Genomic DNA, 57671 nt, shown 5'->3' on the forward strand with positions numbered 1-57671 from the left:
CCCTTTGAGATGAGCGGCGGCATGCTGCAGCGGATGATGGTCGCTCTCGCCCTGCTCAGCCGCGCGCCCTTTATCATCGCCGACGAGCCGACGACCGATCTCGATGCCATCGCCCAGGCGCGCATTCTCGATCTGCTGGCGGATATCGTCGCCAGGCGCGGTCTGGGGCTGCTGCTGGTGACGCATGATATGGGCGTCGTGGCGCGGCTGGCGCATCACGTGACGGTCATGGAGAACGGTCGCCTCGTTGAACACTGCGATGTGAATACGCTATTTAGCGCCCCGCGGCACCCGCTCAGCCAGCGCCTGCTGGCCGCGCATCTGGCGCTGTACGGCCTGGAGAAAACACCATGAATTTACTCAGCGTCACCGGAGTGAGTCACGATTATCCTCACCACGGCAGGGTCCTGCATGCGATCCATCTCGCCATCGCCCCCGGCGAAACGGTGGCCCTGCTCGGACGCAGCGGCTGTGGGAAAAGCACCCTGGCGCGGATGCTGGTGGGTCTGGAAACGCCGCAGCACGGTGATATTGCCTGGCGCGGCACGCCGCTGACTGCCCTCAAGGGCGAGGCCATCGGCGCCTTCCGCCGTGATATTCAGCTGGTATTTCAGGATGCCTTCAGCGCGGTGAATCCGCGCAAAACGGTGCGCGAGATCGTCAGCGAGCCGCTACGCCATCTGTTACGCTTGTCGCGTGAGGCGCGTTCGCGGCGGGTGGAAGAGATGCTGCTGGCCGTCGACCTCGCGCCGTCGCTGCTCGATAAGCGCCCGGCGCAGCTCAGCGGCGGGCAGCTGCAGCGCGTCTGCCTGGCACGCGCCCTGGCGGTGCGGCCGCAGCTGTTGATCCTGGATGAAGCGGTTTCGAATCTTGATCTGCTGCTGCAGGCGGAGATTATCGCCCTGCTGAAGCGCCTGCAGGCGCAGTTTGACACCGCCTGCCTGTTTATCACCCACGACCTGCGGCTGGTGGAGCGCTTTTGCCAGCGAGTGCTGGTGATGGAGCACGGGCGCATCGTCGAAACCGCGACGGTCAGCTTACCGCTGCGCCTGCACTCCCCTGCAGGTCAGGCGCTGCAGCGCGCGGTGCTGCCACCTTTTCCTGCCACTCTGCTAAACGAGGCCATGCCATGCAGCGCGTAACCCTGACCCTTGATGATGACCTGCTGGCCGCCCTCGATGCGCTCAGCGCCCGCCGTGGCTACCACAATCGCTCGGAGGCGGTACGCGATATTCTGCGCGACGCCCTCAACCAGGATCCTCCGTCGCCGGAATCACGGCGCGGGTATGCCGTCCTGTCGTACGTGTATGAACATGAGAAACGCGAACTGGCGAGCCGGCTGGTGGCCACCCAGCATCATCATCACGATCTCTCCGTCGCCACGCTGCATGTGCATATCAGTCATGACGACTGCCTGGAGATTGCGGTGCTGAAAGGTGACATGGCCGAGGTACAGCATTTTGCCGACGAGGTGATTGCCCAGCGCGGCGTGCGGCATGGGCATTTGCAGTGTTTAGCGGATGATTAATTATTTGAAAATTCTTGGGTGGTTTATCAACAGTTGATAAACCACATAAACTATACGCTTTGTGAATTATCCCTCTTCGCCAATAATGGCGCCTCATTTAACGATCTCGTTATGGCGAGGCTCCTGCATAAATACAAGTTACCGCCCTGTTGGTATCGAGAGAGACCACTCAGGGAAATACAGGCTTCCATCGAATCAAGGTGTTGCCAAGGTAACTTCTGGCGGTCATGACCGTTCAGATACGTTATACAGTGCTAAAACCAGGACGTAGGGATCTGCCTGCGCTAACCCTGTCTTGTTCGCCCCTATGAGTGATTTTTTATAGGGATTTTAATCATGTCTTCCATTCAACTCTGCGCCGCCCATCAGGCGACCTCTGGCTTCGACGGCGATGCGATCGCCCAGTACATGCGTACCGATTTTATTACGCTGCAGGAACATCTCAGCGTCCATGAGGCGCGCGAACACTTTATCTCCCAGCTGGACAGTGATGATATTCCCGGCCAGGTGTTTGTCGTCGCCGGCAGGAAACTGCGCGGCAGCCTGTCGGTCAAAAAGCTCCTGCAGGAAGGGGATGTCGGGCAGTCTATCCGCTACCTGATGGACAGCTGCCTGTTTCGCGTCAAACCTGACGACGAGCGCCCGCAGGTGATTGCCGAACTCACCGAGCGCGGCCTCGATCTGGTACCGGTTGTCGATAAAGGCGAGCTGGTCGGCTGCCTGATGGAAAAGGAGATCGCCCATCTGCTGGAGGATGACGTCACCGAAGACGCCCAGCTGCAGGGGGCGACGCTACCGCTGGAAAAACCGTACCTCGAGATCAGCCCCTGGACGCTGTGGAAGAAACGTTCGGTCTGGCTATTGCTGCTGTTCGTGGCCGAAGCCTATACCAGCAGCGTGCTTCAGCATTTCGAAGAGGCGCTGGAATCGGCCATCGCCCTCGCCTTCTTTATTCCGCTGCTCATCGGCACCGGCGGCAATAGCGGAACGCAGATCACCTCGACGCTGGTGCGCTCGATGGCGCTGGGGGAAGTGCGGCTGCGCGATATGGGGCGGGTGATCCGCAAAGAGGTGTCGACCTCGTTTCTGATTGCCCTGACCCTGGGTCTGGCGGGCTGCCTGCGCGCCTGGATGATGGGGATTGGCATGGAAATCACGCTGATCGTCAGCCTGACGCTGGTATGTATTACCCTGTGGAGCGCGATTGTCTCGTCGATCATTCCGATGGTGCTTAAGCGGATCGGCATCGACCCGGCGGTGGTTTCCGCGCCGTTTATCGCTACGCTGATTGATGGCACCGGGCTGATTATCTATTTCAAAATCGCCCAGTATTTTCTTGGGTTGAACTGATCAAGTAAGCCCGGGTGCCACAGTACCCGGGCCCTTGGATTACCCTTCCACCAGCGCCTGCGCGCAGGCCCAGGCGCTTGACCACGCCCACTGGAAGTTATAGCCGCCGAGCCAGCCGGTGACGTCCATCACTTCGCCGATAAAGTAGAGACCCGACGCCTTACGCGCCTCCATGGTACGTGACGAAAGTTCGTTGGTATCCACGCCGCCGAGGGTCACCTCCGCCGTCCGGTAGCCTTCGGTGCCGTTCGGCTGCACGCGCCAGGCGGTCAGTGTCTCCACCAGCGTCTGCTGATCGCGAACGTTCAGTTGCTTCAGTGTCACATCAGGTATCTGTCCCAGCTGCTGCAGACACTCCACCAGCCGCTTCGGCAGCTGCATCGCCAGGGTATTTTTCAGGCTCTGGTTGGGATGCGCGCTGCGCTGCTCGTTAAGGAAGTCCTCAAGATTGCAGTCCGGCAACAAGTTAACAGTGACGAACTCGCCGGGCTGCCAGTAGCTGGATATCTGCAGCACCGCCGGCCCGGAAAGGCCACGATGGGTAAACAGCAGATTTTCGCGGAACAGGGTGCCGTTCTCGGCGGTAATGGTAGAAGGCACCGAAACGCCGGAGAGCACCTGAAGCTGCTCGAGCAGCGGCTTATGCAGGGTAAACGGCACCAGCCCGGCGCGGGTCGGCAGCACCTTCAGGCCGAACTGCTCGGCCACCTTGTAGCCAAACGGCGAGGCGCCGAGCCCCGGCATCGACAGACCGCCGGAGGCAATCACCAGCTTTTTGGTCATCAGCGTTTCGCCGTTCACCTGTAGCCGGTAGCCTTGTTCATCTCGCTCGACGCTGAGGATTTCGCTGCGCAGGCGGATCTGCACGTCGCCCTTTTCGCATTCCGCGAGCAGCAGATTGGCGATCTGCTCCGCCGAATCATCACAAAACAGCTGGCCGAGCGTCTTCTCATGCCAGGCGATGCCATATTTGCCGACCAGCTCGATAAAGTCCCACTGGGTGTAGCGCGCCAGGGCAGATTTGCAAAAATGCGGGTTTTGGCTCAAATAGGCCGCCGGCTCAACATACATGTTGGTAAAGTTGCAGCGGCCGCCGCCGGACATCAGAATTTTTCGTCCCGGCTTTTTGCCGTTATCGAGCAGCAGGACGCGGCAGCCGAGCTGGCCCGCCTGCGCTGCGCAAAACATTCCCGCCGCTCCGGCGCCAACGACAATGGCATCAAACCTTTCCACACCGCGTTCCTCGTTCCCCAATTGTCGGGTTTTGTAAATATTTCACTCTGGTCACACCAGCGGGAAAAATCCCGCATTAGATACATCATTGAAAGATATAGGATTACTCCCAACAGGGTAAAACCTAAACAGGAAGAAAATCAAAAAAAGTCTATATTTCACTTTGCCCGCGCCGCTAAAGTCACTGATAATGCGCCGCGTTCATGTCCTCAAAATGGCGTAACGTCCTATGCTACATTTATTTGCCGGTCTGGATTTACATACCGGACTATTATTATTGCTTGCTTTAGCTTTTGTACTGTTTTACGAAGCGATTAACGGTTTCCATGATACCGCAAACGCGGTGGCTACGGTTATCTACACTCGCGCAATGCGGTCGCAGCTTGCTGTGGCGATGGCGGCGCTCTTCAACTTCTTCGGCGTTCTGCTGGGCGGTCTCAGCGTAGCCTATGCCATTGTGCATATGCTGCCCACCGATCTGCTGCTTAACATGGGTTCCGCACATGGCCTCGCCATGGTGTTCTCTATGCTGCTGGCGGCGATCATCTGGAACCTCGGCACCTGGTATTTCGGCCTCCCGGCCTCCAGTTCTCACACCCTGATTGGCGCCATCATCGGTATTGGTTTAACCAATGCGCTGATGACCGGTACTTCAGTGGTTGATGCGCTGAATATCCCGAAAGTCATCGGCATTTTTGCTTCGCTTATCATCTCGCCGATCGTCGGTCTGGTGATTGCGGGCGGCCTGATTTTCATTCTCCGTCGCTACTGGAGCGGTACCAAAAAACGCGCGCGTATCCACCTGACCCCCGCAGAACGTGAAAAGAAAGACGGTAAGAAAAAACCGCCGTTCTGGACCCGTATCGCCCTGATCCTGTCCGCTATCGGCGTGTCGTTCTCCCACGGCGCCAACGATGGGCAGAAAGGCATTGGTCTGGTGATGCTGGTGCTGATTGGCGTCGCCCCGGCGGGCTTCGTGGTGAATATGAACGCCTCCGGTTACGAAATCACTCGTACCCGCGACGCGGTCAACAACGTGGAAACCTTCTTTCAGCAGCGCCCTGACCTGCTGAAGAAAGCCACCGGTGTTGACCAACTGGTTCCGTCTCCGGATACCAATACCGCGGCCAACGGTGAGTTTCATTGCCATCCAGCAAATACTATCAACGCGCTTGACCGCGTGAAGACTATGCTGACCGGCGTTGAAACCTACGATTCACTGTCACCGGATCAGCGCGGTCAGCTGCGTCGCATTATGCTCTGCATCTCCGACACCACTGATAAAGTGGCGAAGCTGCCGGACGTCAGCGCTGACGACCAGCGTCTGCTGAAGAAACTGAAAACCGATATGCTGAGCACCATCGAGTACGCGCCAATCTGGATTATTATGGCGGTCGCGCTGGCGTTAGGTATCGGCACCATGATCGGCTGGCGCCGCGTGGCGACCACCATCGGCGAGAAGATTGGTAAGAAGGGCATGACCTACGCTCAGGGGATGTCGGCACAGATGACCGCAGCGGTTTCTATCGGTCTGGCGAGCTACACCGGAATGCCGGTTTCCACCACCCACGTGCTCTCCTCCTCGGTGGCGGGGACAATGCTGGTGGATGGCGGTGGTCTGCAGAAAAAGACCGTGACCAGCATCCTGATGGCCTGGGTGTTGACCCTTCCGGCAGCGATTATCCTTTCAGGCGTCCTTTACTGGCTCTCCCTGAAACTGATTTAAACGTCATTCGATCAAAACGGGTCAGCTTGCTGGCCCGTTTTTTTATCCCGAAGATGTCGTTAGTGCCAGATCATCAGCGCAATCAGGCTCACCACCACCAGACCGCACAGCGCGCTGGTCAGGATAAACTGACGACGGACACGTTCGCAGCGACGAATAAATTCATCATCGTGATGGTCACGGTAACGCTGGGCGTAGATATACCAGACCAGCCGCATCTGTTTGCTGGGCTGCCCATGCGAGGTAAAAAAGCCGCCGCCATCAACATACTGATAGAGCAAGGGATCGCAACCACGTAGCACCACCAATAATGCACGCAACGATGAGAAGTAGCGTGCCATATTCACCACACAAACGACACACAGGGCCCAAAACAGCGCAATAGTGCTGATCATACCTCCTCCCCGGCGACCCGCCCACGGAGAAATCCTCCGCGGCTACCGCTCCCCAAATAACCCACGACGATACCGTAAAGAGTGCGATTCCGATCACATTTATTTTTCCGACCGGCTCATTAAATAGTGTAGGAGATCCATTAATTTTTTTACCACAAGGTTATTCGTTATCAATACGTAAGACGGATAAATTTGTTTAACTTTTAGGTGAACCCAGTGCATTGACGGAGTGCGGGGGGCGCTATAAGGTAGGAAATATCTTCTACAATGAAGTCCTTAAAGGCTACCCTCCCGCGAATGTAGCACGCAGGACGCGGGCGAAACGGCAGCGCCAGCTGTCAGGTCCAATGGTCATCGACAAACTTATGGAAGGAGTAACACTATGGCTTACAAACATATTCTTATTGCAGTAGACCTGTCCCCGGAGAGTAAAGTACTGGTTGAAAAAGCCGTTTCTATGGCCCGCCCGTATAACGCAAAAGTGTCCCTGATCCACGTGGATGTGAATTACTCCGACCTCTACACCGGGCTGATTGACGTTAACCTCGGCGACATGCAAAAACGCATCTCCGAAGAGACCCATCACGCGCTGACCGAGCTCTCCACCAACGCGGGCTACCCGATCACCGAGACCCTGAGCGGCAGCGGCGACCTCGGCCAGGTGCTGGTCGATGCGATTAAAAAATATGATATGGATCTGGTGGTCTGCGGCCACCATCAGGACTTCTGGAGCAAGCTGATGTCTTCTGCCCGCCAGCTGATCAACACCGTCCATGTCGACATGCTGATCGTCCCGCTGCGCGACGAAGAAGACGAATAACCGTCCCGTTTTATCCGCGTAAGACGCCCGCCGATGCGGGCGTCTTTATTTTCGCTTTCCCCTCACCGCATGGCAGAGATTAAAGCCATAAAATCGCCATTCAATTAGTGTGATCAACCAGTTATTCGCCAAAACATCTATATAATAATCTATTCACTAAGCCAATAACCGCAGCATGGCGAGTTATCAGACATTTTCGGCGCGTTCTGGCATACGCGTTCATACTTTTTGGGAAAGTAAAACAAGGCGAAGGAATATGAATACAACTGCACCTACGGGCTTGCTGCAGCAACCTCGTCCGTTCTTCATGATCTTCTTTGTGGAGCTCTGGGAACGTTTTGGCTATTACGGCGTTCAGGGGATCCTGGCGGTCTTCTTTGTCAAACAGCTGGGCTTCTCTCAGGAACAGGCCTTTATCACCTTCGGTGCCTTCGCGGCGCTGGTTTACGGGCTGATCTCCATCGGCGGCTACGTGGGCGACCATTTGCTGGGGACTAAACGCACGCTGGTGCTCGGCGCCATTGTGCTGGCTATCGGCTACTTTATGACCGGGATGTCGCTGCTGAAACCGCAGCTGATCTTTATCGCTCTCGGCACCATCGCCGTCGGCAACGGTTTGTTTAAAGCCAACCCGGCGAGCCTGTTGTCAAAATGCTATCCGCCTAAAGACGCCCGTCTCGACGGGGCGTTTACCCTGTTTTATATGTCGATAAACATCGGTTCACTGCTGTCGCTCTCGCTGGCGCCGGTGATCGCCGAAAAGTTTGGCTATGCCGTGACCTATAACCTGTGCGGCGCGGGGCTGATTATCGCGCTGCTGGTCTACTTCGCCTGCCGTGGGATGGTGAAAGATATTGGCTCCGAGCCGGATCATCGCCCCCTCAGCCTGCGCAATCTGGCGCTGGTGCTGGCCGGGACGGTGGTAATGATTTTTCTCTGCGCCTGGCTGATGCATAACGTGATGGTCGCCAACCTGGTGCTGATTGTCCTGTCGATCGTGGTCATTGCGTTCTTTTTCCGCGAAGCGTTTCGCCTCGATAAAACCGGACGCAACAAAATGTTCGTCGCCTTTATCCTGATGATCGAGGCGGTGTTGTTCTACATTCTGTATGCCCAGATGCCGACCTCGCTAAACTTCTTCGCCATCAACAACGTCCATCATGAGATCCTGGGCTTTACCATCAATCCGGTCAGCTTCCAGGCGCTCAATCCCTTCTGGGTGGTGGTTGCCAGTCCGGTGCTGGCGGCGATCTACACCCATCTCGGTCACAAAGGGAAAGACCTGACCATGCCGGTGAAGTTTACCCTCGGGATGTTGCTCTGCGCGCTGGGCTTCCTGACCGCCGCAGCCGCCGGGATGTGGTTTGCCGACGCCCAGGGATTAACCTCGCCGTGGTTTATTGTGCTGGTCTATCTGTTCCAGAGCCTGGGCGAACTGCTGATCAGCGCCCTGGGGCTGGCGATGGTTGCCGCGCTGGTGCCGCAGCATCTGATGGGCTTTATTCTGGGGATGTGGTTTCTGACCCAGGCCGCCGCGTTCCTGCTGGGCGGCTATGTGGCGACCTTCACCGCAGTGCCGGAAAACATTACCGATCCGCTGCAGACCTTGCCGGTCTATACCAATGTGTTCAGTAAAATTGGCCTGGTGACGCTGGGCGTCACGGTGGTGATGGCGCTGATGGTGCCGTGGCTGAACCGGATGATTAATACCCCGGCCAGCGCCGAGTAACCGTTTAAGATGGCCGATCCGCGCTGGCGCCGTTTGTTCAGATATTGCGGTTCCCGGCTTGCGCTACGCTGAGCCGGGCGACAATTCGGTAGCCCGGATAAGGCGCGTTGCGCCGCTATCCGGGAGATACCACCACGGCGTAATATTACTCCGGCGTACCGGCGTAAATATCAAACCGATGCCCTTTGGTCACCACCGCGTTCGGCGTGGCGACCTCCGCCAGCGGCGGCGCGTAATCCGGGCGCTTCACCACCACCCGTTTGGTCGCCAGCTGGCGCGCCGGGGCCAGCAGGCCATCGGCGTCTAAATCGGGCCCCACCAGCGACTGAAAGACGCGCATCTCTTTCTTCACCAGCGCGCTTTTCTGCTTATGCGGGAACATCGGATCGAGGTACACCACCTGCGGACGCGGGGTGATATCGGTCAGCGCCGTCAGGCTGGAGGCGTGGATCAGCTGCAGCCGCTCCTCCAGCCAGCCGCCAATTTCCGCATCGGCATAGCCGCGCGCCAGGCCATCGTCGAGCAGCGCGGCGACCACCGGATTACGCTCCAGCATTCGCACGCGACAACCGACCGACGCCAGCACGAAGGCATCGCGTCCCAGCCCGGCGGTGGCGTCGACGACATCCGGCAGGTAATCACCTTTAATACCCACCGCTTTGGCGACCGCTTCACCGCGGCCGCCGCCAAACTTGCGCCGGTGGGCCATCGCCCCGCCGACAAAGTCGACGAAGATGCCGCCAAGTTTGGGCTCATCGCGCTTACGCAGCTCCAGATGCTCCGTCGTCAGCACCAGCGCCATCGGGTTATCTTCATCCTGCTCCAGCCCCCAGCGGGCGGCTAAAACAGATAAGGCGCCGTCTCCGGCGCCTGTTTCATCAATTAAGCAGATCTTCACCGCAGACTTAACCCTTGATCCCGTAGTGCTCCAGCATCGCGTCCAGCTGCGGCTCACGGCCGCGGAAGCGTTTGAACAGCACCATCGGCTCTTCGGAACCACCGCGGCTCAGGATATTGTCGAGGAACGACTGACCGGTTTCGCGGTTGAAAATCCCCTCTTCTTCGAAGCGTGAGAAGGCGTCCGCCGCCAGCACGTCGGCCCACAGGTAGCTGTAGTAACCTGCCGCATAGCCGCCGGCGAAGATGTGGCTGAACGCATGCGGGAAACGGCCCCAGGTCGGGCCCGGCACCACAGCGACCTGCTTTTTAATCTCGGCCAGGGTCTCAAGAATTTTCGCCCCCTGCTCCGGCTTGTATTCCGCATGCAGGCGGAAATCGAACAGGCCGAACTCCAGCTGGCGCAGAATAAACATCGCCGCCTGGTAGTTTTTCGCCGCCAGCATTTTCTCCAGCAGCTCCTGCGGCAGCGGTTCACCGGTTTCATAATGACCGGAGATAAACGCCAGCGCTTCCGGCTCCCAGCACCAGTTTTCCATAAACTGGCTCGGCAGTTCGACTGCATCCCACGGCACCCCGCTGATGCCGGAAACGCCGGCGGTATCAATGCGGGTCAGCATGTGGTGCAGACCGTGGCCGAACTCGTGGAACAAGGTAATCACTTCGTCGTGGGTGAACAGCGCCGGTTTGCCGTTGACCGGGCGGTTGAAGTTACAGGTCAGGTAGGCGACCGGCTTCTGCAGGGAACCATCCAGTTTACGCATTTGGCCGACGCAGTCGTCCATCCACGCCCCGCCGCGTTTATGTTCGCGGGCATACAGGTCAAGATAGAAGCTGCCGCGCAGCTCGTTGTGTTCGTCATACAGCTCGAAGAAGCGCACTTCCGGATGCCACACATCGACATCGGTACGCTCTTTGGCGGTAATGCCGTAAATGCGCTTAACCACTTCGAACAGGCCGTTAACGGCTTTGTTTTCCGGGAAATAGGGGCGGAGCTGCTCATCGCTGATGCTGTAGAGGTGCTGCTTCTGTTTTTCGCTGTAGTAGGCGATGTCCCACGGCTGCAGTTCATCAACGCCAAACTCGGCTTTGGCGAAGGCGCGCAGCTGGGCCAGCTCTTTTTCGCCCTGCGGACGGGCGCGTTTTGCCAGGTCGGTGAGGAAGTCGAGCACCTGCTGTGGATCCTCCGCCATTTTGGTGGCGAGGGATTTAAAGGCATAGCTGTCAAAGCCCAGCAGCTGCGCCAGCTCATGGCGCAGAGCGAGGATCTCCGCCATCACCGGGCTGTTATCCCATTTACCGGCGTTCGGCACCTGATCGGAGGCACGCGTGGAGTAGGCGCGGTACATCTCTTCGCGCAGCGCCTGGTTGTCGCAGTAGGTCATCACCGGCAGGTAGCTCGGGATATCCAGGGTCAGCAGATACCCTTCCTGCTCTTTCGCCTGGGCCTGAGCCTGAGCGGCGGCCAGCGCGCTTTCCGGCATACCGGCCAGATCGGCGACGTCGGTCACCAGCTTGTTCCAGCCCATGGTGGCGTCGAGGACGTTGTTGCTGTACTGGTTACCCAGCTCAGAGAGGCGCGCGGCGATTTCACCGTAGCGTTTCTGCGCCTCCGGCGGCAGGCCAATACCGGATAATTCAAAATCGCGCAGCGCGTTGTCGACCGCTTTTTTCTGCGCGGTATTCAGCGTGGCGTAGTTATCGCCATCGCGCAGGTCACGGTAGGCTTTATACAGGCCTTCATGCTGGCCGACCCAGGTGCTGTACTCGGAGAGCAGCGGCAGGGTCTGTTCGTAAGCTTCGCGCAGTTCCGGGCTGTTTTTTACCGAATTCAGATGGCTGACTGGCGAGAAGATGCGTCCCAGCACATCGTCCACTTCCGCCAGCGGCTGGCAAAGATTTTCCCAGCTATACGGCGCGCCGTGCGCCACCGCGCTTTCCACCGCGGCCCGGCAATCATCCAGCGCTTTGGTGACCGCAGGGACCACGTGTTCCGGTTTGATCGCAGAAAAAGGCGGCAGGGAAAAAGGCGTCAGTAATGGATTGGTCATATGCGCTGTCCTGTTGAAAAGGGTGAATGAAGCGCGCGTCCGGCGCTTATGCATGAGATCTAGAATGGGGGATAGTTGGGGGAATTTCAATGACGGGCGGTGCGTCATCCTGGGTATTGCTGCGATAAGTCCGCCCGTTGCGGGAAAAGGCCGACACGCGGTGCAGCGTGCCGGAAACCGCATTAATGCCTTTTTTGCGCCATCTCCCAGGCCGCCGACAGATTCAACCGCTGCCAGAACTGTTGTTCGGGGGTGGTGCCGGAAAGGGGGTAACCCGCCGGCAGCGCGGTGTTGACCATCAACGCCCGACGCTGGGCCGCTGACAGCTGCGGCAGGGCAGCCTCCAGTAACACTTCCGCCCCCTCAGGCACCTGCAGACGCGGCTGCGGCCCCTTCTGCTGCGGCAGGTCGTAGGTCATGGTGAAACGAGAGAAATCACGCATCGCCGGATCGCGCCAGGGATCGTCTTTCACGCTGCTCTTCGCGCACTCAGCAAGCGATGTGCCGCAGGCTTTCGCCAGCGCGGCGCGCAGCTGATCGCGGGCTTCGTTAAATAATACCCGGTAGTGCGGATCGTTAAGATAGTGGGCCACGTTGCGCTCGGCCACCATCCGCGAGCCGATCACGTCCAGCGGATAGTGGACGCCCAGCACGATGCGCGAGTAGCCATAGCGGGCGCCGCGGGTTACCAGCGCGTCGTAGCGCTCCGGGATCATCGCCGCCAGCAGCAGCGCATCAGTATAGCCGGTGTTGGTGTGGCCGCTGGGGAACGAGCCGCCGTCGGCGGTATAGGGCTGGTTATCCTTCACCACCACGTCGTCCGGCACCAGGTGAATGGTGTTGCCCTGAACCAGAAACGGCCGCGGATTGTTGAAGTGCTTTTTCGCCTCGCCGGTGCTGACTTCCGAGGCTTTGATCAATGCTGCCGCTTTCCCCAGCGCGCCCTGGTCATAGGCGGTCAGAAACGCTATGCCCAGCCGCGGCCCCAGCGCATCGCTGAGGAAGTAGAGGTAGCTAATCCCTTCCGCATCGGCCAGCGCCTGACGGCGTGTCGTCTGCACGGCATCGCGATTGATGCTAGTCACCGTCGCCAGATTCTGCTTCACGACGGTCTCCGGCAGGGTGCTGAACGCCGACAACAGCGCAATACCCGCCTGCTGGTTGGCCCGGGTCTGGAAGTCATAGCCGCTGGCCTTCAGCCAGGCGGTATCGGCCTGAGTTTTGTTTTGTTTCGTGTGCGCCAGCCGATCGCGGGTCAGCGTGGCGGCATCCCCCTGCAGAGCGTGACGTAGCTGCGTCAGCGCCTGTTGCTCAAGATCGTCATACGCCTGGCTGGAGGCAGCCGGCGTCACGCTATTGGCGAGGGCCGCCGCCCTGTCCAGCGGGATGTCTTTGGCCAGAACCGGTTGCGCCAGCAGCAGCGCGATGGCCAGCAGTGAGAGTTGCCTTTTCATTATTTTTCCTTTTATTCAGATAATTACCTTGCCTGCACCCGACGCTAGCGCGGCCGTTTGACGTTTTTATGACAGCGTTATGTTTTGCAACGCTTTTGGCAGAAATGAAACAGCGCGGCGGCGCAGCGGTAATCTCGGCCGATCTGCGGTAAACTATCGGTTAACTTGTTTACTTCCCGGAATCTCTGTATCCATGCTCAGTTATCGCCACAGCTTTCACGCAGGCAACCACGCCGACGTCCTCAAACACACTGTTCAGAGCCTGATCATCGAAGCGCTGAAAGAGAAAGAAAAACCGTTTCTCTACCTGGACACCCACGCTGGCGCGGGCCGCTATCAGCTGAGCGGCGAGCACGCCGAGCGTACGGGCGAGTATCTCGAAGGCATCGCCCGCATCTGGCAGCAGGACGACCTGCCGGCAGAGCTGGAGCCGTATATTTCCGTGGTCGAACACTTCAACCGTAATGGCCAGCTGCGCTACTATCCGGGCTCTCCGCTGATCGCCCGCCAGCTGCTGCGCGAGCAGGACAGCCTGCAGATGACCGAGCTGCACCCGAGCGACTTCCCGCTGCTGCGCGCCGAGTTCCAGAAAGACCGCCGCGCGCGCGTCGATAAAGCCGATGGCTACCAGCAGCTGAAAGCCAAACTGCCGCCGGTATCACGCCGTGGTCTGATTCTGATCGACCCGCCGTACGAAATTAAAACCGACTATCAGGCGGTGGTGACCGGGATCCACGAAGGCTACAAACGCTTCGCCACCGGCACCTACGCCCTGTGGTATCCGGTCGTGCTGCGCGCACAGATCAAACGCATGATCAAAGAGTTAGAAGCCACCGGCATTCGCAAAATTCTGCAAATCGAGCTGGCGGTGCGTCCGGACAGCGACCAGCGCGGCATGACCGCCTCCGGGATGATCGTCATCAACCCGCCGTGGAAGCTGGAGCAGCAGATGAACAATGTGCTGCCGTGGCTGCACAGCAAGTTGGTTCCGGCCGGCACCGGCCACGCTACCGTCAGTTGGATCGTACCGGAGTAATCGCAACCATCGGTGGAACCTTTTAAGCCTCGCGCTACAATCGCGGCAATCAACGATTAAGGACATATGGGCATGAGCAAACATTATGATTACCTCGCCATCGGCGGCGGTAGCGGCGGTATCGCCTCGATTAACCGCGCGGCCATGTACGGCCAGAAGTGCGCGCTGATTGAAGCCAAAGAACTGGGCGGCACCTGCGTCAACGTCGGCTGCGTGCCGAAAAAAGTAATGTGGCATGCGGCGCAGATCCGCGAAGCGATTCATCTTTACGGCCCGGACTACGGTTTCGATACCACCATCAACCATTTCGACTGGGAGAAGCTGGTCGCCAGCCGTAGCGCCTACATCGACCGCATCCATACCTCCTACGACAACGTACTGGGTAAGAACAACGTCGACGTGATCAAAGGCTTCGCGCGCTTTGTCGATGCCCATACCGTGGAAGTGAACGGCGAGACGATCACCGCTGACCATATCCTGATCGCCACCGGCGGCCGGCCGAGCCACCCGAATATTCCGGGTGTGGAATACGGTATTGATTCCGACGGTTTCTTTGAACTGCCGGCGCTGCCGAAGCGCGTGGCGGTGGTCGGCGCGGGCTATATCGCCGTTGAGCTGGCGGGGGTGATTAACGGCCTCGGCGCCGAAACGCACCTGTTCGTGCGTAAACACGCGCCGCTGCGCAGCTTCGATCCGCTGATCGTGGAGACCCTGGTGGAAGTGATGAACGCCGAAGGCCCGCAGCTCCACACCAACGCGATCCCGAAAGCGGTAGTCAAGAATGCCGACGGCAGCCTGACGCTGGAGCTGGAAGATGGCCGCAGCCAGACCGTAGATTGCCTGATTTGGGCGATTGGCCGCGAACCGGCGACCGATAACTTCAACCTGGCGGCTACTGGCGTCAAAACCAACGAAAAAGGCTACATCGTCGTTGATAAGTTCCAGAACACCAACGTGCCGGGCATCTACGCGGTGGGCGATAACACTGGCGCCGTCGAGCTGACCCCGGTGGCCGTGGCCGCAGGCCGTCGCCTCTCCGAACGCCTGTTTAACAACAAGCCGGAAGAGCATCTGGACTACAGCAACATCCCGACCGTGGTCTTCAGCCACCCGCCTATCGGTACCGTCGGCTTAACCGAGCCGCAGGCGCGCGAGCAGTACGGCGACGACGCCGTGAAGGTCTACAAATCCTCTTTCACCGCGATGTACACCGCCGTCACCTCGCACCGCCAGCCGTGCCGCATGAAGCTGGTGTGCGTCGGCCCGGAAGAGAAGATTGTCGGGATCCACGGCATCGGCTTTGGGATGGATGAGATGCTGCAGGGCTTTGCGGTGGCGCTGAAGATGGGCGCCACCAAAAAAGACTTCGACAACACGGTTGCCATTCACCCGACGGCGGCAGAAGAGTTCGTCACCATGCGCTAAGACGCGATCGCCGGATGATAAAAAGAAGCCCCCAGGGGCTTCTTTTTTTATGTTCAGGCCACGCCGTTATTGCCGTGGCGCATAAACGCCGGGCGCTGGTTGAGCGCCATATACCAGCGTTCCACGGCCGGCATCTCCGGATGGGCAAAAGGGGTCATCTTCCAGCGATGCACCGACAGCCCCAGCACGATATCGGCGAGGGTGAAGCGCTCGCCGGCTATCCACGCCCCGGTTCGCTGCAGTTGCGCTTCGACAATGCGCACGCAGTGGGTCCAGGTGGCAATACTCTCTTTAATCGCCGCCGGATCCTGAAAGCGCGGATCTTTACGCACCAGCCCCATAAAGGCATGGCGCCAGGCAGTGTTAAACTCGGTCGCCTGCCAGTCCATCCAGTGCTCCACCTCGGCGGCGGGCTGTGGCTCGGCGGGCAGCAGATCCCAGCGCTCCGCTTTCCGCGCCAGATAGCGGCAGATACTGTTCGACTCCCAGAGCACGAAGTCACCGTCCAGCAGCACCGGCACCAGGCTGTTAGGATTCAGGCGCTGAAACTCAGGCGTATCCAGAGGCTTAAATCCGCTGCCGTAATCCTCCTGCTGGTACGCCAGCCCGGCTTCCTCGCAGGTCCACAACACTTTCCGTACATTGATTGAAGAGCGTTTGCCCAGAATTGTTAGCATTGTCAGCGATTCCTCAGCCATAAAAGAGAGATCTTTCACTCTACTCTATTGTCAGCCTTGCCAGCCAGCAACAAGGCAGAGTAGTGGATAATGTGTATAGTTGATTCCAGCCTGTTTGCCGAAAAGGAACCCGACATGTTGACCCCTTTTACCGTTTTGATGCCCGCAAATATTCGTTTTGGCCGTGGTCAGGCCCTGAGCGCTGCCCCCTGGCTGGCGCAGCAGGGCGGCCCCATTCTGCTGGTGCATGGCGCCAGCCCGCAGCGGGCGGCGTTTCTGCGCCATCAGCTGGAGGCGCTGCAGCTGGAGGTCACGATGCTGGCGATAAGCCGCGAACCCTGGCTTATCGATATCGAGCAGGGCGTCCAGCTGGCGCGCGAGAAAGGCGTCCGGGCAGTGGTCAGCCTCGGCGGCGGCGCGGTGATTGACGCCGGTAAGGCGATTGCGGCGCTGGTCCCCGCCGCCGGCCCGCTGGTCGACTATCTGGAGGTGGTGGGAACGGGTCGTCAGCTGGAAGCCAGTCCGCTGCCGTTCGTGGCGATCCCGACCACCGCCGGGACGGGCGCGGAGGTCACCAAAAATGCGGTGATCAACGTCCCGGAACAACAGCGGAAAGTGAGCCTGCGCGACGACCGAATGCTGCCTGACCTGGCGATTGTCGACCCGGCGCTGACCGACAACGCGCCGCGGAGCATCACCCTGAGCTCCGGCCTCGATGCCCTGACCCAGGTGATCGAGCCCTGGCTCTGCAGCCGGGCCACTCCCTTCACCGATGCCCTCTGCCAGCAGGCGATCCCGCGGGGCATCCGCGCGCTGAAAATTCTGATGGAACAAGAGTGTCCGACCAGCCGCGACGAGATGGCCTGGGTCAGCCTGTGCGGCGGACTGGCGCTGGCGAACGCCGGGCTGGGAGTGATCCACGGCCTCGCCGGCCCGCTGGGCGGCCTGAGCCGCGCCTCGCACGGTGCTTTATGCGGCAGCCTGCTGCCGTTTGGCCTGGCGCTCAATGAGTCGCAGATAAGCGACCCTGCCCTGCGCCAGCGCTTCAACGACGTTCGCCGCTGGCTGGCCGACGGGCTGGACGTCCCTGTGGATCGGGTCTGGGACAGTCTGCGGGAATGGAGCCATCGCGCCGGCCTTGGCACCCTGCGCGACCTCGGCGTAGCGCGCGATGCCCTGGAACCGGCGGCGCTGGCCGCCAGCACCTCCTCATCGATGAAGGCCAACCCGGTCAGCCTGAGCGGCGAACAGCTGCTGGAGATGCTGGAGGCGGCGTGGGAGTGAGCGCCCCGGGATAAAATTTTGTTGCATAATGAATGCTCCGAATTTCATCTGTGCCAGGATGTACAATTTTTAATTACTTATCAACAGCATACTTTAAAATGACAGCTTTTCTTCTCGGCGGAAAAGCGTGATCTCACGCACAGTTTGCTTCACACTCACCGAAGCGACTGTCTACGCTTAATAGACAAGGCCGGGTATGCCCGGCCCCGAACTCACGCTATCCGGAGGTCCGTATCGCTATGTTCAGCCAGAAATTACGCCACGTTGAAGACGACGAGTTAAGGATCGACATCGATCCCTGCTACGAAGCCGATCCGTACGAATTAAAGCTGGATGAGATGATTGACGCTGAACCGGAGCCTGAGGTGATCGAGGGGCTTCCGGCGTCCGATGCCCTTACCCCGGCGGATCGCTATCTTGAGCTGTTTACCAACGTGCAGAAATCACGCATCTTTGCCGACAGCAAAACCTTCCCCGACTGCGCGCCGAAACACGATCCGCTGGACATCCTGCGCAACTACCGCAAGGTCAAACGTCAGCCCGACTTCGACCTGCGACAGTTCGTGGAAGACAACTTCTGGCTGCCGGAGAACCAGACCGACGTCTACACCTCGGACCCCAGCCTGACGCTGAAAGAGCACATCGATAAGCTGTGGCCGGTGCTGACCCGCGAGCCTCAGGATCATATCCCCTGGTCGTCGCTACTGGCGCTGCCGCAGGCCTATATTGTGCCTGGCGGTCGCTTTAGCGAAACCTATTACTGGGACTCTTATTTCACCATGCTGGGGCTGGCGGAGAGCGGCCGGGAAGATCTGCTGAAATGCATGGCCGATAACTTTGCCTGGCTGATTGAAACCTACGGTCACATTCCGAACGGCAACCGCACCTACTACCTCAGCCGATCGCAGCCGCCGGTGTTTGCCCTGATGGTCGAACTCTTTGAAGAGGATGGCGTGCGCGGCGCGAAGCGCTATCTGGACCATTTGAAGATGGAGCACGCCTTCTGGATGGACGGCGCCGAGTCGTTGATCCCGCACCAGGCGTATCGCCACGTGGTGCGTATGCCGGATGGCTCCCTGCTCAATCGCTACTGGGACGACCGTGACACGCCGCGGGATGAGTCCTGGCGCGAGGACGTGGAGACCGCCCGACACTCCGGGCGGCCCGCCAATGAAGTGTACCGCGACCTGCGGGCGGGCGCCGCGTCCGGCTGGGACTACTCCAGCCGCTGGCTGCGGGATATCACGCGGCTGGCCAGCATCCGCACGACGCAGTTTATCCCTATCGACCTGAACGCCTTCCTGTTCAAGCTGGAGACGACCATCGCCAATCTCTCCGGCCTGAAGGGCGATCGCGAGACAGAGGCGGCCTTCCGCCAGAAGGCTCAGGATCGGCGGGCGGCGGTCAACCGCTATCTGTGGGATGATGAGAACGGCTGTTTCCGCGATTATGACTGGCGCCGTGAACAGCTGGCGCTGTTTTCCGCGGCCAGCATCGTCACCCTTTACGTCGGCCTGGCGACTCACGAGCAGGCAGAACGCCTTGCCGATGCGGTGCGGGCCCGCCTGCTCACCCCCGGGGGGATCATGGCCACCGAATATGAAAGCGGTGAGCAGTGGGATAAACCTAACGGCTGGGCGCCGTTGCAGTGGATGGCGATCCAGGGATTTAAACGTTACGGCCAGGATCCGCTGGGGGATGAGATTGCCTGGAGCTGGCTGCAGACGGTCAATCACTTTTACAAGCAGCATCACAAGCTGATTGAGAAATACCATATTGCCACCGGCGTCCCGCATGAGGGTGGCGGCGGGGAGTATCCCCTGCAGGATGGCTTTGGCTGGACCAACGGCGTGGTGCGCCGACTGATTGGCCTGTACGGTGAGCCAACCTAGTCGGGCTGTTCCCGGCGGCTTTCTCCTGCTATGTTCAGAGGATTCGCCCTGCCCGGAATGACGCTTATGCCTGAACTCCTGACGCCGCGCCTGCGCTGCTCACCGCTGCAGCTTGACGACTGGTCGTTTTTTCTTTCCCTGCAGCAGGATCCGCAGGTCATGCTTTACGTCGCCGATCCCCGGCCGCAGGCGGCCATCCGCGAGGCGTTCGATTCGCGGCTGCCGCCGTGGGCGCCGGGGGATGAACACTGGCTGTGCCTGGTGGTGCGCGACAGGCTCACCCATACCCCGCTCGGCCTGACCGGTTACCAGCATCATCAGCGCGAGATTGCCGAGGTCGGCTTTCTCTTCGCTCCGGCGGCGCAGGGCCGGGGCTACGGCTACGAATCGCTGCGCGCGCTGTGCGACTACGCCTTTACCACCGGCGGCGTCCGCCGCCTGACCGCCAGCGTCACCGCCGGCAACGAGGCGTCTAAGCAGTTGTTGCTCAAAGCCGGCTTCCGGCTGGAGGGGGAGCTGCGGGAGAACTACTGGCTGAACGGGCGCTGGCACAATGACTGGCTGTTCGGTCGGCTGCGTGGGGAGGGCGATGCGCCGTAGCGCACCGCCCGGCGTCAGTCTGGCTCAGAGGAACATCCCGCCCGAGACTTCCACGCGCTGCGCGTTCATCCACGCCAGCTCATCGCTGAGCAGGGCGGCGATGGCGTCGCCGATATCATCCGGCAGCCCGACGCGCCCCAGCGCGGTCTGGGCGGCGATATGCCGATTCACCTCGGCGTTATCGCGCACCACGCCGCCGCCAAAGTCGGTCTCGATGGCTCCCGGCGCAATGATATTCACCGAAATACCGCGCCCGCCCAGCTCTTTCGCCTGATAGCGGGTCAGGACCTCCATCGCCCCCTTCATCGCGGCGTAGGCCGCATAGCCCGGCAGGGCAAAGCGCGCCAGGCCGCTGGAAACGTTGAGGATCCGTCCCCCGTCCTGCAGGAGGGGCAGCAGCCGCTGGGTCAGGAAAAATGGCCCTTTGAACTGGATGTTCATCAGCTCGTCAAACTGCGCTTCGCTGGTCTCGGCGAAGGGGACGTTAAGGCCGATCCCGGCGTTGTTCAGTAAATAATCAAAGGTGGTTCGCCCCCACTTCTGCGCCAGCACCTGTGCCACCTCGCTGGCGAAAGCGTCAAAACTTGAGATATCCCCGACGTTCAGCGCTAATGCTGCCGCTTTGACCCCTTTTTGCTCGATTTCTGCTACCACGTCGAGGGCCGCCTGGCGGTTGCTGTGGTAAGTCAGAAGAATATCGGTTCCCTTCGCCGCCAGCTTCAACGCGGCGTTTTTACCCAGACCGCGGCTGCCGCCGGTCACTAAAGCGATACGTTGTGTCATCAGAAGACCCCTTTCAGGTTGCGTTGTGATTGTGTTCTAGCTTATTAACTGCCAGTGAAACAATAAATACGCTACATTACGTTTTACTGTTTCATTCATAACAACAATAGGCGATCGGCATGGATAAAATTCATGCAATGCAGTTATTCATTCGCGTAGCGGATCTGGAGAGTTTTTCCCGCGCCGCCGAGACCCTGGCGCTGCCGAAAGGCAGCGTCTCGCGGCAGATTCAGGCCCTGGAAAGCCATCTTGGCGTGCGGCTCCTGCACCGCACTACCCGCCGGGTTCAGCTCACCCAGGATGGGATGGTCTACTATGAACGGGCAAAGGATCTGCTGAGCAACCTCGATGAACTGGACGGCATGTTCCAGCACGATCCGGCGAGCATCAGCGGCCGGCTGCGGGTGGATATGCCGGTCGGTTTTGCTAAAAAACTGGTGATCCCTCATCTGCCGACTTTTTTACAGCAGTATCCGGGCATCGAACTGGAGCTGAGCAGCAGCGATCGGCTGGTGGACGTGATCCGCGAGGGGTTTGACTGCGTGGTACGCGTCGGCGCGCTCAAAGACTCAGGGCTTATCGCCCGCCCACTGGGCAAGCTGACGCAAATTAACTGCGCCAGCCCGGACTACCTTGCGCGATTTGGCTATCCGCAATCCCTTGAGGATCTGGCGGATCATGCCCTGATCCACTACGCCAGCACCCTCGGGGTCCGTCCCCCCGGCTTTGAGGTGGTGATCGATGGCGCGGTGCGCTGGATAAAAACCGGCGGCATATTGACAGTCAACAGCACGGAAACCTATCAGGCAGCCTGTATCGCCGGGCTGGGGATCATTCAGGTGCCACGCACCGGCGTGCGCGAGGCGTTACGCGCCGGCGACCTGACGGAGATCCTGCCCCAGTACCGCGCCGAGCCGCTGCCGGTCTCGCTTATCTACCCCCATCGGCGCAATCTCTCCCGTCGCGTACATCTGTTTATGGAATGGCTGGGCGGGCTGATGAAAGCGTATGTCGATTGATCCACACGAGTGGAGAACGGGGGGCAGGCAGAGGCGTTCCTGCAGGATACGCCATTTAAGGTATACTTTTTGCTGAATCTCGCGGTAAAAAAGGAAGAAATCACGTATGACGCCGGAAAACGACGATCGACGCCCACCACAGGAACCGGACACGCAGCCGGAGAAAAACAAAAGCCCCCTCGACGCTCTCAATGACACGGCCGTCGGGCAAAAAGCCAGCCAGGCGCTGAAGACCGTCACCGGAACGGCGGCCAAAGTGCAGCGCAACCCGGTGATCGCCCATCTGATACGCGCCGCAGAACGTTTCAATGACCGACTGGGCAATCAGTTCGGCGCGGCCATCACCTACTTCTCGTTCCTGTCGATGATCCCGATCCTGATGGTCTCCTTTGCCGCCGCCGGCTTCGTGCTGGCCTGGCACCCGACCCTGCTGCAGGACATTTTCGACAAAATTCTGCAAAACGTCAGCGACCCAACGCTGGCGGCGACCTTGAAAAACACCATCAACACCGCGGTGCAGCAGCGTACCGCCGTCGGTCTGGTCGGCCTGCTGGTCGCCCTCTATTCCGGTATTAACTGGATGGGCAATCTGCGTGAAGCGATCCGCGCCCAGTCGCGCGACGTCTGGGAGCGCCGGCCGCAGGACGAAGAGAAAATCTGGATAAAATACTTCCGCGATCTTATCTCGCTGATCGGTCTGCTGGTGGCGCTGATTATTACGCTGTCCATCACTTCTGTCGCGGGTTCCGCCCAGCAGTTGATTATCTCCGCGCTGTATCTCGACAACATTGAATGGCTGAAGCCCGCCTGGCGGCTGATCGGCCTCGCCATCTCGATTTTTGCCAACTATCTGCTCTTTTTCTGGATCTTCTGGCGGCTGCCGCGCCATCGTCCGCGGCGCAAAGCCCTGTTTCGCGGCACGCTTATCGCGGCGATTGGCTTTGAAATCATCAAAATCGTCATGACCTGGACGCTGCCGGCGCTGGTGAAATCCCCCTCCGGGGCGGCGTTCGGATCGGTGCTGGGGCTGATGGCCTTTTTCTATTTCTTTGCCCGCCTGACGCTATTCTGCGCCGCATGGATCGCCACCGCGGAGTATAAAGACGACCGGCGGATGCCTGGCAAAACCCACCGTTAACGCATTGCGAGGATGAATTGAAGAGGCAAAATTCATCCTCGCGCTTTATTTCAGTAGATAAATCCACCCATTAACTTTTATTTAACCAAAAACTGGTTTTATCCTCTATCTTTTTAATTGTGTGAAGCATTTCATAGAACCATTTTTACTGGTGTAAAAATTATCCGCTTTTTGCCTGTTTTTTGCCCACTTTCCACGTTTGTTACAGATTGAAATGTCCCTGTGGCTGTGGCTATATGGCTTTTCGTTCGCGCAAAAATAAGAAAGATCTATGCAAGCCACAGCCACCACACTCGAAAACTCGCAGGAAACCGCCCCGGTCAATTCACGCAACAAAGTCGTTGTCGCCTCGCTCATTGGCACCGCCATTGAGTTTTTCGACTTCTACATCTATGCCACTGCCGCGGTCATCGTCTTCCCGCATATCTTTTTCCCGCAGGGCGATGCCGCCGCGGCCACCCTGCAGTCGCTGGCCACCTTCGCCATCGCCTTCGTCGCCCGGCCGATCGGCTCCGCGCTGTTTGGTCACTTTGGCGATCGCGTCGGCCGCAAGGTCACTCTCGTGGCCTCGCTGTTAACCATGGGGATCTCCACCGTGGTGATCGGCCTGCTGCCCGGCTATGAAAGCATTGGCATTGTCGCGCCGGTGCTGCTGGCGCTGGCGCGCTTCGGTCAGGGGCTTGGCCTCGGAGGGGAATGGGGCGGCGCAGCGCTGCTGGCAACGGAAAACGCCCCGGCGCGCAAGCGCGCCCTGTACGGCTCCTTCCCGCAGCTGGGCGCGCCGATCGGCTTCTTCTTCGCCAACGGCACCTTCCTGCTGCTCTCCTGGCTGTTAACCGATCAGCAGTTTATGGAGTGGGGCTGGCGCGTGCCGTTTATCTTCTCCGCGGTGCTGGTGATCATCGGTCTGTACGTGCGCGTCTCGCTGCACGAAACGCCGGTCTTCGCCAAAGTGGCAGCGGCGAAAAAACAGGTCAAAATCCCGCTGGGTACCCTGTTGACCAAACACGTCCGCGTGACGGTGCTGGGCACCTTCATCATGCTGGCAACCTATACCCTGTTCTACATCATGACCGTCTACTCGATGACCTTCAGCACCGGCGCCGCGCCGAATGGCCTGGGCCTGCCGCGTAACGAAGTGCTGTGGATGCTGATGATGGCGGTGATTGGCTTCGGCGTGATGGTGCCTGTCGCCGGCCTGCTGGCGGACGCCTTTGGCCGTCGCAAGAGCATGATTGTCATCACCACGATGATTATTTTGTTCGCCCTGTTCGCTTTTAAACCGCTGCTGGGCTCCGGTAACCCGCTGCTGGTCTTCGCCTTCCTGCTGCTGGGTTTAAGCCTGATGGGACTCACTTTTGGCCCGATGGGCGCGCTGCTCCCGGAGCTGTTCCCGACGGAGGTGCGCTACACCGGCGCGTCGTTCTCCTATAACGTGTCGTCGATCCTCGGCGCCTCGGTCGCGCCGTATATTGCCGCCTGGCTGCAGGGCAACTATGGCCTGGCGGCGGTCGGCACCTATCTGGCGGCGATGGCGGCGCTGACGCTGATCGCCCTGCTGCTGACCCACGAGACCCGCCACCAGTCGTTGTGATCCTTCGCCCTGACGCCGCTGGCGTCAGGGCTCTCCCCTACTTTTTCATCTGTGACAAAATGGTCCGACACTGGTTGCTATCGCCCTCCGCCGGGGAGACCAGCGCCAGCAGCGCGGCAGCCGGCGTCACCAGGGTCGCCAGCGCCGCCGCTACCGCACCGCGGACAATCAGCGGCCCGGCCTTCACCCCCGCCTGCGGCGATTTAAAGGTGCCCCGAACATACAGCGGTGAACGCAGGGTGATCACCCGGAAGCCTTTGCTTTCCGGATCGATGGTCAGGTCCAGCTGCTCGGAGGCGAAGCTGGCGGTTCCGGTCACATTGATCAGCGCGTTTTCCGTATCGAAGGCAAAAATCTGCGGCCGGGCGACGCCGTTGGTCACGTCGATATTGGCCGCCGCACAGTTCACCCGAACTTCCTCATCACCAAAAATCTGGCCGATCAGGTAGTTGCCGACGTTAAGACCGAGAATTTCCATCAGGTTACGACTGATCAGGCCGTCGTTCATCAGCAGTTTCAGGTTGCCATTACTGTTGCCGAGCAGGGCCGCCACCGAGTTGCCGCTGCCGCGCAGCTGAACATCGCCATTCATCTCGCCAAGGGTTTTCTGCATCATCTCGACGTTCGGCATCAGCGCCTTCAGCTTCAGGCGTCGCGCCTGCAGATTGGCCTCACCCTGCAGCGGCTTTTTATCGCCCTGCAAGTGTACGCTGCCGGCAATCGACCCGTTGGCCAGGCCAAAGCGCACCGGCTGCAGGCGCAGGTCGCCATCTTCCAGGATCACATGGGTCGACAGATCGCTGATCGGCAGGGTGCCGCCGTGCTCAATTCTCCGGCCCTTAAAGCGTACATCGGCATCCATCACCTGCCATTTATCGGTTTCAAAACGGTCTGCCGGCAGCACTTTACCCGCCGGCTGCGGTCGGTCGCCCGCCTGGCGCGCAGCGCCTTTCTTCGTCCCTTTGCCGGAATCGACGCCGATTAACGGCCCGAGATCCGCCAGCCGCAGCTGCTTCGACTCCATATCGCCGCTGAGTTTCGGTCGCGGTTTGCCGGTGGTATAGGTGAGGGAGCCATGAATGTCGCTATCGCCGATCCGACCATTAAAATCCTGGTAGTCAAAACGCATGCGGTTTTTCTGCTTAAAGTCGGCGCGCAGGCGGCCATCGGTAGAGAACGATGGCGTCTCCGGCAGCAGCACACCGGTCAGGTCGTAGAGATCGCGCAGCGAGTCGCCGGCGAATTTCAGCCGCAGGTCAATACCGCCGACGTTGAGCGGGTCGCTGACCGTGCCGCTGAATGCCACCCGGGTGTTGCCGGAGTGGAAGTCGCCCTGCAGCGGGAAAGGGGTGCTTGCGCTGCGCAGGGCCAGCATGCCGCCGATTTTACCGTTGCCGGTGACCGGCTGGTCCTTGTAGCGGCCCTTCAGCGACAGGCCAAAGACATAGTCACCCACTTTCGCCGCGCTATGCTGATCCTTCGTGCCGGTCACTTCGCTGAACGGCAGCGGTTTGCCGAGGGGATCGACAAGGATGGTGATATCGCTGCGGGTGATCTTGTCATCGATGGCGATAGTCCCGCGGTCAAAGAGAATATTATCGAGGCGAAAGGACCAGCTGGAGGGCGCGCTGTCGCCCGACGTACGCTGATCGCCAGCCAGCTGAAAGGTCCAGTTATTATTGTCTTCCGCCAGGCGGATCAGCCGCACGTCGGGCTGTTCCAGCTTGATCCACGGCAGGTACACCGTTTTGCTCAGCAGCGCCAGCGGGGCGAGGGTCGCCTCCACCCGCGGCAGGTGGATCATAGTCACCTGGGGGATGGCCGGCGGGTTGCCCAGCACGATATCTTCCGCGTGCACATGGGGCCACGGGATCCAGCTGCGCCAGCCGCGCTCGTCCGGCTGCCGCTCCCAGACCACGCCGAGATCGCCGCGGATGGCGAACGGGCGGTTAAGTTCGGCGGACACTTTCTGATTGATCGTCGGCTTCAGCCGGTTCCAGTCAAAGGTGGCCAGCACGATAAAGAAGAGAACGATCAGCAACAGTATCGTTCCTGTGATGATAACCAACGTTTTACGGGTTCTGCTCATCCCTACTCCGCTCCTTTTGCATCACGTCAGTCCTGAATATAGTCAAAACGCGGCGTTTATCCTGGAAATGCGCTTTTCGTCACATTACGCGCGTCAGGTCAAAAAAATAATGGAACGATGTTTTAATATGATTGACCAGCAAAACAGCGCAGCGCACACTAGCGCTTATATCGATTCCATTGCAGGTTCTGGCTATGTCTAAAAAAATTGCCGTTATTGGCGAATGCATGATTGAGCTGTCAGAGAAGAACGGGGCCGTTAACCGCGGCTTTGGCGGCGATACCTTAAACACCTCGGTCTATATCGCGCGGCAGACCGATGCCAGCGCACTGAGCGTCCACTATGTCACCGCGCTGGGAACCGATGCGTTCAGCCAGCAGATGCTCGACAGCTGGCAGCAGGAAAACGTCAACACCGATCTTATCCAGCGGATGGCCGACCGCCTGCCGGGGCTGTATTACATTGAAACCGATGACACCGGCGAGCGCACCTTCTACTACTGGCGCAACGAGGCGGCGGCAAAGTTCTGGCTGGAGAGCGATCGCGCGGCGGCGATTTGCGAAGAGCTGGCCACTTTCGACTATCTCTATCTGAGCGGCATCAGTCTCGCCATTCTCAGCCCGGCCAGCCGCGACAAGCTGTTCACGCTGCTGCGTGAGTGCCGCGCCAACGGCGGCAAGGTGATCTTCGACAACAACTATCGTCCACGCCTGTGGGCCAGCCAGGCGGAGACGCAGCAGGTCTATCAGGAGATGCTTGCCTGCACCGATATCGCGTTTCTGACGCTCGATGATGAAGACGCGCTGTGGGGGGAAAAACCGGTTGCTGAGGTGATCGCCCGCACGCATGCCGCCGGCGTGGAAGAGGTGGTGGTGAAGCGCGGGGCGGATGCCTGCCTGGTCTCGGTTAGCGGGCAACCGCTACAGGAAGTGCCGGCTGTCAGGCTGGCCAAAGAGAAGGTGGTGGATACCACCGCCGCCGGAGACTCCTTCAGCGCCGGCTACCTGGCCGTTCGCCTGACCGGCGGCGATGCTGAATCCGCCGCCAAACGCGGACACCTGACCGCCAGCACGGTGATCCAGTATCGCGGGGCGATCATCCCGCGGGAAGCGATGCCGCAGTAATTCTCCGCAGGAAGCGCTCTCCGGCCGCCGCTGGCGCGCCGGAGAGGCGTTAGTTACTGCCCTGGCGGGATGTCGCTGGCCTCGCTGTGGGCATCAACTGTATCAGCGCTGCCGCTGACCGCCGCGGCCGCCGGATTCGGCGCCATCAGTTTTTCCCACGTGGCCTGCAGCTCCTTCATGTTGTATTCCGGTTCGCCTTTCGGCTGTTGTAGCACCAGCGCCATATCCTGGGACAGCTGCTGACGCAGGTACTGATTCAGCATGTCTACCGTCAGGGAGTTGAGGAACTCCTGGCGCAGCTTCTGATACTGCTCCGGCGCGATATCCACCACCTGATTCTGCAGGGAGCGCATGCGCTGGCTCATCAGAATATCGGTGTCAGTGCGCGCATAGGTGGCAAACAGCCTCTGCAGCTCGAGGCTTTTCTGGGCGATAAGCGCGTCAAACTCCTCCTGCGGCAGGCCGTTGTCCCGCACTTTCGCCAGCTCGCGCGAGACCACGCTCAGGTTGTTGTTCAGACGCTCGCCCGGCGATTCGATGTTGATCGCGCACTGCGCGCGCTGATAGAGCACCCGGCAGTCAAAGCCAAGACCAATATCCTTCACGTTATTTTTGCTCAGGCTCTGCTGCACGTGCCAGAACAGCGCTTCGCGGGCGAGGTCGTCGCGCCAGTAGCGCTGCAGCGCCGCGGAGTCGCGGATTGGCTGCCAGGGCGCATCCCACATGATGGACAGTTTGTCCTGACGCACCGCGCTGGTCATGATGCTGACCGGCACGGTAGGCAGTGGCGATAAGGTCGGCACCGCCGCGGGCGTTTCCCGCTTGCCCTTCAGATCGCCGAAGGTTTTGCTGATTTGCTCAGCGACGCTGCGGCTGTCGACGTTACCGACCACAATCAGCGTCATGGCGTCGGGGGTGTACCATTTATGATAAAAGTCTTTCAGCTGCGCCACGTCTATCGGCTGCTTCAGCGGCGCGGCAGGATCATGGCCCAGCATGGTGGACCCTTTCAGGCGGTAGCGCCACCAGCCCTCTTTGGTATCCAGCGGCCACGTCGCCACCATGTCGCTGCCCTGCAGCGCATGATTGATCGATTCAGGCGTAATGGTCAGCTTACCGCTGGCGTCCGCCAGCCAGCTCAGCGCCTCTTTCAGCAGATCGTTGCGGTTATTGGGCAGACTGAGATTAAACATTGTGTAATCGTAGGAGACGATGGCCGGCGGCAGAGGACGCTTCGGGTCAATACTCTGCTGCCATAAAGAGCGCGCCTGCATCGTCGGCAGGCTGCCGCTTTGCGTCAACGCCAGGCGAGGAACAAAGCGGCTGAAACCACTCTGCTGAGTGCTTTCGCTCAGCGAGCCAATATTCACGGACAGACGGACTTCAATACGGTCGCTGGGACGCTGCGGCGTGGCCAGCACCTGCCACGTCAAACCATTCGCTAAGGTCCCTTGTTGCCAGGCCGGATCAGGCTGGAGCGCTTCTGCCTGCACATAACCGGCCGCCGCTACCATCAGCAAACCGCCCGTTAAAAGTTTAATTGTTGTGCCCTGCATGTGAACCCCTGATGAACATTCCTGGTTACAACAGCACCCCACTGACGGGCTGCCGAAAAAAGTGAGAGTGAAATACGTCGGTTAGACCACACGGAGACGAAAATGTCGCATGACAACGCAAAATAATCATTTCGTGTCATTTCCGCCAAGCGGAAATGACCTCTAATTATGCGCAGGAGCCCGTACTCCAGCAAGGGAGTACGGGCCTAAGAGGAGGATTTAAGAGGATAATTCGTGCGATTTGTTCGCTGGAACACGGTTATTCAGAACATCATCCATCTGTTTGGCATCGAGTTCTTTGACCCATTTAGCCACCACCACCGTAGCGACGCCGTTACCCACCAGGTTGGTCAGCGCACGGGCTTCGGACATAAAGCGGTCGATACCGAGGATCAGCGCCAGGCCCGCCACCGGCAAATGCCCGACGGCGGAGATGGTCGCCGCCAGCACGATGAAGCCGCTGCCGGTCACCCCCGCCGCCCCTTTCGAGGAGAGCAGCAGCACCACCAGCAGGGTGATCTGATGGAAAATATCCATATGGCTGTTGGTCGCCTGGGCGATAAAGACCGCGGCCATCGTCAGGTAGATGGAGGTGCCATCGAGGTTGAACGAATAGCCGGTCGGGATCACGAGGCCCACCACCGATTTGCGGCAGCCCAGCTTCTCCATCTTGTCGAGCATTCTCGGCAGCGCTGATTCTGACGAGGAGGTTCCCAGCACAATCAGCAGCTCCTCACGGATATAGCGGATAAATTTGAAGATGCTGAAGCCGGTAGCCCGGGCGATACTCCCCAGCACCACCACCACGAACAGAATACAGGTGATGTAGAAGCAGATGATCAGCTGCCCCAACTGCACCAGGGTGCCGACGCCATATTTACCGATGGTAAAGGCCATGGCCCCGAAGGCGCCAATCGGCGCCAGGCGCATGATCATATTGATGATGCCGAAGATAACCTGGGAGAAGCTTTCAATGACGTTGAAAATCAGCTGGCCCTTGCTGCCCAGACGGTGCAGGGCAAAACCAAACAGGACGGCGAACAGCAGCACCTGCAGAATGTTGCCGCTGGCGAAGGCGCCAATGACGCTGCCCGGGATCACATCCAGTAAAAAGGCCACCACCCCCTGGTCTTTCGCCTGCTCAGCGTACACCGCCACCGCTTTCGCATCGAGCGTTGACGGGTCGACGTTCATCCCGGCGCCAGGCTGCACCACGTTGACGATAATCAGACCGATAATCAGCGCGATGGTGCTGACCACTTCGAAATAGAGCAGCGCCACCGCCCCGGTACGACCGACGGCTTTCATGCTTTCCATCCCGGCGATCCCCGTCACGACGGTACAGAAGATAACCGGAGCAATCACCATTTTAATCAGCTTAACGAAGGCGTCGCCGAAGGGTTTCATTTGCGCGCCCAGTTCCGGGTAAAAATGGCCCAGCAGAATACCGATCGCTATGGCCGTCAGAACCTGGACATAGAGGCTTTTAAAGATAGAGGTTTTCATAGGGTGTCCTTTGGGAATAACCACAGAGCAAGAAGGGATATTTGACGTCTGTGGCTTAAAAATAACACCCTGGAAACATTTCAGAAATAACTAACGCCGAAAGTGCAACGCAATTGTTAAAATCTTTGAGCTGACTCGCACAAGTCAACAAAACATTTACAAATTTTCATCCTCACGAACCGGGGAGAGATAGCGCGCGCTGAATGCCTCCAGCGGCAAAGCGCAACCGAACAGATGGCCCTGGAGCACCTCGACGCCCGCGGCTTGCAACCAGCGGTACTGGGCGTCGTTCTCCACCCCTTCCGCCACGATACGCAGCGACAGGCCGCGCGCGAGCTGGATCATCGCCGGCACCATGCTGACATCCTCCGGCAGCATATCGATGAATACTTTATCGATTTTCAGAATATCCACCGGCAGAGCTTTCATCTGCTGCAGCTGGTGCAACCCGGCATAACCCATGCCAAAATCATCCAGCGCAATCTGTACCCCGGCCTCGCGCAGCGGTCGCAACCGCGCCATCACATCCTGCGGATCGTCCATCCGGCAGCTCTCCGTCACCTCGAGGATGAGGGTGCCAGGGGCGATACGGTAGCGGGCGATCAGCTTTAGCATCTCCTCGCCACGGTCGTGTTCCAGCAGCTGGAGCAGGGAAACATTGACCGACAGCGGCAGCATAATCCCCTGGCTTTGCCAGGCCGCCAGCTGGCGGCAGGCCTCTTCCATCACCCAGTAGCCGACCGGGATAATCAGCCCGCAGGACTCAATGCGCTCAATCAGCGACGGCGGTAGCGACCAGCTGCCATCCGCCTGCCGCTGGCGCAGCAGCACTTCGGCGCCGCAGATCTCGCCGCTGGCGCAGGCCACCTGCGGCTGCAGCCAGATAGCGAACTGCTGGTTGTCGAGGGCGGTCATAATGTCGTGCTCTTCCATCAGACGGCGCTGAGCCTTTTCCATCTGCTCGGGATCGAAGAACTCAATCTGGTTTTTGCCTTTACGTCGTGCGGTGACGGCAGCCGACACCGCGCGCCGGTAAAACTGCTCGGCGCTGAGCCCGGCGTGGAACATGGCGATCCCGACGCTGGCGTAGGGCCGCAGCTGCAGCCCATGCAGCGGCAAACGCTCATTAATAATAGTGAGCACTTGCTTACTTAACGTCACCGCCTGCCACGGTTCGGCAAGGCCATCGGCGAGAATCGCGAAGTCATACCCGCTCACCTGAGCCAGCACCATTTGCGGCGGAATGGCGGCTCGCAGCTTCTCCACCAGCGTCAGGAGCAGCATTTCGCGCTGGCTTTCCTTGAGGACCCCGGCGGCATCCTGCAGGGTTTCGCAGGCGACGACGATTAGCGCGGCGCTCTGGGGGCGGGCCACCGTCTGCTCCAGCATCGCCAGCAAAAAGGCTTTATTCGGCAACTCTGAGACCGGGAAGCGGGTCGACTGGATGGACAGTTCATCATGCTGGCGCACCAGGCTCTGCTGGTTGCGGTTATAGCTGCGCACCAGCATACCGATCTCGTCGTCATGGTGCAGGCGCGGGAGCGTTAGCTGATGGCCGAGACGATCCTGCTGGGAGAGATCGTTCAGCTCGCGGGCGATACGCCGCAGGGGGCGCACCATCAGCCGGTTGATGCACCAGGTAAGCGCCACCGTCAGCATCAGCACCAAAAGTAAGTAAGCCGTCACTAACGTAGCAAGGGCGCTCATGACGAATTTATACATGCGGTATGAATCCGCCTGCAGCACGAGATAGGCCAGCGGCTGGGGGTTAGCCGGCCGTTCCAGTGAATAAATAGGCAGCGAAATCTGCACCGGCAGCTCAAACAGCCGGGTGACGGTCACCGGCACCGGCCGCTCGGGGATAAATCGCATCCGCAGCGCCTGGAACTGGTTCGGCAACACCACATCCGCCCGGCTGACGATGCCAGCAGGCTGGATACGGCTTAAAATGGCTTCCGCTTCCGGAATATCGGCTTTCAGAATAGCCGCAGACAGCGGTTCGCGAACGGATCGCGCGATACTTTCTAACTGCGTGGCCGTGGTAAAGCGACTCTGTTGCACAAAGTGAAACAGCAAAATAGTGCAAAAAACCAATACAAAGGCCATGGACACGCTCGCGACCATCGCCATCTGTTTGATTGTAAGTGAACGGCTGACGCGCAACGGTGTTCTCCACTGATACTGAATGCATACCCGGTATCAATCCTTCAATGCCGGTCGTTTCAGGCTGATTATATACTCAAATCCTTCGCCCACGCCCGCGAGGGATGAAGTGACGGGATATTTCCGCGCGGTGGCGCAGACGCCGGGGAAATCGCCCCGGCGGCCGACGGTGGGCAATGCCTCACGAGTATACGCGAAGCGCGTCGTGGAGTGGCGCTCTGTGACGTAATTCAGCCTATTCTGCTACCAGTCGGCGTAGGGCACCAGCGGCTGGGGCGGCATATCCAGATCCCCCTGCCAGCCGGCTGCCGAGTAGCGGACGTAAAGCAGCGCATGGCTCGGGGTGTAATCCTTCGCCTGCTGAATATCGACCGCGGCGCCGACGAACCAGTTGCTGGTCACCCGCCGCTCCACCAGCGCTCTGGCGGTGTAACCGAATCCCTGGCTGCTGCTCCCCTCCTCCGTCAGCTCGCTGGCGCGCTGGCGGTAGTCGGACGGGATCAGGTTCAGCAGCGGATAACGGGCTTGCGTCTGGGTGCGCGAATGGGACCATGACACCGACCCGCCGAGCTCCCAGGACCAGTTCTCGGTACGCTGACGCCAGGTCACCGGCACGGCGAATGAGAGATACTCCTGCGGGCTGTAATAGCCGCCCTGGCCGAGGGTGTAACCGCTGAGATCTTTGTCGTAGTGCCAGATCATATTGTTGAGGCCGACGGTGACGCGACGATTATTCTCGTTGATGACCTTGTAGTAGTACCCGGTCATCCAGCGCACGCGCCAGTTATCCGCCACGTTTTTACCGGTCAGCGAATCGGCCCCCAGCGAGGACCAGATGCCGTGCGCTTCGCCCCGGTCATAGCTGAGGCTCAGGCCGCCGCCGTCGGCGCGGACGCCGCCCCAGGTGGTGCCGGTATGGCTGCTGCTGTCTTTCTGCCCGCCAAAGGAGAGCAGCGAGCTGGAGATGGGGCGCCGGTGGACATTGACCGTGTACCCCACCGGCCCGACGTCGCTGCTGTAGCTCAGCCCCCCCACCACATCGACGACATTGAAGCCCATCGGGGTGGTGCCGATATCGCCACTCCAGGTGTCATTCTTCCAGCCGACCGCCACGCTGGCCCCGCTGTCGGTCTGGTTTTTACTGCCGCTGGTACAGGCGATCTCCCCGCAGGTGCCCCAGCTGGGCGAGTAGCTCCCGTCGCTGTGGGTGGAAAAGCTGCCGGCATCCATATTGACCAGATCGGTGCGGAAGAACATCCGGCCATCCGCCAGCGGAGCATCCACCTGCAGCATGGTGGTATGCGCCTTCAGGTCGGAATAGCCGCCGGTGCCGCTGGAACCCCAGAAGTCGTGTTCCAGGGTGACGTTCAGATCCTGCTGGCGATAAAGATCGGCGGCATCGCTACGGATCCCGCGCTTCAGCCAGTCATCCCGGCTGTCGTTGCGCGTCAGCCGCGTAAAGGTATCGTTATCCTGCGGCTGCGCGGGGGCGATGCCGGAGGCCACCATCGCCTCCCGGTAGTGCGTCAGCGCCTGCTGCGGCGCCCCGGTCTGGGTGGCAAAGCGCGCGGCATCGCGCAGCACCAACGCGCTCTCCATCGAGGGCGGCTGCGCCTTCGCCTGCGGCACAATCTGGTTAAAAATCTGTTGCGCGTCAGCGGTATCGCCAAGGCCGGCTCGCGCCAGCGCGACCCGACGCTGCATATTCATGGATTCGGTCTCTGCGCCTTTCAACTGCATGACCTGCGCCCGGGCGGCCTGTTTATCGCCCTCGGCCAGGTAGACTTCCGCAAGGCCGAGGCGCGCATCGCCGTTGTCGGCCTCCTGGCGCAGCACCCGCTGATAGTCGGCAATCGCCGTCTGGCTGTCGCCGCGCTGCTGCGCCCAGTCGGCGAGCGTCAGGTCATAGCGCACCGAGTCGGGCTGCTGTTGGATAAGGGCGATCGCCTGCGCTTCGTTACCGCTGTCGCGCAGCTGGTTGGCCTGGCGCAGCACCCGGTCGCTTTGCAAACGCGCTTCGAGCTCACGAATATTATCCGTCCACGCGCTGCGCGGCAGAGCGGCGATTTGCGCCAGGGCCAGATCGTCCTGGTCGTTTCCCGACAGGTAGAGCCCCGAGGCGTAGACCCGTTCAGCATCCTGCGGCTGGCGGTTGACCATCGCCCGCATCAGCGCGTCGGCCTCCTGGCGTTCACCGGCGCTAACCAGATCGCGCGCCAGACGGTAGGTTATCCACACGCTGTCCGGATCCAGCGCCAGGCGCCGACGCTGGACTTCCGCCGCCTGCGCCCAGTTGCCCTGACTTTCCAGGGCCTGCGCCTGTTTCTCCAGCCGGTCGTTGGTCAGACTGCGCTCAATATCATCGATGCTCCGCCGCTGAGCGGGAGGGAGGCCGGCGATCCAGGCGCTGGCTTTCTCCGGCGATTCGGCGCGATAGAGGTTGGCCAGACCGCGCACCGCCAGATTATTACCGCGATCCAGGCGCAACGCCTGCTGGTAATAGCGCTCCGCCGCTGCCGACTCTTTGCGCGCCGCCGCGACGTCCCCCAATCCCAGCACGGCATAACTGTCGGTGCGATCGACCCGCTGCGCCTGGGCATAATAGTTCTGCGCCTGCGAAAGCTGGCCGGCTTTCAGGGCGTTATCCCCCTGCTTGATCAGTAGCCAGTAACGGTTGGTTTGCAGCAGGCTGTCCCATTTGCCGCGGTTCGGGCTGTCGGGGTCCATGGCAATCGCTTTATTGAGCTGCGCCACTGCCCGCGCGCGATCGCCGCGCTGGGAATAGGCCTGACCGAGGGCGCCCACCGCATCGCTGTCGCGGCTGTCGGCCTGAACGGCTTTCTGAAGATCCGCGACCGCCTGCGAGGCATTCCCGGACTTGACCGCCGCCAGCCCTTCCGAGCGGGCGCGGAAGGTCGGATCCTGCAGCTGCGCCTGCTGCTGGTCGAGCAGAACGCGGGCGTTCGCCGCCACCGAGCCGGTGGGAAACTGCAGGAGAAATTGCTGCAACGCCTGCACGCTGGCCTTGCTCACCGGCATGCTTTTCACTTCACTGAACCACATGTCGGCGGCGATGCCGCGTCCTGAGGCCGAGCGGGCCATCTCCGCCAGATAGGCAAACCCTTCCTGCGGTTTGTTATCGGCAAACATCTGCTTCGCCAGCGAAGTCAGCAGGCTGACGTTGCCCGGCGCGCTGGCGTTCAGCTTTTTCAACTGGCTGACGCCTTCGCTATGGCGAGCGGGCAGGCGCGCCACCAGCGTCCAGTATTCAATGGCGACGTCAACGTCATCCGGCACCCCGCCGTACAGTTTTTCATAGGCGGCGATGGCTTCATCGACCTTCCCGGCCACGCCCAGCAGTCGCGCCTGCTGCAGCGCCTGCCGGCCCTCGCCGGTGTTGCTTTTCATCTCATTGCGCGACGCCTTCAGCTCCGGGGAGTCCGGCGCCAGCTTCGTCAATCGTTCCAGCTCTTTTTGCGCCCCGGCGGCATCCCCCTGACGCAGCAGGTAGCGCATCCGCGCGGCAATCAGATCCGGGTTGTTGGGATCAATCAGCTCCAGGCGGTACAGCGACTGGCGCACCAGGTCTTCACGATTACTGGCCTCGCCAAGGCGGACCTGCTCCAGCAGATGCTCCTGGGCAGGCGTCGTCGCCGCCTGCGCTAACGGCAGCAGCGCCACGCCGAGGGACAGCGTGAGTAAACTTAGTGAGAGCTTGCGCATTCCTGGTTCCAGTCAGGTTGTAATTCGCCACCCGCAGTGAAACGAAAACGGTGTTGATCCCAACCCTGGCCGAACAGCGTCAGAACTGCGCTGTAGTAGGCATCCGCGCCGGGATAGTTATCGGCGACGCGCTGGCGTTGCACCGACCGGGCCTCGTCGTCCTGTAAAAACGGTAGCATCACCGCGGAGAAGCCCACGGGCCCCTGGCCGCTGGTTTTGCCGGTGGCGATATTCACTTTCTCCGGCGGCACCCCCTGCTCCGTGGTCTGCGCCGCCATCGGCGCGAAGCGTTGCAGCAGGCGCGCTTTCTGCTTATCGCCATCATGGAGCATGCCCACCCACAGGTAGACGCGAATCGCGTCATAGCTGCCGATCAGCGGCTTTTCGGTTTTCAGCTGCCAGCCTTTCCCTTTCTCATAGCGCACCCAGTCCGGGATAAAGCCTTTCGGCGCGGTCTCCAGCAGCAGGCGCAGGTTGCTGTCGCGCAGGGCAGGCCACGGCGCGCCAAAACGCACAAAGTAGGTGGCCAGCTGCGGCGGAAGATAGCTGGGGTTAAACCGCCAGCCGCTGTCATCGGCAAAACCGACTTTTCCCGGCAGCAGCATCGTGCCAAGACCGGGCACCGCCACCGTCTCTTCCTCGACAATCCGCGCCAGCAGTGCTTTGCCGGTCTCGGTGTACTGCGGCTGCTGCCACAGGCGGCCCGCCTCCAGCAGCGCCCAGGCTATCCACAGATCCGAGTCGGAGGCCGAGTTGCTGTCCAGCAACGTCCACTGCTCATCGTCCTTTTTGCCCCACAGCCAGCCCGGCAGATGTTGCCGCAGGTCGCCTTCCGCCAGGTTGTTCTGCGTCCAGGTCAGTAGTTTGTCGAACCCTGCGCGATCGTTGGCGGCCAGGGCGAAAAACAGGCCATAGCTCTGTCCTTCCGAGGTGGAGATTTTGCGCGCATCGCTGGGGTCAATCACCCGTCCCTCAGGGCTGACGTACGCTTTTTTAAACTGCTCCCAGGCGGGCCACTGGCAGGCGGCGCTCACCGGGCCCGCCGCCAGCAGCAGCGCGGAGAGCACCGCGCCACAAAGTACTTTCATCATGGTTTATTCATCATCCAGGCTAAGACGGCGGCGACTGATGATGCGCAGCATGCGCCACAGCACCCACGCCAGCAGCACAATACTGATAGCGGCGAAGATCGCCAGCAGTATCGGGTGGTTAGAGAGCGCGAACCAGATGCGCTCGAACCAGGGCAGATGACCCACGTAGTAGATATCCCCTACCCGCAGACTGTTGACGCCGGACTCGCGGATCACCGCTACCGAGCCAAACATTGCTGCCCGCTTACCGCTGTCGTTGAGGGCGTTGGTCAGCAGTTCATTACCGCGCGGGCTGTCGGCCAGCAGGGCCACCACGCTGCGCTGATCGTTATACGGCGACTGGAAGCCAATCACCGCCGCCATCGGCCCGGAAGAGGTAATGTCGGTGCGGGTATTGGGCGTGCGGGCATCGTCATCGGGATAAATGCTCGCCAGGTCATAGTGGCGCATCGGCATTTTCACCCAGCTTTTGGTCGCCTCGACCAGCAGGTTGATTTTGGTGTCGTCCTTGAGGGACGACGGGATCGCGCCGATCAACAGCAGATCCGCATCTTTGTTCTTGATCTGGTTGCCATCGTCGGTCATCTGCAGATTAATCGCCGCCAGACCGGTCTGCGAACCGATACCGCCCAGCGCCTGCAGCAGCGTCGCCACCTGGCCCTGGGTCGGCGCTTTCGGCACCACCACCAGCGTGTCGGAGAGGTCGGCCATACGGCTGTAAGGGAAGCCCGCATTGGCGAAGACGCGCAGGTCCGGCAGGGCGATAAAGTGATAATACTTCGAGAAGTCGATGGTCGAATCGTCGCCAATCACCACATGGTTCTGCACCGGCTGGAAGGTAATACAGTTGTCGATGGAGCCGCCCGGCATCGGGTTCATGTACTGGAAGTCAAAGCGCAGCTGGTTGACCGCCCCGAGACGCAGCGCGGGGATGGTGACCTCTGATTTGCCGTCCAGCAGCCCCTGCAGCACCGGCAGGCGCAGGATCAGTTTGTTCACGTCCTGAGCGCTGTTCAGGCTGAACGACTGCAGGAACTGGTCGTTGAGGCTGATATCCATCCGCGAACTGTCCTTCACCGGCGGCATGGTGTAGCGATATTTCAGATCCATATCGATGCCGTTGGCCCGCAGCAGATAGAGATCCGGCGGCAGATTAAGCGCCACGGTGATGGCATCCGGCACCAGCCCGCTGGACTGCAGCTGTTGCTCATAGGTTTTCAGCTCAGCGAAGGTGACCGAGCGGTCGGTGCGCACCCAGTTCGGTGCGTCGTAAGGCTGACGCGGCTGCAGGATTTTGATGCCGTCCACGGTGACGCTGCTGGAAGGTCAGGCCGCGACCAAACAGGGGATTATCGACGCGAAAGATCTGCGTCATCCCGCGCGCCCAGCGGGTTCGCTGGATGACGTGCACCACCAGACGTTCGGTGGCGAGACCAGCCGCCAGCGGAATATCGAGAAAGGCCGACTTCCATCCCAGACGCTGAAACTTCAGCGCCGTATGGGCATCTTCGGTCACCGTTTCGACAGCGAAACCGCCGATCTGCGCCAGCGCCTCGCGGCGGATCACCGCGCAGGAGCCGCAGAAAAAGGTGGCGTTCCAGTTGTCGTTCCCCTGCTGAATCGGGCCATAGAACAACATCCCTTCGTTCGGGATGTTGCGCCCGACGGAGAGGTTACGTTCAAACGGGTCCGGGGAATAGAAATAGTGCGGCGTCTGCACCAGAGCCAGCATCGGATCTTTCAGGAAACCGCCGACGGTGGCCTGCAGGAAGACGCGCGTGGCGACGTGGTCGCAGTCGAAAACGCAGATAAGCTCCCCGTGGGTCAGGGTCAGCGCATGGTTAAGGTTCCCCGCTTTGGCGTGCTTGTTGTCGTTACGGGTGATATAGCCCACGCCGACGTCGGCGGCGAACACGGCAAACTCACTGCGTTTGCCATCATCCAGAAGATAGATCTTCATTTTATCTTTTGGATAATCAATGCATTGTGCCGCCAGGACGGTATCGCGCACCACCTCTAACGGTTCGTTATAGCTCGGAATATAGATATCGACCGTCGGCCACTTGCTCATATCATCCGGCAGTGGAACAATGCCGCGCTTCAGCGGCCAGACCGTCTGCAGGTAGTTAAGCAGCAGCATCACCCAGATATAGACCTCCGCCAGAAAGAGTCCCATTCCGAGAATGGCTTCAATGGACGAGTTGAAGTGCAGGGTCTGCGTGAGGCGAAAATACATGTAACGCGTGGACATCAGCAGCGACGTGACGACCATAATGACCGATACGCTGCGGCGCTTGCTGAAGCCCATCAGAAAGAGAATACCGATACTTAGCAGACCAAAAATATACTGCTTTTGGCTGTCCATCGGCGTGATCACCACCAGCACGGCGACGGGAGACAGCACCAGCGCCAGCAACCAAAAAAGAGATTTTTTCATTCAGCAGCCCTGCAATAAGTTAAAGCCCTGACATGCGTGGCTGGCTGTGCACCGTGCCATCGCCAATGTGGATACCCAACAGCGAAGATATTTTTTTAGCCATGATTTCAATATCAAAGGCCGCTGCGGAGGAGGCGTTGAAGTCCAGGATCGACTTCTGCGAGGCATTAGCCTCTACCACGCTTTCATCACGATGGATCACGCCAAGCAGTCGCTCGCCCAGTTTCTCTTCCATCAGGCTGGTGACGTCCCGGCTGACCTGGCGACGGCTATCGCTTTGGTTTATGACGAAATAGTGCCCGTGCTTGTGATTCAGCGCCCCGCCGGTCAGGCGCTGCTTTTCCACGTGCGCCAGGGTCGACATTGAGGCGGTATCCGCCAGCAGCGGGATCAGATGCAGATCCGCCAGCCCCGTCAGGGCCTTCAGCGCCGGTGAAGGCCCTGGCGGCATATCGGCGATGGTGATAAGCCCGGGATAGTTGAGCAGCGCCGACAGACCGCGCTGGAGAAAATGGTCATTGTGGGTCAGTTGCTCATCAAACGCCTGACGCTGCGCTTCGCTCACTTCGCCGTAAGGCAGGACGAAAATATTGCTGCCGGCGCTCAGCACACACTGGCTCCAGTCATGCAGTTCCAGCGCCTTCGCCACGTAGCCCCGCTCATCGCTCAACGGCACGCCAAAATGCAAACGCAGCGCATTCTGGACGTCAAAATCCAGCGCCAGGACTTTGCTGCCGGTCCGCGCCAGCGAATAAGCTAAATTGGCCGCAAGGGTCGTTTTCCCCACGCCACCTTTCGGTGAACAGACGCAAATCAACGGCATGTAGCGATCCTTTCCAGAAGAGATTTCAAAGGCTGGTCTTTATTTTTCGCCACCGGCTCCGCGGTTTTTGCCGCGAACAGGTGGGCATAGTTGTCGGCGCCCGGCGCAGGCCGCGGGGCCATCCTCGGCGGCGGGGACATCACCGGTTCAGGTACTGGCGTCGCTGCCAAGGGCTCTGACGTCATCGCCGGCGCCGGAGCGACAGGTTCCGGCATTGCAGGTTCTGCGACCGGCAGTGGGATCGCGGCAATAACTGGGGGGACTGGCGCAACCGGAGGTGATGCTGGCGCGGCGACCACAGGGTCGACACGCTGGAAGAGATCCGCAGGCACGGGCTGCGGCAGCGGCGCGGAGACCGACCCTCCCAGCGCCAGAGAAGCGGGTTTCCCGGCGTCGGGATTCAGCTGATTGAGGATCGCCCAATCCCCATGTTCCCGCGTGGCGGCTTGCGAAGAAAGATCCTGAAATTTGAGGTTTTGCGTCCGCGTTTTTTCTTGAAAGCGCTGCAGATCATCATAATGGTTCATTGATAACCTCATGATTTTAAAAATTTCATATTAAGTTTGTTGTTATTTTCTGGGTATATTAAAAATATCGTGACGCTTCTGGTATGGCAGATAAAGCGCCGGTGGTGACGTACCAATACACACGATTGACAGGGTTATAATAGTTTAGAATTTGATTTTTGGGATGATTCCACGGCAGAAGTATCGCTACACTAACACTTCCCTTTCAGAAGGATAGCCCCATTTTTTAGGTATGCGTACATCCTTAACCCCCGCAACCATCGCGCTTCCCAGTCGTTTTTATATAAAAGTATTACGCCATGATGAAATCATAGCGTCAGTTGAGCGAAAGAATAAACCTGAACCATTTTAATTTCTCTTTAATTCTATAAAAATGGACTGAAAGGCTTATTTTTTCGGATAATCGACGAAGAATGCTCCGAGAGTATGGCAGAAACTGCGGTAATAAACGGTGTTGCCAGGTTTCCTCTCCGGCGGAAGAGAAACTCCCGGTCCTGGGACCGGGAGTGTGCCATCAGGCGTGGGGTTTTTGCGGATTCTCATCCTGATCGACGGCAAAGCAGGCTACCAGCTGGCCGCCGTAATCCTTAAGCTGCGGCTGAAGCTGAGTGCAGGGACCAAAGCGTCGACGGCAGCGCGCGTTAAAGGCGCAGCCCGGCGGTGGGTTCAGCGGGCTCGGCAGTTCGCCGGTCAGCTTGATCCGCTCGCGCCGATCGTCCGGATTCAGACGCGGCGTCGCCGACAACAGCGCCTGGGTGTACGGATGACGCGGATTGTTGAAGATCTGGTCCTTGGTGCCCTTCTCCACGCAGCGGCCGAGATACATCACCATCACTTCATCAGCGATGTGCTCGACGACCGACAGGTCGTGGGAGATAAACACGTAGGACAGCCCTAAATCCTGCTGCAGATCCATCATCAGGTTCAGCACCTGGGCACGTACCGAAACGTCCAGCGCGGAAACCGGCTCATCGGCAATCACCACGTCCGGATCCAGCATCAGCCCGCGGGCAATAGCGATACGCTGGCGCTGACCGCCGGAAAACATATGCGGGTAGCGATCGTAATGCTCGGTTTTCAGGCCGACCTTCGCCATCATCGCCAGCGCTTTTTCACGGCGCTGCTCTTTACTCAGGCTGCTGTTAATCAACAGCGGCTCTTCCAGAATCTGCCCCACTTTTTTACGCGGGTTTAGCGAACCATACGGGTTCTGGAACACAATCTGGATTTTCTGCCGCCGCAGCTTCTGCGCCTGCGGGTCGTGCTTAAGCAGATCCTGCCCCTGATAATACAGCTCACCGCCGGTGGGGATCTCAATCATTGTCAGCAGACGACCGAGGGTCGATTTGCCGCAGCCCGACTCCCCCACCACCGCCAGCGTTTTACCACGCTCAAGGGTAAAGGAGACGCCGTCCAGTGCTTTCACCAGTCGTTCCGGGGCGAATATTCCCTTCTTCACCGGGTAGTGTTTTTTCAGATCAATGGCCTGCAACAGCGGTTGTTGCGCGGCGGCCTTTTGCGTACTCATAATCCAGGCCTCCCGGCATCATCGAGTGGGTAGTGACATTTAGACTGACGGCCGCCGGTAAGATCCGCGAGCGCGGGCTCTTCGCTCCGGCATTTATCCGTGGCATAGGGGCAGCGCGGGTTCAGCAGACAGCCGACAGGACGGTCATATTTCCCCGGCACCACGCCCGGCAGCGACGCCAGACGCGCCTTATCCTGGGCGAACTCCGGCAGCGCGCGCAGCAGCGCCTGGGTGTACGGATGACGCGGCGCGCGGAAGATATCCTTCGCATCACCGGTCTCCACCACCTGACCCGCATACATGACGATAATTTTATGCGCCGCCTCGGCCACCAGCGCCAGGTCGTGGGTGATCAGCACCAGCGCCATATTCTCTTGCTGCTGCAACTCCAGCAGCAGCTCGATGATCTGCGCCTGAATAGTCACGTCCAGCGCGGTGGTCGGTTCATCGGCAATCAGCAGTTTTGGCCGACAGGCAATCGCCATCGCGATCATCACGCGCTGACTCATCCCGCCGGAAAGCTGGTGCGGGTAAACGTCGAGCCGCGACGCCGGATCGGGAATGCCCACCAGGTTCAGCAGGTCGATGGCCCGCTGACGGCGAGTTTGCTTATTGCCGCCCTGATGAACTTTGATCGCTTCCATAATCTGGTAGCCGACGGTATAGCACGGATTGAGGCTGGTCATCGGATCCTGGAAGATCATCGCCACTTCCGCCCCCACCAGCTGACGCCGCTCTTTTTCAGAGATGCGCTGCAGGTCGCGGCCATTGAACTCCAGTTTGTCCGCCATCACCCGGCCGGGATAGTCAATCAGGCCCATAATCGCCAGCGAACTGACGGATTTACCGGAACCGGACTCCCCCACAATACCGACCACTTCACCCTGATTCACGCTATAGCTGATGCGGTCTACGGCGCGGAACGGCGCGTTCTCATCGCCGAAATGCACCGATAATTTATCTACATTTAATAACGCCATCTCGAACCTCTTACTGCTTCAGTTTGGGATCGAGCGCGTCACGCAGACCGTCACCCATCAGGTTAAATGCCAGCACCGTCAGCAGGATCGCCACGCCCGGGAAGGTCACCACCCACCAGGCGCTTTGCGCGAACTGCAATACGTCGGAGAGCATGGTGCCCCACTCAGGCGTCGGCGGCTGCGCGCCCATGCCGAGGAACCCCAGCGCTGCCATGTCGAGAATGGCGTTAGAAAAGCCCAGCGACGCCTGAACGATCAGCGGCGCGAGACAGTTGGGAAGAATATTGACGAACATCTGGCGCATCGCGCCGGCGCCCGCTACGCGGGAAGCGGTCACGTAGTCGCGGTTGACCTCCACCAGCACCGCGGCGCGCGTCAGACGCACATAGTGCGGGAGCGCCACGAAGGTTAGCGCCAGCGACGCGTTGACGATAGATGGCCCGAAGATAGCCACCAGCACCAGCGCCAGCAGCAGGCTCGGCAGCGCCAGCATAATATCGACGACGCGCATGATGATGGAATCCACCGCCCCGCCGAAATAGCCCGCCACCAGACCGAGCACCACGCCAAGGATCAGCGACAGGACCACCACCAGGCAGCCCACCAGCAGCGACAGGCGGGCGCCGTACATCAGACGCGACAGAATATCGCGGCCCACGTCGTCGGTGCCGAGCAGATGCGCCAGGCTGCCGCCATCCTGCCAGAACGGCGGCGCCAGCAGCGAATCACGGAACTGATCCGCCGGGTTATACGGGGCGAGGAAGTTGGCGAACACCGCGATGATAATCATCACCGCCACGTATACCAGACCGACGACCGCGCCTTTGTTGCGTTTGAAATAGTGCCAGAACTCCTGCAGCGGGGTCATTGGCACCGGTGCAGCAATCGCTTTATTCTCAGAAACTTGTGACATGATGGCCCCTTACTTCTTATGCCGGATACGCGGGTTCACCACGCCATACAGCAGGTCGACCAGCAGGTTGACGAGGATAATCATCGTCGCCACCAGCAGCACCCCGCCCTGCACCACCGGATAATCGCGACGCTGCAGCGCGTCGATCAGCCAGCGGCCTAAACCAGGCCATGAGAAAATGGTTTCCGTCAGGATGGCGCCCGCCAGCAGCGTGCCCACCTGCAGGCCAATGACCGTGACCACTGGCAGCATCGCGTTGCGCAGCGCGTGGACCACAATCACTCGCATCCGGGTCAGCCCTTTGGCGCGCGCGGTACGAATATAGTCTTCGCCGAGCACTTCCAGCATCGACGAACGGGTCATACGCACAATCACCGCCAGCGGGATGGTGCCCAGCACGATAGCTGGCAGGATCATATGCATTAAGGCGTCAATAAAGTCGCCCTGCTCGCCCCAGATGGCGGTGTCGATCAGCATGAAGCCGGTCAGCGGCAGAGTATCGTCAAGGAACACCGTATCGCTGATACGCCCGGAGACCGGCGTCAGATTCAGCTGCACCGAAACTAGCATAATCAGCATCATGCCCCACCAGAAGATAGGCATCGAGTAGCCGGTCAGCGCCAGACCCACGGCGGTGTGGTCAAAGATGGAGCCGCGTTTTACCGCAGCCAGCACGCCCACCGGAATACCGACGGCGACAGCGAAAATCATCGCGCAAACGCCCAGCTCAAGGGTGGCTTTAAAGCGCGGGACAAACTCTTGCCACACGGGAATTCGGCTTTTCAGCGAGATGCCTAAATCACCGTGCAGTACGCCCCAAATGTAATGGGCATATTGCTGCCACAGCGGCTTATCAAGGCCCATTTCGGCCAGCAGCTGCGCGTGACGCTCGGGGGAAATACCACGTTCACCCGCCATAATCATCACCGGATCGCCGGGGATCATATGGACGAAGGCAAAGGTGAGAAGGGTGATACCGATAAATGTCGGGATGACGAGTCCCAGACGTCGGAGAATAAACTGCAACATAACCCGGATTCTCTCTAGTGACGCCCCGCCTGGCGACAGGGCGTCTGTATTGCTCACAAAAGCATTCCCCGGAATAGCGGGAATACGCCCCCTACCTCTCCCTCGCGGGGAGAGGAGGTCAGGCATCGTGCTTATTATTCGACGGAGACGTTATCGAAGTGGTGTTTGCCCAGCGGATCCACCACATAGCCTTTGACTTCTTTACGCACCGGCTCATAGACGGTGGAGTGGGCGATGATCAGCGCCGGAGCCTGGTCATGCATCACTACCTGAGCCTGTTTGTACAGTTCAATACGCTTGTTGTGGTCGTCGGTAGCGCGGGCCGGCTGAATCAAATCTTCAAACGGCTTATAGCACCAGCGCGAGTAGTTGGAGCCGTCTTTCGCTGCGGCGCAGCTGAACAGGGTCGCGAAGAAGTTATCCGGATCCCCGTTGTCGCCGGTCCAGCCCATCATTACGGTCTGGTGCTCGCCCGCTTTCGCCCGCTTCAGATATTCACCCCACTCATAGGTAACAATCTTGGCCTGGACCCCGACTTTCGCCCAGTCAGCCTGGATCATTTCAGCCATACGGCGAGCATTCGGGTTGTACGGACGCTGTACCGGCATCGCCCACAGGTCGATGGTGAAGCCTTTTTCCAGGCCCGCTTCTTTCAGCAGCTGTTTCGCCTTCTCCGGATCGTAGGTGTAGTCCTTAACGTCGTCGTTATAGCCCCACATGGTCGGCGGGATCAGGTTCTTCGCCGCCTGGCCTGCGCCCTGGTAAACGGCTTTGATGATCGCTTCTTTGTTCACCGCGTAGGTCAGCGCCTGACGAACTTTGACGTCGTCCAGCGGTTTCTTCTCGGTGTTGAAGGAGAGATAACCGACGTTCAGGCCCGGCTGTTCCAGCAGGGTAATGTTCTTATCTTCCTTCATGCGCGCGATGTCCGCCGGGTTCGGGTACGGCATCACCTGGCACTCATTTTTCTGCAGTTTGGCATAGCGCACGGAAGCGTCCGGGGTGATGGAGAAGACCAGACGATCGATCTTCGGCTTGGTACCCCAGTAGCCCGGGAAGGCTTTATACAGAATGCGGGAATCTTTCTGGTACTGCAGCAGCTGGAATGGGCCGGTACCGATAGGATTGAGGTCCACTTTTTCCGGCGTGCCGGCTTTCAGCATGTTATCGGCATACTCTTTCGACAGGATAGAGGCGAAGTCCATGGCCAGGTCAGCGAGGAACGGCGCTTCCGGGCGAGTCAGGACGAACTGGACGGTTTTATCGTCCACTTTCTTCACTTCGCTAATCAGGTCCGGTAACCCCATCCCTTCAAAGTATTCATAGCTGCCGCCAGAAACTTTATGGTACGGGTTATTGGTATTCTTCTGGCGATCGAAGGAGAACACGATGTCATCGGCGTTCAGGTCACGGGTGGGTTTGAAGTCTTTATTATCTTGCCACTTCACGCCCTGGCGCAGATGGAAAGTATAGGTTTTGCCATCAGGACTGACTTCCCATTTCTCAGCAAGCCCTGGAATAACTTCCGTCGTACCGGTTTTAAATTCGACCAGGCGGTTATAGATCGGTACGGAACTGGCGTCATAGGTGGTGCCAGAGGTGAAGAGCTGTGGGTTAAAGCCTTCCGGCGAGCCTTCAGAACAATAAACCAGGGTTTTCGCTTGCACGCTGGCGGCGACGGTCATGGCGACCAGGCTCAGACCAAGCTTCAGCATCCCTGATTTCTTCAAGGAAATACTCATTATTCTGCTCCAAAACTGTGATGTTGTTTGCATATATCCGCCGGACCTTTATTTATTTTTATTCGTCCTATTTCAAACAACGGATGCGTTGGCTGCGCTCGATCATCCCAGTCACATCGTTATCTATGCTCAGGGGAGCTCGTACACTTGCCGCCTTTCCGCAGCTCGAACTATTTAGAATATACCCGGTCCAGTCGGTGGTGCCCGAAGGCGTAGAGAGAGATGGGGATTCCTTTCGCAAAAACGACTGAGTTGCAGTACGGATTCTCCATGAAATGCCCCTCATGCCCTACAATCTGTCAACAGAATGGGGAAACGTCAATACAGCCAGCCGGGTTTTACATCCAGCGTGAGAAACGGCAGGCAAAGATTAAAAAAACTTCAAGGCGCTATTTTCAGCAGAGAAATTTATGCTACGGGTCAATAAGCAGAATAATGACCTTAATAATTTGCAACACGCAGAGGGAAACAATTCCAACAAATGAGAAAAATTTCTTGCCGTGTGACCAATATGTGAGCGATTAATAGCGCGAACGTTAAAGCGCACAGCGGAAAATGCTACATTTAGCCATAAGCTTCGCGAAAAAAGATCTGTTCATCGATAAAAAAATGCAATGGAAGATGTCACAAAATAGCGAATAGCTGGCTGGAAACGTGGGTAAAGTCGTTTATTGTGATTTTGGTGGAGTTTTTGGCCGGTCCCTACTTACGGTGCCAGACGGCACGGCATGTATATCGTCCTGACAAATGGCAAGAGGGGTATTGCGCGAATCATAAAAACGAAGGGCGGCATTGCGTCGGAAGCTCACGAACAAAAGGCTAGACCACCGTATACCCTTGTCGAGGTGAGTTAGGCTTGTTGGGAAACGCCAGTTTGAGTTGCCTCACATCCACCATGGGCTTTAAGTAATTCTGGCGAATACTCTGCGCCTTACGTCCCAATAATTTCTCCATAACTGCGACGGATAAGTAATGACCAGCGCACAACTGGACAAGCAACGCCTTCATCACCTCGGTTTCCAGTCGTCGTTGCGCCCGGGATGGCGCGGTTAACACTTCAAGCTCATGCCGGAATCCATCACTTAATGCGTCAAGATCATCAATGAACGGCTTATCTAAAAAGTGGCTGATGAACCGACCATATTCATCCCTTCCCTGAGGGTTACCGACTAAATCAGGAACGCTATGCGTTAAGCTGTTGCCACTATGCGTTAAGCCCTGAGCGTTATGCGTTAAGCTCGATGTAGAACTTAACGCATTTGCAAATATGTCTTCCGGCGATGGCAGTGCCATTCCAGGTAAACTATATGATTTATCTCGCTTTTCACCGCTGGCAACCAGAAATCCCCTATCGACTAATTTGGGAAATGCCAGGGTGACATCACGCGAATGTCTGCTCGTTAGCTGACAGGCTCGCTTATGGTTTACCCATCCCTCTGTCGCCGCGGTGATAACGATCATCCTTTCAAGATCATCAAGCAGAGAAAAACGGTGGCCAAACAAACCATTGAGCCGCTCAGTCACTACCTGTGATACAAGGCTTACTGTGGACAGTTCAAGCAACGTTTGTTCAGAGGGTTCCGTTTTTTCATATAACTTTGGTGTGCGCCAGTTTGCCCATTTCCAGCCGCTTATAATTTTCGGAACCCCGGACCCCGCTCGCTCCCCCGCCCCAATCATTAAAAACATCTGATGCATACGGCGGTTACGACAGTCGCTTTCTCCACCTTTCACTGCGATTTCCGGCGGTATTCGCATCAGCCCTGGATTACGGAAGCCAAAAAGATCCGGCCGTCTGACCACTAAGATTGAGCTTCGACCCGTATAATCAGCATGCACCAGGGTATTAACAAGCGCCTCTCGGATAGCTTCATGAACTTTGGTTTCATCCAGCCGAATACCGTCCTGCAATTCAAAAGGTACCTTAAGATCAGTGATCAGTTTTCGATAAGTCCGGCGGTAAAAATCAAAAACATTGCCTGACCATGATCCATCCGGATAGATACGGTCGATCCAGCGGGAATCAGGTTGTGCATCGTCCCGTTCACGATAATCAACAAAATAGTTACGGACCGCGTCCTGAATGGCATTCCAGGTGCCAAACATCAGGATACCAGCAAGAGTTATGCCCTCCTCCCCGCTCTGACGATTTTGACGCCAGCTGCCGATATTCTTAAATAAATCAACGAGATTTAGTTCCTGCCATGGATGCTGAGGTTTCGCCACCGCAAAGAGATTACGGTAGGCGCGCAAACTGTCCTGATCGATATCACTGAAATCAAAGCCGGTCAGGATCCGGTCATCACGGCTATCCTCGACCTGCTCTGCAAGCATTCTTTTGATTTGCTCTGCAGAGCAGTGGCAGTCCGCTTCATGACGGCGGAGATAGGTTTCCGTCATCGGCTGATTATTGAGATAGACGGGTTTTTGTTCTCGTCTTGCTATGGGAATCTCAATGACAATGACTTCTTTATTATCAAGTTTGATGACTTGTAGCGACTCTTCGGTCAGTAAATTGACATTGACTTTCTTCTTATTGTTAACAATATCAAAAAGTTGCTTCGTAACGGTAGCCATATCGCTAATCCCTTCAACGATAAAGTTTCCTTTCTTTTCCCTGACACCTAACACGACATAGCCACCGCGGGTGTTCGCCATCGCACTGTACGTCCGCCAGAAATCCTCTGGCAGTTTACCTTTACCCTCCGCTCCCTGCGCCAGCTTAAACTCCAGTTCAACTGATTCAGAAAGCGTTTGTAAGTCCAGCAAATCACTGACAGGAAACATAATCGAATTGGCACCTGTTTGATTTTTCAATCAAGGGATGAAAAGGACAACCTGAGCGCTCAGTTAATCTCATTACCAATACATTTGCCTGCTGTGCCTGCAAAAACTTCGGCTTAATACGCAAAAAAAGCCTGCTCATTGAGCAGGCTTTCAGATTGCGGTTAAACGCATGCCCGGCGGCGCTGCGCTTGCGCGGGCCTACGGAACACAAGTCGAACTCTGCCCCCGGAGGTTCTCATCCTCACAGGCCACAGATGCAAAAAAGCCTGCTCGTTGAGCAGGCTTTTCGAATTTGGTCGGTGATAGAGGATTCGAACCTCCGACCCCTTCGTCCCGAACGAAGTGCGCTACCAGGCTGCGCCAATCACCGAATGCGGGGCGCATCTTACTGCTGGGATGCCTACCCGTCAATGCCTTATTTTCAAAAAATCGCTCAACCGGCGAGAAACTCAGCAGCCTGAGCAGCGAATCGCCGGTTGGTCATCGTTTTCAGCGGCAGGTCACCTCAAACGCTTTGCGATACTCGGATACCTTACAGGTCACCGGCTCACCGAGATAGGTCGAGCCCGCCGGGTTGAATTTAAATTCCCCCAGCAGCATCGTCAGTTCCCCCAGCTCCGGGCAGGATTGCTGATGACGCATAATATCCGGGCGGGTATCGTTATTCACCGCGCGGGCGATGTCGCTGTATGCCAGCTTGTCGGCAAAGGCATTAGCACAAAACTGCAGTTCGCTTTGCGCCATATGCGCGGCCTGCCCCTTCAGCTCGGCATGCTGCGCCAGCAGCAGCTGGCGAACCTCGCCGGCCCGGCTGTAACCGATCGCCGTATAGCCGGCCTTATTGCTGAGGTTGACGCTGGCGCCAGCCTCAAGCAGCGCCTCGACATTGGCTTTATTATTCATTTTGACCGCCAGCATCAGCGGGCTGAGGTCGTTGGCGGAGACCTGGTCCACCTTTGCGCCGCGCTGCACCAGCGCCGCGATCACCGCAGGCGCCCCCTGACCCGCCGCCACCTGCAGCGCCGTGAGTCCTTCACGGTTCGGCTTATCCACCTCCACACCGGAGGCCGACAGCGCCAGCACCAGATTGGGATCATCCCCCGCCGCCGCCAGCATCAGCGGGGTGGTGCCGGATTTATCCGCCAGGCTGGTGTCCGCCCCGGCGTTGGCCAGCGTCGTGATGGTTTCCGTCGAACGCGCGTGATCGACCGCGAGGAAAAAGGCTGATTCCCCTGACGCATTGACGGCCTTCACGTCCGCCCCATGCCTGATCAGCAGCGCCACGATCTCGTCGACGTTCTTCTTAAACGCGCCGGGCGCCAGTTGTAACGCCATGTCTTCGGTCATCAGCGCGCGGTTACCCGTCGCCAGCGATTTCGCCGCCGTTGCGCCGACAATTTTATCCAGCGCGCTCTCCTTCTCGACAGGCGCATCGGGCTTTTTCATCGCCAGAATATGCTGATAGTCGTTTCTGACGTCCCCGCCGTCGGCAATGGCGGACATCAATGCCGTACTCTTCTCGACGCTGGTCTGATTTACCGACGCGCCGGCCTGGAGAAGATCGCCGATAATCGCGGCATCGCTGCCGCGCGCCGCCGCCAGCATCAGCGCCGTGACGCCCTGGCGCGTCTGGAGATTCGGCTTCGCCTGACGCTTAAGCAGTAACGCTACCACATCACGACGATTTTCCGCGGCAGCGACCATCAGGCCACTTAAGCCGGTTTTATCCTGACCATCCACATCGATGCCATTATTCAGCATGGCTTCGATCGTCGCTGGCGCATCGTATTTACAGGCCAGCAGGAACTGGCTGGTCTCTTCCTCAGACTGGCAGCCCGCGAGCATCAACAGGCACAGTAAGGCCAACCCCTTTATCACCTTCATCCTTTCTCTCCATGAAAAGTTCGTGCACAGGGGGAGCGAGAAAACTGGAGGGTAATCAAAGAAGAAGAGGCAACCTGCCAGACACATCCACTGTGCGAAAAAAATCCCTCGCGCGGCGTCAGCCGGCGAGGGATTAGCTTATCCTGGGCTCAGGAAGGGAGAACAGACCCGAGAATCTGAAAATAAACCCCGTGCCTTACTTTTTCCACCGGCACCAGTTGTTATTCTCATTGATCCCGCCATCCGGCGAGGTATAGCCGAGACAGCCCATAATGGTGTCATACAGCTCGACGTGACGGCGCGGCACCTTCATCGCAGCCTGCTGCTGCAGATGGGCAAACGCGGCGGCATGATCGGGGTTCTCCAGGTATTTATCCGACATCCACACCATCATCGGCACGCGGAACTGCTCCGGCGGCGCCATCTTGCGCGGCGTTCCGTGCAGGTGTTCGCGTTCATTAATCGACTCCCCATGATCGGCGGCATAGAACACAATCGCTTTCTTATCCCGCAGCTGGTCGAGGACGCTGACGATAAAGTGATCGACGTAGGTCACGCTGTTATCGTAGGAGTTAATCAGCTCCGCTTTCGAGCACTTGTTGTCGACGCCGACGCACTCCGGCTTCCACTGGGCGAAGCTGCGCGGGTAGCGTTGGGTGTAGTTAAAGTGAGACCCTTTGGTGTGGAGAATGATCAGATGCTTACCGGAGGCGTTGCCCTGCGCCATACCGCGTTTCATCTCCTCCACCAGCAGCATATCGTCAACGCTCTTACCGCGGTTGCGCGGCTCGGCGCCAATTTGCTCGCGGTAGGCGATATTGTTGGCCATCGTGTTGCTGTAAAACCACATCTCGCTCTGCATGGCATAGAGATTGCCGTTGAAGCCCAACTGATGAAGCACGGCAAAGACGTTCTGCTCTTTGAGCGTTCGCTGCGGGTTATCCTCCGCCCCGCCCTGACGCACAAACATACAGCGTAACGACAGCTTGGTGGCGGTATCGCAGGAGTAGCCGCGGAAGGCGACAAGATTCTTCTCTTTCTCCAGCTCTGGCGTGGTATTGCGGCTATAGCCGAGGATACCCATATGATCCCAGCGGGTCGTTTCGCCAATGATAAACACCACGTAGGTGTCATCCAGGCCTTCCGGCGCGACGTAGGTAAACTTCTTCGCCGGGTTAATCAGCGATTTATTATCCGAGGATTCATCCACCTGCGCCCAGGCGTACAGCCCCAGCGCCGACAGCCAGTTTGATGGCAGATAGGAGTTGGCGATCACCCCGCCGTAACTCGGCATATCCACTTCCGAATGGCGCTCCACATCATGCTGACGCAGCTCAAGCAGGCGGATGGGACCCCAGACAATGAGTCCGGCCAGCACGACGATCAATACGTTTTTAACCCGCTGACCCGGGGTGCGCAGTTGGCGCAGCAGCGTATGGCGGCAGCGGTTGCTCCAGATGAACAGCAGCGGCGGCGCGCTCACCACCACCAGCCAGAGGATCAGGTGCCAGCCAATGACCTCTTTCGACAGGTCGATATCGGTGGTCATCACCGAAGCGATAATTCCGTAGCCAATCACCACATTGAGGAACGTCATGTAGTAACTGGCGGCGGCGGAAAACAGGACAATCAGCGTCGCCAGAATGCGCCAGATGCGGCGACCAAACAGTGACAGCAGACGTAACAGGAAAAAGGTGACAAAGACCGTGGCGACCAGTTCAACGACACCGGAAAGCCCTTTCCAGAAAGTGAACTCTTGAGCATAACCATCGAAACGCCGGAAAAAAACGGCGATGTTCATAAACCAGCCGATGTACAGCGCCAGCCAAAAACTAAGCTTCTGCTGCGTCATCGTTCTAATATATTTCATGCAAGCAAACCTGGAAAAAGAAGAATAAAACACCGCCTGACGCTGTGGCACGAGTCAGTAGGCTAATAGGGTGCGTTAGGGTTGGTTATCAGAAACCTCTACAAAGCGCGATAAGTAGACCACAGGGAACGGGAAAAGTATCAGGAGGGAATGTGATCCAGCCAAACATTTACAAAACATTTGGCTGGATTGGCACTATTTGCTTAGGGGATTAACAAGGGGCACGTTTCACGCTGCAGGTTTCAGGCGTGCGCCTCGCTATAAACACTGCCTTTCGGCTGACGGATGGTGGTGGACAGCGCCAGCGACAGAATCAGCAGGGCGAAGATCACGCAGAAGGTCACGTAGAAGCCGCCGAACAGCGAAGCGATGAGAGAGCCGCAGATGCTGCCGATACCAAAGCCCAGATAAATCACGCCGTAGTTTTTCGCCAGATTGTTCAGGCCAAAGAACTCACTCACCAGCGACGGGAAGACGGTGATGGTGCCGCCGAAGTTAAAGGCGACGCAGGCGATGGCGGCGAAGAAAGTCATGGCATTCAGCGGGGCGAACAGCAGCGCGGCCATCCCTACCAGCGACACGATCTGACCGAGGGTAATCACACGAATGCGGGAGATCTTGTCGGACAGGATGCCTAACACCAGGCGGCCGCTAAGGTTAGCAATCGAGATAACGGTTACCGCGTTTGCCGCCGTGGCGACATCCAGGTGGACCATCCCCTGGGCAATATCTTTCGCCACGCCAATCACGTACAGTCCGCTCATGCAGGCCGTCAGGAACATCACCGCCAGCATCCAGTACTGCGGTTTGCGCATCGATTCGGCGAGAGTAAAGTCATTTTCCACAACGCCGTTGGTCGCGGTGGTCGCCGTATGATTCGGCGCATCTTTCATCAGGGTCGCGCCAAAGACGATCATCACCAGCACGATAGCGCCCCAGATGACGAAGGTTTTTTCCAGGCCGACGGTGGCCAGCAGATGGGAATCAATGAATTTGAACCCCAGGCTGCCGAGCCCATAGGAACCAATGGAGAAAGCAGAGATCAGCCCTTTACGCTCCGGGAACCACTTCACGCAGTTCGACAGAGTCAGCAGATAGCCGGCGCCGTCCGCCAGCCCCACCAGCACGCCCGCGCTCAGCCACAGCATCATCAGGCTGTTGGAGTGCGCGGTCAGGAAGAAGCCCAAACCGAGCAGTATCCCGGAGGCCATGGTCACACGCTTAACGCCAAAGCGTTCCTGCAACTTCCCGGCGACCGACGAGGAGAGCGCCAGCCCGAGGCTCAGCAGGCCAAAGGAGAAAGCCACCTGGCTGACCGGCTCGCCCAGTTTGTCAGACAGCGAACTATTAAACAGGCTCCAGGTATAGACCGAACCGAGAGCAAATTGGGTGATGATGGTGCCGATTAGCGTAAGCCAGCGGGTCGATTGACGGTTTGCAGCGTTCATAGCAGTTGTCCTGATAAATTAACTGCCGCCACAATAGCGAAGGCCCCTCATCCTGTGGGGAAAAAGGCATGAACTGCCACCAGCAGGGAATGAAATGCATTAATGGCGGAACGAATGACATTGCAAAACATTCATTCCGCGAATTTCAGGAAAAAAGTTAGTGTGCGCTATCTCACAGAAATGCGCCATTACTGAGATTTAACAATAACCGCGTCGTTTCAAACGCGTAACAATATCGGTCAAAAGTTGGCGCTGACGCCCATCAAATAGAGCGTATTTTCCCCGGATGGGACATTGTCCGCCTGCGACAGCGTCGCCCATGCCGCAACATGGGATCCCAACCGCATATCGGCGCCCAGGGTGACATCACTCCAGCCGCCCTCTCTGGCGCGGGTCGTCGGCGACCAGGCATCGCTGGTAAGCGACTGGTTATAGCTCACCTGAGCCCAGGGATGCACGCCCCACAGCGACTGATAATCCATGCGCCAGCCGAGCGTGTTGACATACCCCGTCTCGCCAGCGCTTCTCGTCACTGGCGCGGTGACGTCACTGCGCAGGCTGGCCACCGGCCCGGAGGTCATGCCATTTGCCAGCAGATAATTCCAGCCAACGCTCTGACCACGGCTGCTGTCCGGTGGCGCCAGCGCCTGGTTTAATGCCAGCCCGCCAGGCGTCTCTGAGGACTTCATCCGCTCAGCGAGAATATCTTCGTAACGTGGTTGGTGATCGCTATCCCATGTATAGCGTTCCGGCGTATTACTTTTTGTATCGATAGCGATATATTCCTGTTGCCAGGCATTCGCTCCAGAGACACACGTCATCCAGACGGATACGCTCGCCGGGAACAAGAAGCCCCGGAGGCCATTGCATTTCTTTATTATCATTAATGCGACTCCAGAAAAGAGCCGAATCGGCAATATTGCTGTGTTTTTTTTGGGGATACGATTTCCCTGTATTAACTATTATCTTTATCTTTCAGCCGTCAAGCCGGGGCGTCCACTTTTTTAGCGCAGAGGGAGAAATAGCTATGCAACGTTGCGGATGGGTGAGTCAGGATCCGTTATATATCGAATATCACGATACCGAATGGGGTGTGGCGCAAAAAGAGGGCCGCCAGCTGTTTGAAATGATCTGCCTGGAGGGCCAGCAGGCCGGTTTGTCATGGATCACGGTGTTAAAAAAACGGCAGAACTACCGTCAGGCTTTTCACCAGTTCGACCCGGTGCGCGTGGCAGCGATGGGGGAGGACGATGTCGAGCAGTTGCTGCAGAATGCCGGCATCATTCGCCATCGGGGAAAAATCCAGGCCATTATCGGCAACGCCCGCGCCTATCTGGCGATGGAAGAAAATGGCGAGTCGTTCACTGATTTTGTCTGGTCCTTCGTCAACAATGAGCCGCAGGTGACCTGCGCCGCGACGCTGGCGGAGATCCCCACCACGACGCCGGCCTCCGATGCGCTGTCGAAGGCATTGAAAAAACGCGGCTTTAAATTTGTCGGCTCGACAATCTGTTATTCCTTTATGCAGGCCTGTGGGCTGGTCAACGACCATATCACCGGCTGCTTCTGTCACCCTGGAGGTCAGGATGATCCGCAAGTGGGACACTAAAGATACCGCGCCGCTGCTGGCCCTGTGGCTGGACAGCACGATTCATGCCCATCCTTTTATCAGCGAAAGTTACTGGCGCGACAGCGTCGCGGTGGTACGGGATGTCTATCTTCCCGCCGCCAGCACCTGGGTCTGGGAACGCGATGGGGAATTAAAAGGCTTTGTTAGCGTGCTGGACTCCCGCTTCGTCGGCGCGCTGTTTGTCGCGCCG

General features: G+C 58.6%; 42 protein-coding genes, 1 tRNA gene, 4 pseudogenes and 1 riboswitch (2 of these 48 only partly in view). Of the genes and pseudogenes, 18 read left to right on the plus strand and 29 right to left on the minus strand.

The genetic code is table 11. The annotated features are described in order from the left end of the window. From A1WC_RS02175 to A1WC_RS02160, 4 genes are all read left to right on the plus strand, one after another. Positions 1-354 carry the end of a nickel import ATP-binding protein NikD gene (locus A1WC_RS02175; RefSeq protein WP_008806946.1) on the plus strand. The gene continues 411 nt to the left of window position 1, outside the view, so only the last 354 of its 765 coding nucleotides appear in the window; its start codon lies beyond the left edge, outside the window; the stop codon is at positions 352-354. Beyond that, on the plus strand, positions 351-1142 hold the full coding sequence (gene nikE, locus A1WC_RS02170) for a nickel import ATP-binding protein NikE (protein ID WP_008806945.1): 792 nt from the start codon (positions 351-353) through the stop codon (positions 1140-1142). Before A1WC_RS02175 ends, nikE begins: the two co-directional genes overlap by 4 nt. Then, positions 1130-1528, plus strand: a complete 399-nt coding sequence (gene nikR / locus A1WC_RS02165) for a nickel-responsive transcriptional regulator NikR (RefSeq protein WP_016161926.1) — start codon at positions 1130-1132, stop codon at positions 1526-1528. Before nikE ends, nikR begins: the two co-directional genes overlap by 13 nt. Positions 1529-1626: 98 nt before the next feature. Beyond that, positions 1627-1808, plus strand: a riboswitch (M-box (ykoK) riboswitch). 56 nt (positions 1809-1864) lie between these two features. After that, complete coding sequence (locus tag A1WC_RS02160) at positions 1865-2878, plus strand: magnesium transporter (protein WP_012540371.1); 1014 nt, start codon at positions 1865-1867, stop codon at positions 2876-2878. A 39-nt stretch (positions 2879-2917) separates the two neighbouring features. Here A1WC_RS02160 and A1WC_RS02155 read toward each other — a convergent pair whose 3' ends face one another. Then, positions 2918-4111 (minus strand): NAD(P)/FAD-dependent oxidoreductase, encoded by a 1194-nt coding sequence (locus A1WC_RS02155; protein ID WP_032691276.1) that lies wholly within the window; start codon positions 4109-4111, stop codon positions 2918-2920. A 229-nt stretch (positions 4112-4340) separates the two neighbouring features. On the opposite strand from A1WC_RS02155, the gene pitA reads away from it, so the two are divergent. Next, entirely contained in the window at positions 4341-5837 is a 1497-nt protein-coding gene (pitA, locus tag A1WC_RS02150) for an inorganic phosphate transporter PitA (protein ID WP_008806938.1), read from the plus strand. 59 nt (positions 5838-5896) lie between these two features. On the opposite strand, the gene uspB is transcribed toward pitA, so the two are convergent. Further along, on the minus strand, positions 5897-6232 hold the full coding sequence (uspB, locus tag A1WC_RS02145) for a universal stress protein UspB (protein WP_002921203.1): 336 nt from the start codon (positions 6230-6232) through the stop codon (positions 5897-5899). Positions 6233-6614: 382 nt separating this feature from the next. Between uspB and uspA the strand changes: the two genes are divergently transcribed. Together uspA and dtpB are read left to right on the plus strand one after the other, a co-directional pair. Beyond that, complete coding sequence (gene uspA, locus A1WC_RS02140; protein WP_004145166.1) at positions 6615-7052, plus strand: universal stress protein UspA; 438 nt, start codon at positions 6615-6617, stop codon at positions 7050-7052. Between the two features lie 256 nt (positions 7053-7308). Further along, complete coding sequence (gene dtpB, locus A1WC_RS02135; protein WP_008806937.1) at positions 7309-8781, plus strand: dipeptide/tripeptide permease DtpB; 1473 nt, start codon at positions 7309-7311, stop codon at positions 8779-8781. 145 nt (positions 8782-8926) lie between these two features. Here the strand turns inward: dtpB and rsmJ are convergent, their stop codons facing one another. The 3 genes from rsmJ to A1WC_RS02120 form a co-directional block, all read right to left on the minus strand. After that, complete coding sequence (gene rsmJ, locus A1WC_RS02130; protein WP_012967105.1) at positions 8927-9679, minus strand: 16S rRNA (guanine(1516)-N(2))-methyltransferase RsmJ; 753 nt, start codon at positions 9677-9679, stop codon at positions 8927-8929. Positions 9680-9686: 7 nt separating this feature from the next. Further along, a complete protein-coding gene (gene prlC, locus A1WC_RS02125; RefSeq protein WP_016161928.1) occupies positions 9687-11729 on the minus strand; it encodes an oligopeptidase A in 2043 nt (680 codons plus the stop codon). Between the two features lie 182 nt (positions 11730-11911). After that, positions 11912-13183 carry an acid phosphatase gene (locus A1WC_RS02120; RefSeq protein ID WP_016161929.1) on the minus strand — a complete coding sequence of 424 codons (1272 nt, stop codon included), beginning with the start codon at positions 13181-13183 and terminating at the stop codon, positions 11912-11914. Between the two features lie 193 nt (positions 13184-13376). Here A1WC_RS02120 and A1WC_RS02115 point away from each other — a divergent pair, with 193 nt between their 5' ends. Together A1WC_RS02115 and gorA are read left to right on the plus strand one after the other, a co-directional pair. Continuing rightward, complete coding sequence (locus A1WC_RS02115) at positions 13377-14219, plus strand: 23S rRNA (adenine(2030)-N(6))-methyltransferase RlmJ (protein ID WP_012967103.1); 843 nt, start codon at positions 13377-13379, stop codon at positions 14217-14219. Positions 14220-14291: 72 nt separating this feature from the next. Beyond that, positions 14292-15644: a glutathione-disulfide reductase gene (gene gorA, locus A1WC_RS02110; protein WP_012967102.1), complete on the plus strand. Its 1353-nt coding sequence runs from the start codon at positions 14292-14294 to the stop codon at positions 15642-15644. 53 nt (positions 15645-15697) lie between these two features. On the opposite strand, the gene A1WC_RS02105 is transcribed toward gorA, so the two are convergent. Further along, positions 15698-16321, minus strand: a complete 624-nt coding sequence (locus tag A1WC_RS02105; protein ID WP_012540364.1) for a glutathione S-transferase family protein — start codon at positions 16319-16321, stop codon at positions 15698-15700. Positions 16322-16456: 135 nt separating this feature from the next. Between A1WC_RS02105 and A1WC_RS02100 the strand changes: the two genes are divergently transcribed. From A1WC_RS02100 to A1WC_RS02090, 3 genes are all read left to right on the plus strand, one after another. Then, positions 16457-17605, plus strand: coding sequence for an iron-containing alcohol dehydrogenase (locus A1WC_RS02100; protein ID WP_012540363.1), 1149 nt, complete (start codon positions 16457-16459; stop codon positions 17603-17605). 239 nt (positions 17606-17844) lie between these two features. Continuing rightward, positions 17845-19497: an alpha,alpha-trehalase gene (locus tag A1WC_RS02095; RefSeq protein ID WP_008806929.1), complete on the plus strand. Its 1653-nt coding sequence runs from the start codon at positions 17845-17847 to the stop codon at positions 19495-19497. A 66-nt stretch (positions 19498-19563) separates the two neighbouring features. Beyond that, positions 19564-20097, plus strand: coding sequence for a GNAT family N-acetyltransferase (locus A1WC_RS02090; protein ID WP_012967100.1), 534 nt, complete (start codon positions 19564-19566; stop codon positions 20095-20097). Positions 20098-20121: 24 nt separating this feature from the next. Here the strand turns inward: A1WC_RS02090 and A1WC_RS02085 are convergent, their stop codons facing one another. After that, positions 20122-20880 carry an SDR family NAD(P)-dependent oxidoreductase gene (locus tag A1WC_RS02085; RefSeq protein ID WP_012967099.1) on the minus strand — a complete coding sequence of 253 codons (759 nt, stop codon included), beginning with the start codon at positions 20878-20880 and terminating at the stop codon, positions 20122-20124. A 119-nt stretch (positions 20881-20999) separates the two neighbouring features. On the opposite strand from A1WC_RS02085, the gene A1WC_RS02080 reads away from it, so the two are divergent. From A1WC_RS02080 to A1WC_RS02070, 3 genes are all read left to right on the plus strand, one after another. Then, entirely contained in the window at positions 21000-21899 is a 900-nt protein-coding gene (locus tag A1WC_RS02080; RefSeq protein ID WP_016161931.1) for a LysR family transcriptional regulator, read from the plus strand. A 106-nt stretch (positions 21900-22005) separates the two neighbouring features. Further along, positions 22006-23037, plus strand: a complete 1032-nt coding sequence (gene yhjD, locus A1WC_RS02075) for an inner membrane protein YhjD (protein ID WP_012967097.1) — start codon at positions 22006-22008, stop codon at positions 23035-23037. A 271-nt stretch (positions 23038-23308) separates the two neighbouring features. After that, positions 23309-24631 (plus strand): MFS transporter, encoded by a 1323-nt coding sequence (locus A1WC_RS02070; protein ID WP_016161932.1) that lies wholly within the window; start codon positions 23309-23311, stop codon positions 24629-24631. Between the two features lie 37 nt (positions 24632-24668). On the opposite strand, the gene A1WC_RS02065 is transcribed toward A1WC_RS02070, so the two are convergent. Next, a complete protein-coding gene (locus A1WC_RS02065) occupies positions 24669-26720 on the minus strand; it encodes an AsmA family protein (RefSeq protein WP_012967095.1) in 2052 nt (683 codons plus the stop codon). A gap of 194 nt (positions 26721-26914) precedes the next feature. Between A1WC_RS02065 and A1WC_RS02060 the strand changes: the two genes are divergently transcribed. Further along, a complete protein-coding gene (locus tag A1WC_RS02060) occupies positions 26915-27844 on the plus strand; it encodes a sugar kinase (protein WP_012967094.1) in 930 nt (309 codons plus the stop codon). 53 nt (positions 27845-27897) lie between these two features. On the opposite strand, the gene A1WC_RS02055 is transcribed toward A1WC_RS02060, so the two are convergent. From A1WC_RS02055 to A1WC_RS01960, 21 genes and pseudogenes are all read right to left on the minus strand, one after another. After that, entirely contained in the window at positions 27898-29400 is a 1503-nt protein-coding gene (locus tag A1WC_RS02055) for a M16 family metallopeptidase (protein ID WP_008806921.1), read from the minus strand. 219 nt (positions 29401-29619) lie between these two features. Then, positions 29620-30906, minus strand: coding sequence for a dicarboxylate/amino acid:cation symporter (locus A1WC_RS02050; RefSeq protein WP_008806920.1), 1287 nt, complete (start codon positions 30904-30906; stop codon positions 29620-29622). 156 nt (positions 30907-31062) lie between these two features. Further along, positions 31063-33069, minus strand: a complete 2007-nt coding sequence (gene hmsP, locus A1WC_RS02045) for a biofilm formation regulator HmsP (RefSeq protein ID WP_016161933.1) — start codon at positions 33067-33069, stop codon at positions 31063-31065. Positions 33070-33312: 243 nt separating this feature from the next. Continuing rightward, positions 33313-36792 carry a cellulose synthase complex outer membrane protein BcsC gene (bcsC, locus tag A1WC_RS02040; RefSeq protein ID WP_016161934.1) on the minus strand — a complete coding sequence of 1160 codons (3480 nt, stop codon included), beginning with the start codon at positions 36790-36792 and terminating at the stop codon, positions 33313-33315. Beyond that, positions 36774-37883 carry a cellulose synthase complex periplasmic endoglucanase BcsZ gene (bcsZ, locus tag A1WC_RS02035; RefSeq protein WP_012967091.1) on the minus strand — a complete coding sequence of 370 codons (1110 nt, stop codon included), beginning with the start codon at positions 37881-37883 and terminating at the stop codon, positions 36774-36776. Before bcsZ ends, bcsC begins: the two co-directional genes overlap by 19 nt. 3 nt (positions 37884-37886) lie before the next feature. Beyond that, positions 37887-39203 (minus strand): annotated as a pseudogene (gene bcsB / locus A1WC_RS27700) (cellulose biosynthesis cyclic di-GMP-binding regulatory protein BcsB); the annotation flags it as partial. Continuing rightward, a pseudogene (locus A1WC_RS27705) lies at positions 39196-40320 on the minus strand (glycosyltransferase); the annotation flags it as partial. The pseudogenes A1WC_RS27705 and bcsB, both read right to left, overlap by 8 nt. Positions 40321-40339: 19 nt before the next feature. Further along, positions 40340-41132 (minus strand): annotated as a pseudogene (locus A1WC_RS02020) (cellulose synthase operon protein YhjQ/BcsQ). 1 nt (position 41133) lies between these two features. Beyond that, the gene (gene bcsO / locus A1WC_RS02015) at positions 41134-41670 is read right to left on the minus strand and encodes a cellulose biosynthesis protein BcsO (protein WP_016161937.1); all 537 of its coding nucleotides are present in this window, start codon (positions 41668-41670) and stop codon (positions 41134-41136) included. A gap of 316 nt (positions 41671-41986) precedes the next feature. Continuing rightward, positions 41987-42160: pseudogene (locus tag A1WC_RS28115) on the minus strand (hypothetical protein); the annotation flags it as partial. 24 nt (positions 42161-42184) lie between these two features. Beyond that, the gene (dppF, locus tag A1WC_RS02010) at positions 42185-43198 is read right to left on the minus strand and encodes a dipeptide ABC transporter ATP-binding subunit DppF (RefSeq protein ID WP_012540348.1); all 1014 of its coding nucleotides are present in this window, start codon (positions 43196-43198) and stop codon (positions 42185-42187) included. Further along, positions 43195-44178, minus strand: a complete 984-nt coding sequence (gene dppD, locus A1WC_RS02005) for a dipeptide ABC transporter ATP-binding protein (RefSeq protein WP_012540347.1) — start codon at positions 44176-44178, stop codon at positions 43195-43197. The genes dppF and dppD overlap by 4 nt, the downstream gene beginning before the upstream one ends. A gap of 10 nt (positions 44179-44188) precedes the next feature. Next, positions 44189-45091 carry a dipeptide ABC transporter permease DppC gene (dppC, locus tag A1WC_RS02000; RefSeq protein ID WP_012967081.1) on the minus strand — a complete coding sequence of 301 codons (903 nt, stop codon included), beginning with the start codon at positions 45089-45091 and terminating at the stop codon, positions 44189-44191. 9 nt (positions 45092-45100) lie between these two features. Further along, positions 45101-46120 (minus strand): dipeptide ABC transporter permease DppB, encoded by a 1020-nt coding sequence (dppB, locus tag A1WC_RS01995; RefSeq protein ID WP_008806900.1) that lies wholly within the window; start codon positions 46118-46120, stop codon positions 45101-45103. 134 nt (positions 46121-46254) lie between these two features. Further along, the gene (dppA, locus tag A1WC_RS01990; protein WP_012540345.1) at positions 46255-47862 is read right to left on the minus strand and encodes a dipeptide ABC transporter periplasmic-binding protein DppA; all 1608 of its coding nucleotides are present in this window, start codon (positions 47860-47862) and stop codon (positions 46255-46257) included. Positions 47863-48681: 819 nt separating this feature from the next. After that, positions 48682-50649, minus strand: coding sequence for an RNA-binding domain-containing protein (locus tag A1WC_RS01985; RefSeq protein WP_016161938.1), 1968 nt, complete (start codon positions 50647-50649; stop codon positions 48682-48684). Between the two features lie 293 nt (positions 50650-50942). After that, positions 50943-51019, minus strand: a tRNA-Pro gene (locus tag A1WC_RS01980). Between the two features lie 119 nt (positions 51020-51138). After that, a complete protein-coding gene (locus A1WC_RS01975) occupies positions 51139-52533 on the minus strand; it encodes an ankyrin repeat domain-containing protein (RefSeq protein WP_016161939.1) in 1395 nt (464 codons plus the stop codon). A gap of 196 nt (positions 52534-52729) precedes the next feature. Beyond that, positions 52730-54403: a kdo(2)-lipid A phosphoethanolamine 7''-transferase gene (eptB, locus tag A1WC_RS01970; protein ID WP_016161940.1), complete on the minus strand. Its 1674-nt coding sequence runs from the start codon at positions 54401-54403 to the stop codon at positions 52730-52732. Positions 54404-54645: 242 nt separating this feature from the next. Continuing rightward, positions 54646-55851 (minus strand): MFS transporter, encoded by a 1206-nt coding sequence (locus tag A1WC_RS01965; protein WP_016161941.1) that lies wholly within the window; start codon positions 55849-55851, stop codon positions 54646-54648. Between the two features lie 239 nt (positions 55852-56090). Further along, entirely contained in the window at positions 56091-56672 is a 582-nt protein-coding gene (locus A1WC_RS01960; RefSeq protein ID WP_162493230.1) for an autotransporter outer membrane beta-barrel domain-containing protein, read from the minus strand. Between the two features lie 206 nt (positions 56673-56878). On the opposite strand from A1WC_RS01960, the gene tag reads away from it, so the two are divergent. Both tag and A1WC_RS01950 read left to right on the plus strand, forming a co-directional pair. Continuing rightward, a complete protein-coding gene (gene tag, locus A1WC_RS01955; RefSeq protein ID WP_008806894.1) occupies positions 56879-57460 on the plus strand; it encodes a DNA-3-methyladenine glycosylase I in 582 nt (193 codons plus the stop codon). Continuing rightward, on the plus strand, positions 57438-57671 hold the 5' portion of the coding sequence (locus A1WC_RS01950; protein WP_008806893.1) for an N-acetyltransferase. 207 nt of this gene lie beyond the right edge of the window; only the first 234 of its 441 coding nucleotides appear in the window; its start codon is at positions 57438-57440; the stop codon falls past the right edge of the window. The genes tag and A1WC_RS01950 overlap by 23 nt, the downstream gene beginning before the upstream one ends.

This window comes from Klebsiella sp. KTE92 (assembly GCF_000398905.1).
Taxonomy (GTDB): domain Bacteria; phylum Pseudomonadota; class Gammaproteobacteria; order Enterobacterales; family Enterobacteriaceae; genus Klebsiella; species Klebsiella variicola.

Excerpts from the sequence above, each read along its gene's own strand:
- nikE (WP_008806945.1), top strand. The coding sequence starts at position 351 with ATGAATTTACTCAGCGTCACCGGAGTGAGTCACGATTATCCTCACCAC.
- nikR (WP_016161926.1), top strand. The coding sequence starts at position 1,130 with ATGCAGCGCGTAACCCTGACCCTTGATGATGACCTGCTGGCCGCCCTC.
- A1WC_RS02160 (WP_012540371.1), top strand. The coding sequence starts at position 1,865 with ATGTCTTCCATTCAACTCTGCGCCGCCCATCAGGCGACCTCTGGCTTC.
- pitA (WP_008806938.1), top strand. The coding sequence starts at position 4,341 with ATGCTACATTTATTTGCCGGTCTGGATTTACATACCGGACTATTATTA.
- uspB (WP_002921203.1), bottom strand. The coding sequence starts at position 6,232 with ATGATCAGCACTATTGCGCTGTTTTGGGCCCTGTGTGTCGTTTGTGTG.
- uspA (WP_004145166.1), top strand. The coding sequence starts at position 6,615 with ATGGCTTACAAACATATTCTTATTGCAGTAGACCTGTCCCCGGAGAGT.
- dtpB (WP_008806937.1), top strand. The coding sequence starts at position 7,309 with ATGAATACAACTGCACCTACGGGCTTGCTGCAGCAACCTCGTCCGTTC.
- prlC (WP_016161928.1), bottom strand. The coding sequence starts at position 11,729 with ATGACCAATCCATTACTGACGCCTTTTTCCCTGCCGCCTTTTTCTGCG.
- A1WC_RS02120 (WP_016161929.1), bottom strand. The coding sequence starts at position 13,183 with ATGAAAAGGCAACTCTCACTGCTGGCCATCGCGCTGCTGCTGGCGCAA.
- A1WC_RS02115 (WP_012967103.1), top strand. The coding sequence starts at position 13,377 with ATGCTCAGTTATCGCCACAGCTTTCACGCAGGCAACCACGCCGACGTC.
- gorA (WP_012967102.1), top strand. The coding sequence starts at position 14,292 with ATGAGCAAACATTATGATTACCTCGCCATCGGCGGCGGTAGCGGCGGT.
- A1WC_RS02105 (WP_012540364.1), bottom strand. The coding sequence starts at position 16,321 with ATGCTAACAATTCTGGGCAAACGCTCTTCAATCAATGTACGGAAAGTG.
- A1WC_RS02100 (WP_012540363.1), top strand. The coding sequence starts at position 16,457 with ATGTTGACCCCTTTTACCGTTTTGATGCCCGCAAATATTCGTTTTGGC.
- A1WC_RS02095 (WP_008806929.1), top strand. The coding sequence starts at position 17,845 with ATGTTCAGCCAGAAATTACGCCACGTTGAAGACGACGAGTTAAGGATC.
- A1WC_RS02090 (WP_012967100.1), top strand. The coding sequence starts at position 19,564 with ATGCCTGAACTCCTGACGCCGCGCCTGCGCTGCTCACCGCTGCAGCTT.
- A1WC_RS02085 (WP_012967099.1), bottom strand. The coding sequence starts at position 20,880 with ATGACACAACGTATCGCTTTAGTGACCGGCGGCAGCCGCGGTCTGGGT.
- A1WC_RS02080 (WP_016161931.1), top strand. The coding sequence starts at position 21,000 with ATGGATAAAATTCATGCAATGCAGTTATTCATTCGCGTAGCGGATCTG.
- yhjD (WP_012967097.1), top strand. The coding sequence starts at position 22,006 with ATGACGCCGGAAAACGACGATCGACGCCCACCACAGGAACCGGACACG.
- A1WC_RS02070 (WP_016161932.1), top strand. The coding sequence starts at position 23,309 with ATGCAAGCCACAGCCACCACACTCGAAAACTCGCAGGAAACCGCCCCG.
- A1WC_RS02065 (WP_012967095.1), bottom strand. The coding sequence starts at position 26,720 with ATGAGCAGAACCCGTAAAACGTTGGTTATCATCACAGGAACGATACTG.
- A1WC_RS02060 (WP_012967094.1), top strand. The coding sequence starts at position 26,915 with ATGTCTAAAAAAATTGCCGTTATTGGCGAATGCATGATTGAGCTGTCA.
- A1WC_RS02055 (WP_008806921.1), bottom strand. The coding sequence starts at position 29,400 with ATGCAGGGCACAACAATTAAACTTTTAACGGGCGGTTTGCTGATGGTA.
- A1WC_RS02050 (WP_008806920.1), bottom strand. The coding sequence starts at position 30,906 with ATGAAAACCTCTATCTTTAAAAGCCTCTATGTCCAGGTTCTGACGGCC.
- bcsC (WP_016161934.1), bottom strand. The coding sequence starts at position 36,792 with ATGCGCAAGCTCTCACTAAGTTTACTCACGCTGTCCCTCGGCGTGGCG.
- bcsZ (WP_012967091.1), bottom strand. The coding sequence starts at position 37,883 with ATGATGAAAGTACTTTGTGGCGCGGTGCTCTCCGCGCTGCTGCTGGCG.
- bcsO (WP_016161937.1), bottom strand. The coding sequence starts at position 41,670 with ATGAACCATTATGATGATCTGCAGCGCTTTCAAGAAAAAACGCGGACG.
- dppF (WP_012540348.1), bottom strand. The coding sequence starts at position 43,198 with ATGAGTACGCAAAAGGCCGCCGCGCAACAACCGCTGTTGCAGGCCATT.
- dppD (WP_012540347.1), bottom strand. The coding sequence starts at position 44,178 with ATGGCGTTATTAAATGTAGATAAATTATCGGTGCATTTCGGCGATGAG.
- dppC (WP_012967081.1), bottom strand. The coding sequence starts at position 45,091 with ATGTCACAAGTTTCTGAGAATAAAGCGATTGCTGCACCGGTGCCAATG.
- dppB (WP_008806900.1), bottom strand. The coding sequence starts at position 46,120 with ATGTTGCAGTTTATTCTCCGACGTCTGGGACTCGTCATCCCGACATTT.
- dppA (WP_012540345.1), bottom strand. The coding sequence starts at position 47,862 with ATGAGTATTTCCTTGAAGAAATCAGGGATGCTGAAGCTTGGTCTGAGC.
- A1WC_RS01985 (WP_016161938.1), bottom strand. The coding sequence starts at position 50,649 with ATGTTTCCTGTCAGTGATTTGCTGGACTTACAAACGCTTTCTGAATCA.
- A1WC_RS01975 (WP_016161939.1), bottom strand. The coding sequence starts at position 52,533 with ATGAAGGTGATAAAGGGGTTGGCCTTACTGTGCCTGTTGATGCTCGCG.
- eptB (WP_016161940.1), bottom strand. The coding sequence starts at position 54,403 with ATGAAATATATTAGAACGATGACGCAGCAGAAGCTTAGTTTTTGGCTG.
- A1WC_RS01965 (WP_016161941.1), bottom strand. The coding sequence starts at position 55,851 with ATGAACGCTGCAAACCGTCAATCGACCCGCTGGCTTACGCTAATCGGC.
- A1WC_RS01960 (WP_162493230.1), bottom strand. The coding sequence starts at position 56,672 with ATGACGTGTGTCTCTGGAGCGAATGCCTGGCAACAGGAATATATCGCT.
- tag (WP_008806894.1), top strand. The coding sequence starts at position 56,879 with ATGCAACGTTGCGGATGGGTGAGTCAGGATCCGTTATATATCGAATAT.